41 protein-coding genes and 1 rRNA gene (1 of these 42 only partly in view) are annotated in these 43320 nt (G+C 34.2%); 4 read left to right on the top strand and 38 right to left on the bottom strand.

The genetic code is table 11. The features are described 5' to 3' along the window. The 10 genes from BMY18_RS11605 to rsxC all read right to left on the bottom strand — a co-directional run. Positions 1 to 123: the 5' portion of an ABC transporter ATP-binding protein gene (locus BMY18_RS11605; protein WP_092454264.1), read on the bottom strand. It extends 729 nt beyond the left edge of the window; only the first 123 of its 852 coding nucleotides appear in the window; it begins with the start codon at positions 121 to 123; the stop codon falls past the left edge of the window. Between the two features lie 46 nt (positions 124 to 169). Then, positions 170 to 757 (bottom strand): TetR/AcrR family transcriptional regulator, encoded by a 588-nt coding sequence (locus tag BMY18_RS11610; protein ID WP_092454176.1) that lies wholly within the window; start codon positions 755 to 757, stop codon positions 170 to 172. A 144-nt stretch (positions 758 to 901) separates the two neighbouring features. Next, the gene (locus BMY18_RS11615) at positions 902 to 1408 is read right to left on the bottom strand and encodes a Gx transporter family protein (protein ID WP_092454178.1); all 507 of its coding nucleotides are present in this window, start codon (positions 1406 to 1408) and stop codon (positions 902 to 904) included. Between the two features lie 36 nt (positions 1409 to 1444). Further along, positions 1445 to 1816 carry a NusG domain II-containing protein gene (locus BMY18_RS11620; RefSeq protein WP_092454180.1) on the bottom strand — a complete coding sequence of 124 codons (372 nt, stop codon included), beginning with the start codon at positions 1814 to 1816 and terminating at the stop codon, positions 1445 to 1447. A gap of 156 nt (positions 1817 to 1972) precedes the next feature. Further along, positions 1973 to 2767, bottom strand: a complete 795-nt coding sequence (locus BMY18_RS11625; RefSeq protein WP_092454182.1) for an RnfABCDGE type electron transport complex subunit B — start codon at positions 2765 to 2767, stop codon at positions 1973 to 1975. Between the two features lie 18 nt (positions 2768 to 2785). Beyond that, the gene (locus BMY18_RS11630; protein ID WP_092454184.1) at positions 2786 to 3361 is read right to left on the bottom strand and encodes an electron transport complex protein RnfA; all 576 of its coding nucleotides are present in this window, start codon (positions 3359 to 3361) and stop codon (positions 2786 to 2788) included. Continuing rightward, the gene (gene rsxE, locus BMY18_RS11635) at positions 3362 to 4078 is read right to left on the bottom strand and encodes an electron transport complex subunit RsxE (protein WP_092454186.1); all 717 of its coding nucleotides are present in this window, start codon (positions 4076 to 4078) and stop codon (positions 3362 to 3364) included. Next, a complete protein-coding gene (locus BMY18_RS11640) occupies positions 4068 to 4730 on the bottom strand; it encodes an RnfABCDGE type electron transport complex subunit G (RefSeq protein ID WP_092454188.1) in 663 nt (220 codons plus the stop codon). Before BMY18_RS11640 ends, rsxE begins: the two co-directional genes overlap by 11 nt. Further along, positions 4730 to 5692, bottom strand: coding sequence for an RnfABCDGE type electron transport complex subunit D (locus BMY18_RS11645; RefSeq protein ID WP_092454190.1), 963 nt, complete (start codon positions 5690 to 5692; stop codon positions 4730 to 4732). The genes BMY18_RS11640 and BMY18_RS11645 overlap by 1 nt, the downstream gene beginning before the upstream one ends. 18 nt (positions 5693 to 5710) lie before the next feature. Further along, positions 5711 to 7024: an electron transport complex subunit RsxC gene (gene rsxC, locus BMY18_RS11650; RefSeq protein WP_092454192.1), complete on the bottom strand. Its 1314-nt coding sequence runs from the start codon at positions 7022 to 7024 to the stop codon at positions 5711 to 5713. A 311-nt stretch (positions 7025 to 7335) separates the two neighbouring features. On the opposite strand from rsxC, the gene BMY18_RS11655 reads away from it, so the two are divergent. Next, on the top strand, positions 7336 to 8427 hold the full coding sequence (locus BMY18_RS11655) for a ribonuclease H-like domain-containing protein (protein ID WP_170841384.1): 1092 nt from the start codon (positions 7336 to 7338) through the stop codon (positions 8425 to 8427). A gap of 138 nt (positions 8428 to 8565) precedes the next feature. Here the strand turns inward: BMY18_RS11655 and BMY18_RS11660 are convergent, their stop codons facing one another. From BMY18_RS11660 to BMY18_RS11720, 13 genes are all read right to left on the bottom strand, one after another. Next, on the bottom strand, positions 8566 to 8799 hold the full coding sequence (locus tag BMY18_RS11660; protein WP_092454196.1) for an HPr family phosphocarrier protein: 234 nt from the start codon (positions 8797 to 8799) through the stop codon (positions 8566 to 8568). A 45-nt stretch (positions 8800 to 8844) separates the two neighbouring features. Beyond that, positions 8845 to 9627, bottom strand: a complete 783-nt coding sequence (locus tag BMY18_RS11665; protein ID WP_092454198.1) for a CheR family methyltransferase — start codon at positions 9625 to 9627, stop codon at positions 8845 to 8847. Between the two features lie 109 nt (positions 9628 to 9736). Beyond that, positions 9737 to 10861, bottom strand: coding sequence for a 30S ribosomal protein S1 (rpsA, locus tag BMY18_RS11670; RefSeq protein WP_092454200.1), 1125 nt, complete (start codon positions 10859 to 10861; stop codon positions 9737 to 9739). Next, on the bottom strand, positions 10842 to 11687 hold the full coding sequence (gene ispH / locus BMY18_RS11675; RefSeq protein WP_092454202.1) for a 4-hydroxy-3-methylbut-2-enyl diphosphate reductase: 846 nt from the start codon (positions 11685 to 11687) through the stop codon (positions 10842 to 10844). Before ispH ends, rpsA begins: the two co-directional genes overlap by 20 nt. Before the next feature lie 111 nt (positions 11688 to 11798). Beyond that, complete coding sequence (cmk, locus tag BMY18_RS11680; protein ID WP_092454204.1) at positions 11799 to 12464, bottom strand: (d)CMP kinase; 666 nt, start codon at positions 12462 to 12464, stop codon at positions 11799 to 11801. A 37-nt stretch (positions 12465 to 12501) separates the two neighbouring features. Beyond that, positions 12502 to 13731 carry a BaiN/RdsA family NAD(P)/FAD-dependent oxidoreductase gene (locus BMY18_RS11685; RefSeq protein WP_092454206.1) on the bottom strand — a complete coding sequence of 410 codons (1230 nt, stop codon included), beginning with the start codon at positions 13729 to 13731 and terminating at the stop codon, positions 12502 to 12504. Positions 13732 to 13755: 24 nt separating this feature from the next. Continuing rightward, positions 13756 to 14685 (bottom strand): MurR/RpiR family transcriptional regulator, encoded by a 930-nt coding sequence (locus tag BMY18_RS11690; protein ID WP_092454208.1) that lies wholly within the window; start codon positions 14683 to 14685, stop codon positions 13756 to 13758. 173 nt (positions 14686 to 14858) lie between these two features. Then, positions 14859 to 16271, bottom strand: coding sequence for an oxaloacetate decarboxylase subunit alpha (locus BMY18_RS11695; RefSeq protein WP_092454210.1), 1413 nt, complete (start codon positions 16269 to 16271; stop codon positions 14859 to 14861). 168 nt (positions 16272 to 16439) lie between these two features. Then, on the bottom strand, positions 16440 to 17591 hold the full coding sequence (locus BMY18_RS11700; RefSeq protein WP_092454211.1) for a sodium ion-translocating decarboxylase subunit beta: 1152 nt from the start codon (positions 17589 to 17591) through the stop codon (positions 16440 to 16442). A gap of 49 nt (positions 17592 to 17640) precedes the next feature. Further along, complete coding sequence (locus BMY18_RS11705) at positions 17641 to 18054, bottom strand: biotin/lipoyl-containing protein (RefSeq protein WP_092454213.1); 414 nt, start codon at positions 18052 to 18054, stop codon at positions 17641 to 17643. 22 nt (positions 18055 to 18076) lie between these two features. Then, positions 18077 to 18844, bottom strand: coding sequence for an OadG family protein (locus tag BMY18_RS11710; protein WP_092454215.1), 768 nt, complete (start codon positions 18842 to 18844; stop codon positions 18077 to 18079). Positions 18845 to 18861: 17 nt separating this feature from the next. Further along, a complete protein-coding gene (locus BMY18_RS11715) occupies positions 18862 to 20316 on the bottom strand; it encodes an acyl-CoA carboxylase subunit beta (protein ID WP_092454217.1) in 1455 nt (484 codons plus the stop codon). Between the two features lie 166 nt (positions 20317 to 20482). Continuing rightward, positions 20483 to 21187, bottom strand: coding sequence for a thiamine diphosphokinase (locus BMY18_RS11720; RefSeq protein ID WP_170841385.1), 705 nt, complete (start codon positions 21185 to 21187; stop codon positions 20483 to 20485). A gap of 131 nt (positions 21188 to 21318) precedes the next feature. Between BMY18_RS11720 and BMY18_RS11725 the strand changes: the two genes are divergently transcribed. After that, positions 21319 to 22182 (top strand): hypothetical protein, encoded by an 864-nt coding sequence (locus tag BMY18_RS11725; RefSeq protein ID WP_092454221.1) that lies wholly within the window; start codon positions 21319 to 21321, stop codon positions 22180 to 22182. Between the two features lie 289 nt (positions 22183 to 22471). Here the strand turns inward: BMY18_RS11725 and BMY18_RS11730 are convergent, their stop codons facing one another. The 13 genes from BMY18_RS11730 to BMY18_RS11785 all read right to left on the bottom strand — a co-directional run bounded on the left by BMY18_RS11730 (position 22472) and on the right by BMY18_RS11785 (position 39524). Next, entirely contained in the window at positions 22472 to 22798 is a 327-nt protein-coding gene (locus BMY18_RS11730) for a Dabb family protein (protein ID WP_242941023.1), read from the bottom strand. A gap of 325 nt (positions 22799 to 23123) precedes the next feature. Continuing rightward, a complete protein-coding gene (gene gltA, locus BMY18_RS11735; protein WP_092454268.1) occupies positions 23124 to 24512 on the bottom strand; it encodes an NADPH-dependent glutamate synthase in 1389 nt (462 codons plus the stop codon). Then, positions 24509 to 25399: a sulfide/dihydroorotate dehydrogenase-like FAD/NAD-binding protein gene (locus tag BMY18_RS11740; protein WP_092454223.1), complete on the bottom strand. Its 891-nt coding sequence runs from the start codon at positions 25397 to 25399 to the stop codon at positions 24509 to 24511. Before BMY18_RS11740 ends, gltA begins: the two co-directional genes overlap by 4 nt. A gap of 49 nt (positions 25400 to 25448) precedes the next feature. Continuing rightward, complete coding sequence (locus BMY18_RS11745; RefSeq protein WP_092454225.1) at positions 25449 to 26987, bottom strand: chitobiase/beta-hexosaminidase C-terminal domain-containing protein; 1539 nt, start codon at positions 26985 to 26987, stop codon at positions 25449 to 25451. A gap of 375 nt (positions 26988 to 27362) precedes the next feature. Continuing rightward, a complete protein-coding gene (locus BMY18_RS11750; protein ID WP_092454227.1) occupies positions 27363 to 28574 on the bottom strand; it encodes an ABC transporter permease in 1212 nt (403 codons plus the stop codon). After that, positions 28575 to 29351 (bottom strand): ABC transporter ATP-binding protein, encoded by a 777-nt coding sequence (locus tag BMY18_RS11755; RefSeq protein ID WP_092454229.1) that lies wholly within the window; start codon positions 29349 to 29351, stop codon positions 28575 to 28577. A 163-nt stretch (positions 29352 to 29514) separates the two neighbouring features. Continuing rightward, entirely contained in the window at positions 29515 to 29895 is a 381-nt protein-coding gene (locus BMY18_RS11760) for a hypothetical protein (RefSeq protein WP_092454231.1), read from the bottom strand. A gap of 107 nt (positions 29896 to 30002) precedes the next feature. Continuing rightward, complete coding sequence (locus BMY18_RS21065; RefSeq protein ID WP_170841386.1) at positions 30003 to 30143, bottom strand: hypothetical protein; 141 nt, start codon at positions 30141 to 30143, stop codon at positions 30003 to 30005. Between the two features lie 159 nt (positions 30144 to 30302). Next, positions 30303 to 34091 carry an Ig-like domain-containing protein gene (locus BMY18_RS11765; protein ID WP_170841387.1) on the bottom strand — a complete coding sequence of 1263 codons (3789 nt, stop codon included), beginning with the start codon at positions 34089 to 34091 and terminating at the stop codon, positions 30303 to 30305. A 462-nt stretch (positions 34092 to 34553) separates the two neighbouring features. Continuing rightward, complete coding sequence (locus BMY18_RS11770) at positions 34554 to 35585, bottom strand: sugar kinase (RefSeq protein WP_092454235.1); 1032 nt, start codon at positions 35583 to 35585, stop codon at positions 34554 to 34556. Positions 35586 to 35698: 113 nt separating this feature from the next. Further along, complete coding sequence (locus tag BMY18_RS11775) at positions 35699 to 36343, bottom strand: bifunctional 2-keto-4-hydroxyglutarate aldolase/2-keto-3-deoxy-6-phosphogluconate aldolase (RefSeq protein WP_092454237.1); 645 nt, start codon at positions 36341 to 36343, stop codon at positions 35699 to 35701. Between the two features lie 123 nt (positions 36344 to 36466). Then, the gene (locus tag BMY18_RS11780) at positions 36467 to 37948 is read right to left on the bottom strand and encodes a UxaA family hydrolase (protein ID WP_092454239.1); all 1482 of its coding nucleotides are present in this window, start codon (positions 37946 to 37948) and stop codon (positions 36467 to 36469) included. Positions 37949 to 38051: 103 nt separating this feature from the next. After that, positions 38052 to 39524 (bottom strand): tagaturonate reductase, encoded by a 1473-nt coding sequence (locus tag BMY18_RS11785; RefSeq protein ID WP_092454241.1) that lies wholly within the window; start codon positions 39522 to 39524, stop codon positions 38052 to 38054. Between the two features lie 675 nt (positions 39525 to 40199). Here BMY18_RS11785 and BMY18_RS11790 point away from each other — a divergent pair. Together BMY18_RS11790 and uxaC are read left to right on the top strand one after the other, a co-directional pair. Beyond that, positions 40200 to 41207 (top strand): LacI family DNA-binding transcriptional regulator, encoded by a 1008-nt coding sequence (locus BMY18_RS11790; RefSeq protein WP_092454242.1) that lies wholly within the window; start codon positions 40200 to 40202, stop codon positions 41205 to 41207. Positions 41208 to 41227: 20 nt separating this feature from the next. Beyond that, positions 41228 to 42634, top strand: a complete 1407-nt coding sequence (uxaC, locus tag BMY18_RS11795; protein WP_092454244.1) for a glucuronate isomerase — start codon at positions 41228 to 41230, stop codon at positions 42632 to 42634. A gap of 87 nt (positions 42635 to 42721) precedes the next feature. Here the strand turns inward: uxaC and BMY18_RS11800 are convergent, their stop codons facing one another. Further along, on the bottom strand, positions 42722 to 42889 hold the full coding sequence (locus BMY18_RS11800; protein ID WP_092454246.1) for a DUF1540 domain-containing protein: 168 nt from the start codon (positions 42887 to 42889) through the stop codon (positions 42722 to 42724). A gap of 348 nt (positions 42890 to 43237) precedes the next feature. Then, positions 43238 to 43320: ribosomal RNA gene (locus BMY18_RS11805) — 23S ribosomal RNA — on the bottom strand; the annotation flags it as partial.

A 43320-nucleotide genomic window follows, 5' to 3' on the forward strand; every position in this document is an offset into this window, starting at 1 on the left:
ACTTTTTCCTGCTCCCGATGGTCCTAGTAGTCCAAATATTTCCCCTTTTTTTACTTCAAAATTAATATTCTCTAAAAATGGTTTCTTTGTATAACTAAATGCTACATTATTTACCTTAATCATTATTTCACTCATAATATTGCTCCCTTCTGAATCTCATTATTAGTTCTTAAAGCAGTTGCATAATGATTCCTTTCACCATAATCCTTATGCTCTCATAAAAATTTTCTTCTCCAATTTCACGTTTATATATCATTGCAAAAAACACGGCTCTAAATGCACCGCTGATTGATTCCTTACTCAACGATCCTGCATTGGGAAATAGTTCTAATATCTTTTCTGCGCTATCATCATCATGCAGTAGATGCATTTCCAACACTTCCTTGGGAAGCTTTTGCGAAAGTACTTCTATATCATTGCTCGTCATTATTCTCAACAAGCAGCTTTCACATACCTTCTTCATGGCAATAACAATAATATTTGTTAGATTATCAGGGTTCATACTCGTTATTATTTTTGATATATCTTCAAACATACTATTTTCGATCTCTGTATGAAGCTCCAAAATCACTTCAAACAATAGTAACTCCTTTGATTCATAAAACAAATAAAAAGTTCCCTTCGGTATATTAGCTATTCTTACAAGCTCATCTACTGTTGTTTTTTTAACACCATATTTCATCATACAATCTGCTGCGGCATTCTGAAGTCGCTTTTTTATATTTTTTTTTTCTAAATCACTATATATTTTTGGCAAAATAATCTAGCTCCTTTTTATATTGACTACTTTTATAATTTTAGTCATTATAATTCATATTCAAATTTCTGTCAATAAAAAAAGATGTAAATTAACTAAATATAGTTAACTTACATCTTGAACATATTATTAAAATTAATTGTCCTAGTCTATTATAAAATTAGCTGAAATACTTCTTGTAACCAACTGACCTACATAGCCGATCACGATTCCTGTGACTACACCCGCAATAATAAGAACAGGCAAATAATATGCAATCGCAGCATTGTCCATTAAAAATACTGCCGCAACGATTTGCCCTATATTATGCGCAACTCCACCAATTATGCTGACTCCAACCATTGATAGCTTTTTCGTTTTCTTAACTAATACCATTATAACAACGCTTAACATTCCTCCAGCAAGGCTAAATAAGAAACTATAAAAATTGCCAAATAAGATTCCTGTCAGCATAATTCTAAGGAAATTCACTATAATTGCCTGGGAATCGCCCACAATGTATATTACTGCTATTATGGCAATGTTCGCGATGCCTAGCTTAACGCCTGGAATACCGATTGGAATGGGAATTAATGCCTCAATATAACTAAATATCATTGCCAATGCTGTAAGGACTCCGCAAATTGCAACACGTTTACTATTATTATTCATATATTAATCCTCTTTTAAAATTAGTTACCAAATGTGCTACTGTACCACTGCATCTAATTCCGTATTTTTTCCCTTTATCTCAATGACAACTTTATGAGGAAGACACACTATTGTTTCTCCTACTTTACTAATTCTACCTTGATGTACACAAATCTTATCGGTACAATCAGCATCTTTCATATAAGCATAACCATTTTCAATTACGATGAAATTGTAGCCATCAGCTCCTACCGCTGCATCTATTTCTAGTTTTGTATTTACATTCAAAGACAATTCTTTGTATACTTGTCCATCTATGCTAACCACTGCTACATTGCCAGCTTTTTTAATTACTACTTGAATAAATATTGCACAAATTATCGCAACTACCACAAATGAAGCGGCAAGAATAATATCATTTTTTTTCATAATGTCCTCTTCTCTATTGCTTTAACGACAACTATCAACAACTACTAAAAGAAAAAGGAAAGATTTTTCAACCTTCCCTATTCTCATTATTTAAGTTACTATATTTGTATAAAAGATTGTTTTTCTTTCGTTTTGATTTTATTGGATAAAATGAAATCACTTCTGAAACTTAATTATCTTTTTAGGACATTTTTCAGCACATTTCCCACATCCCGTACATTTTTCATAATCAATATGCGCAATATTATTCTCAATATGAATTGCGTCGAACTCGCACTGCTTTACACAAATTCCGCATGCGATACAACCAACACTACACCCTGCCAAAACATCTTTACCTTTATCTTTAGATGCGCAGCTGACTGCAAGTGGTGCTTCGTACGGTATGATCTCAATAAGGTGTCTTGGACAAATTGCTACGCATTTTCCACAATCCTTACATGCTTCCTTATCAACGACTGCAATCCCATTTATAATGTGAATCGCATCAAATTGACAAGCTTTCACGCAGGCGCCATAACCCATGCAACCATATGTGCAAGTTTTAGGACCACCATTCGGTACAAATGGCATTACGGTACAATCTTCAACTCCTGTGTATTTATACGTCTCTTTCGTGACTTCACAAGTGCCAGCACATTTAACAAATGCAATATTATGAGTAGTCTCTCCTACATCTGCTCCCATTATTGTAGCAATCTTTTCTGCAACGGATGCACCACCAACTGGACATGCGCCAACTGCTGCTCGACCTTCTGAAATTGCTTTTGCAAGCGCATCACAGCCTGGTAATCCGCAGCCACCACAATTGTTTCCTGGGAGTGCTGCTCTAACGTCGAGTTCTATCTGATCGACTTCAACTTTTAATTTTACGCCTGCAATTCCAAGTAAAAGACCGATGAATATTCCTGTTCCGCCAACTACTGCTGCCGCTATAATAATTCCTGACATTAGATCTTCCTCCTCTTCCTATATCAATCCTGAAAAACCAAAGAATGCAATAGCCATTAGACCTGATGTAAGAAGAACAATTGGCATTCCTTTAAAGCTTTCTGGTACATCATTGTATTGTATTTTTTCTCTGATACCAGCCATAATAATAATTGCAATCGTATATCCAACTGCCGTAAAAAAACCATTTACCACAGATGTCACAATGTTATAGTCTTTCTGAACATTAATAATTGCAACACCTAGTACTGCACAGTTTGTTGTAATCAAAGGAAGATACACGCCGAGTGCACTATAAAGTCCTGTCATGAATTTCTTTAAGAACATCTCTACAAACTGAACTAACGCTGCGATTACAAGTATAAATACAATCGTAGTCAAATAGGTAAGTTCAAGTGGCATAAGTATAAATTTATAAATCAAACTGGCAATTAATGAAGAAAGTGTAATAACGAAAATTACAGCTTCTCCCATTCCTTTTGCAGTCTTTACGCTTGTTGATACACCAACGAACGAACATAATCCTAAGAATTGGCTTAATACAACATTATTAATTAACGCTGTACCCACCGCGATTAAAAATAATTCTTTCATTTATTTTTCCTCCTGTTCGCCAATGTTGAATATTTTTCCGCTGCATCCACCACACGAACCACAGCCACTAGTTCCACAACCTACGTCTTTTATTGCCTTCTGTTTAGCTCCTGGCCTCTTAGCCGCTTTATTCATAACCTTATTCTGAATGGCCGTAAGCATTGAAAGGACAAAGAAAGCTCCGGGAGCAAGAATAAATATTGTAATTGGCTCATAATAATTTGCTGGAATTACCTGAATTCCAAAAATCTGACCTGCGCCAATAATTTCCCTAAATGCACCAAGAAGTACAAGTGCAACCGTAAATCCAAGCCCCATACCAATACCATCAAAGATTGAAGGAATTACAGGGTTTTTTGAAGCATATGATTCTGCTCTCCCAAGAATGATACAGTTAACAACAATCAACGGGATATAGATGCCAAGTGCCGCATAGATTTCTGGTACAAAGCCTTCCATCAAGAATTGAACTACCGTTACAAGTGATGCTACAATAACGATATATGCAGGCATTCTAACTTTATCAGGTATCACATTTCTAAGCATTGAAATAAATAAATTTGAAAACACCAATACTGCAGCTGATGATAGCCCCATACCGATAGCATTTGTTGCAGATGTCGTGACAGCAAGTGTTGGACATAAACCTAACATTAACACAAATATTGGATTTTCTTTATATACACCATTATAAATTCTTTCTATACTACTGTTCAATGACAACACCTCCTACCGTTTTAGCTCCATTTGCATAAATATAATCAAAAGCTGCAATCGCACTATTAACGCCATTTGTCATAGCATTCGTCGTAATTGTAGCACCGCTCAGAGCATCAATTTCATTATCAGCTGTTGCGCCAGTCTTCGTATATTTGAATTTATCTACATTTTTAAAAGAAAATTGGTTTTGGAAATCTTGTGTATTGGCTTTCATTCCAAGTCCAGCTGTTTCAGAAATTGAAAGAATAGATATTCCATTAACTGTTCCATCTTTTAAGATACCAACTGTAAATTTGATATCTCCGCCATATCCTTCTTTTGATACAACCGTAAGTACTAGCCCCACTGGCTTATTATTCGTATCCATCGCACATACTACGTTACTGATTGAATTACCTTTCATTCCAGCTGCATCCAAAACTGATGCAAATTGATCCAATGGATAAGTTGACTGCTCCAATTCTTCAAAAGTAGTGGAAAGTTTGCTACCATCTTTTGTTATAAACACTTTTTCATAAGCAGCATTTTTTGATTTTTCAGCCTGTGCCGCAATTGGCGCTTTCGTAATATCATATACATATCCGAGGCAAAGACCACCAATCAGTGTTATGATAAATAATATAAGTGAATCTTTAATAATTGATTTCATTATTTTGCAACCTCCTTCTTGACTTTTCTTTTTCCAAAAGATTTAGGAGGTGTATATTTTTCAATCAGTGGTACCAACATATTAGAAATAATGATTGCATAGGAAACCCCTTCTGCTGATCCACCAAACATTCTAAATAGTCCGGTTAAGAAACCAAGTAAAATACCGTAAACGATTTTACCATTGGAAGTGATAGGGGACGTCACATAATCTGTTGCCATAAAAAATGCGCCTAGAATCAAACCACCACCACACAATTCCTTAGCGAGGAATTCAATGTCAAACTGATGACCAGGTGCAAACAATAATATGAATACTGCAAATGATGCGATATATGTAGCTGGAATTCTAATATGAATTACTTTCTTCACCAATAAGTATGCAGCACCAAATAAAAGTGCAATCACTGATGTTTCACCGATTGTTCCACCGATTGCTCCAATAAACATATTCCATAAATTTGTTGTCATACCTGCAACTTCTGTTCCACCTTTAAGGATAGCAAGAGGTGTTGCTCCTGTAACGCCATCATATGTAAATGTAGTCATTCTACCAGTAAATGATATCAACAAAAAACATCTAGCAGCCAATGCTGGATTCATGAAATTCTGACCTAACCCACCGAATAACTGTTTTACAATAATAATCGCAAAAAAGCATCCAATAATCAGCATTCCAACAGGGAGTGTTGATGGTACATTTAATGCAAGCAATAAACCGGTTACCGCAGCGCTTAAATCAAGTACTGTTATCTTCTTATGCATAAAATATTCATATGCAGCTTCTGTAGCTACACAGGTTACTATTGATACTATTATTAAAATGAAAGCTTTTAATCCAAAATTATAAACACCAAATGCACTTGCAGGTAATAAAGCAAAAAGTACATCTCGCATTATTCCCGTTGTTGAGTCTTTATGACGTACATGAGGCGACGTTGAAACATTATATAAATCACTCACTTTTCTTGTCCACCTTTCTTACTTTTTCTTGCTTGCAAGTATTGTTCTTCTCATTGACTTAATATCTTGTGTTAATGGTCTCTTAGCCGGACATATATATGAACAACAACCACATTCACAGCACTCTAAACCATCTGCCTCAATAAATCCTTGCGTATCTCCATGCATTGCCATGATTGAAAGCTGAGTTGGAATTATTCTGCCTGGGCAGACCTCTACGCATCTTCCACATCTAATACAAGAGGAAGGTTCAATATGAGAAACAATATCATTTTGCATTACAAGAAGAGATGAACTTCCTTTTATAACAGGTACATCAAGACTATACATAGCAAATCCCATCATAGGTCCACCTGAAATATATTTCTCTGGCTCAGCAATTTTACCGCCCGCAGCTTCTAATAACTGTCTATAATTCATACCCAAATATACATAAAAGTTCTGTGGATCAGCGAGACCATCACCAGTAACAGTAACGATTCTCTTTGTAAGCGGTTTTCCTTCAATTACAGCGTAGTATATCGAAGAAATTGTATCAATATTATGTACAATACATCCAACATCAGCTGGTAGCATTGATGAATTAATTGTTCTTCCTGTTGTTGCGTAAATAAGTGTTCTTTCTCCACCCTGTGGATACTTTGTTGTTACAACTTTCACGCTAATCCTAGGCTCGTCCTTAACTTTCTCTTCCAAAATTGCAATAGCTTCTGGTTTATTATCTTCAACAGCAATATATCCCACAGCCTTATCAAATAGTTGAAGAACGATTTTAAGACCCGTTACAACTATTTCGGGTTCTTCTAACATTCTTCTATAATCAGATGTAAGATATGGCTCACACTCTGCTCCATTAACAATAATATACTCAATTGCCTCTGGGTTCTTCGGCGTAAGTTTAACATTAGTAGGGAAACCTGCTCCACCCATACCAACCACACCCGCATCTTTAACCCTTTGCCTGATTTCATCCTTAGAAAGTTCTTCTAGCTTTTTAGTCACATAATTAACTTCTTTATACTTACCATCATTTTCGATGATAATCGAATTACATTTTCCGCCTGTAGCTAATGTTCTTGGTTCAATTGACTTTACAGTACCAGACACTGAAGAATGAATGTTTGCCGAAACAAATCCGCCTGCTTCTGCAATTAACTGTCCTGCTAGAATCAAATCACCTTTGGCGACTATTGGAACCGCAGGCGCACCAATATGCTGCGAAAGTGGAAATACCAATTCACTTTCTGGAAATAGTTCTTTGATTGGCTTTTCTTTTGAAAAACTTTTACAATCATTAGGATGTACTCCTCCTCTAAAAGTTAATTTTACCATTGCGCATTCTCCTTAATCATAAAAATCATATTCTTTCATTCTAACCCAAATATAAGTAAAAATCCACTTTTTTTTATTCAGAAACTACGTTATAATATAACTATAACAAAATTAGCTTGAAAGGAATCCCCAATTTAAGGTCTTAACTTCATGTTATTGTTATGATTGTTAAATAAACTACTTTTAAATTTACTTGAAATTCAAACTTCCAAACTAAATATTGCATCAATCAACAATGAACATATGAAAAACGAAGTATTTGAAGAACAAGCCGCAGGTACAAACTTATATGCGCAGAAATGGAGAAACGTATGATAACTACTAATGACACCGTTGATTTTAAAATTTCAAACTTAGACCTTCTAAATGGACCCAAAGAAGATATTATTTTTTTCGATATTGAAACAACTGGTTTTTCAGCCCGAAGTACATCTCTATACCTTATTGGTGTCTTATATTATAAGAACAATACATGGAATATTAAACAGTGGTTTTCTGAAGATCCTCAAAATGAAGCAATTGTACTTGCATCATTTTGTGAATTTATACAAACATATAAAACTATCATTCATTTCAACGGAGAGGGTTTTGATATGCCTTATCTTATCAATAAATTCTCCAAATATAATTTACCATATTCCTTTAAAGATTTTAGTAGTTTGGATATATTCAAATATACGCGTAAAGTTCATAAGCTTTTAAAGTTGGAAAACTACAAGCAGAAAACAATAGAAAAGTTTTTAGGAATTGAACGCAATGATAAATTCTCAGGAGGGGAACTTATTAATGTCTATAACCAATACTTAATTACAAAGGATGAGGAGTCACTACACATCCTGCTACTACATAACAAAGAAGATATTATCGGTATGTTGCAATTACTGCCCATCTTATCATATGGTTCCATTACAGGAGGAAACTATATGATTAATTCTATCGAGACAAATACAGCCACGGATTTCGATGGTTTCGTATCAAAAGAAACTATATTTTCTGGAACACTAGATACCGCCATCCCCAAACGTGTATCTTTTGGAAATGATCTGTTTTACCTAACAGCATTTAATAACTCACTCAAATTGCGTGTCAAGGTATATACGGGCGAATTAAAATATTTCTACTCAAATTACAAGGATTACTTTTATCTTCCAGAAGAAGACACTTCAATTCACAAAAGCATAGCTTTCTATGTTGACAAAAATTATCGAATGAAAGCAAAAGCAGCCAATTGCTATAGTAAAAAAACAGGAATGTTTCTTCCTCAATTTAATGAAATAGTGAATCCTTACTTTAAAATAGATTATAATGATAAAATAACTTACTTTGAACTTGAAGAAAATTTCATCGGAAATAATAGACTTCAAAAAAGCTACATAATTGACATAATCAATAATCTTTTGTAATTTGATTTTATACTTAAAATGATTTTATCTGCAAAAAAATAAGCGGCCTGAAATGTAATCATTTCTAGCCGCTTATTCCATTTTTATTAGAATAATTTACCTATTATATATTAGACTAATATGTAATACATGATTGGTTTACTCTTGTTCTACAATATATGAAGATATATCTTCTAAAATTTTATCATTTTCATTATAAATATCTAAGCGAACTGGGACTGATAAATCAAAGCACAAGATACCTAAGTAAGACTTTGCATCTACCGTTTTCCTGCCTTTTACAAGATCAAAATCACAATCACTATCACAAATAACATTTACAAATTTACTAATTTCTTCATTATTTTTAAATTTAACATAAACACTTTTCATTTCTATATCTCCTTAAAATAAACACTGTCATTTTTAATAGCTTTACTACTTATTATAGAAAAAAAGTTTATTAAATGAAAATCCCATATCTCTGTGATTAATTATTTGTTCAGTATTGCCAACAAACAAACAACCATCTTTTACTAATGAATTATAAAATTGCTTATAAATTTCAGATTTTGCATCTTCGGTAAAATATATCATCACATTTCGGCAAACAATCAAATGGCATGCTGCTGGATAACTATCTTTTAATAAATTATGTTTTTTAAATTCAACACAATTTTTGATGTTATCAGAAATTTTATATGCTTTATCACCCATTGCTTCAAAATATTTATTTTTATATTCATCTGGAAGCCCTTTGAGACTATTGGGTGAGTAAATACCTATTTTAGCCTTCTCTAATACTTGACTGTCAATATCGGTTGCTATAATATGAATTTTACTCAATGGGATTTTCTTAGCTAATACCATTGCCAATGAATATGGTTCATCGCCAGTGGAACAAGCCGCACTCCAAATCTTAAGATTTTGACCGAATTTATTAATTAATTCTGGTAAAACGACATCTTCAAGTGTCTGCCAAAGTGCCGAATTCCTGTAAAACTCTGATACATTAATTGTAAGATAGTTCACAAACTCATCAAGGACTTCTTTATTACTCCTAAGCACAGCCGTGTAACTATCATAGCCATCGTACTTGTTACGTTCAATTAAAGTATCAATTCTTCTTTTCATCTGTCGTTCCTTATATGCATTAAGGTCGATTCCAGTCAAAGGTAATACAGCTTTTTTAAAATCCTCATAATCTCTTACTATTCCCATTCATCCACCTTGAAAATGCACCATAACTGCTTATAATATTCAGTTAAGATGCATTCATTTTTCTGTAATATTTTAAAATACTATAATTATAAATGGGAAATCATCTAAATCAAACTTCTTCATTCACTTCTTCAGAAACTTCTTGAGCATCTTCTACAGCAACTGCTTCATTCACTTCATCATCTGTAAGAAGTGCCTTAATACTTAAGCTAATCTTCTTATCTTCAACATTCAAGTCTACCACTTTGATTTCTACTTCTTGTCCAACTTTCAAAATGTCTGAAGGTTTGTCAATATGTTCTTTGGCAATCTGTGAAACATGAAGAAGCGCATCAACGCCTGGCTCTAATTCAATGAATGCACCGAAATCTGTCATTCTTGCAACTTTTCCAGTTACAATATTACCAACTGCATACTTTTCACTTACATTTGACCATGGATTAAGGTCTGGGTATTTAAGACTTAATGCGATCTTAGTACCGTTGATTTCCTTAATAAATGCTTTAACAGGATCTCCAACTTTAAATACCTTCTTAGGATTCTCTGTTCTGCCCCATGACATCTCTGAAATATGAAGAAGTCCATCAACTCCTCCTAAATCAATAAATACACCAAAATCAGTAACATTTTTAACTGTTCCCTCAATTGTCATACCTTCTGAAATCTTTGCAAGTAATTCTTTTTGAAGTTCAACTTTGCTTGCAACAATTAATTGCTTGCAATCGCCGATAATCCTTCTTCTCTTAGGATTGTACTCTGTGATGACAAAAGATACTTCTTTATCAGCAAATTTTGTTAAATCTTTCTCATATGAGTCAGATACAAGACTAGCTGGTATAAATACTCTTGATTCATCAACAACAACGCTTAATCCACCACCAAGAACCTGTGAAACCTTAGCTGTAATTACTTCTTTGTTGTTAAATGCTTCTTCCAATTTCTTATTTCCATTGTCCGCAACAAGTCTTCTATATGTTAACAATACTTGGCCTTCACCATCATTAACCTTGAGAACTTTTACTTGCATTGGATCACCTACAGAAACCATTGTAGTTAAATCTGCATTGGGTGTTGATGTATATTCACTACGAGTAATAATACCATCAGCTTTATAGCCGATGTTTAAGATAATCTCGTCTTCTTTGACACCGATAACTGTACCATCTACAACTTCTCCTGTATGTATTGTCTTAAATGATTCCTCTAACATTTGTTCAAAACTTAACTCTGACATTAGTATGAACCTCCTCGATAATATTATTTGGGGTTGACGCCCCTGCTGTAATACCTATGCAGCCTGCGGTGCTAAACTTGTATAAGTCCAGGTCTCGAAGTGTCTGTATATAATACGTGTTCTTACATTCATTCTGGCAGATCTCATATAGCTTACGCGTATTCGAACTGCTTTTGCCACCAATCACTATCATTACGTCCACCTTTTGGGCTATTTCCCTTGCTTCGGTCTGACGTTCCTCAGTAGCATTGCAAATTGTATTACGAATAAAAATATCATACCTCTTTTTTGAAATAATTTCAACTAATTCTTGAAATTTCTTGTAGTTAAATGTCGTTTGTGACACAATACATATCTTTTCATCAATATTTGCGTGAAATTCCATTGCTTTTTCAACAGTATCAATCACTTTAGGGGGGGTTACTGACCAACCTTTTATTCCCTCTACCTCAGGATGAAGATCATTTCCAATTATTACAATCGTTCTTCCTTTTTTGCTTTCTTCTGCAACTATTTTGTGAATCTTTAAGACATAAGGACATGTTGCATCTATCATTTCAATTCCCATTGCGTTAATCTTATCATATATATCTTTCGCAACTCCATGTGATCTTATAATTATTGTTCCTTTTTTTATGTTATTTAATTCATCTATTGAGTCAATTACACAAACTCCCTTTTTTTCCAAATCTTTCACTACTTCTTCATTATGAATAATGGGTCCATAGGTATATACATTTTCTTTACCTACTTGTTCATATACTTTTTCGACTGCTTTCTTAACGCCAAAACAAAAGCCTGATGTCTTTGCTACTATTACTTCCATACATTACCCCATTCTTATGGCCTGCTTTCGCAAGACACATACAAAGTTTGTACTACCACATTCCTATTTATCATTCATAACGCAGTATCTATCTTGTTCTAAAATTATGAATTATATGTTTTCATTAATCACTTTTATGATTGTTTCTATCGTCTCATCTAAATCAATATTTGAAGAGTCAATTAAAACCGCATCGTCCGCCTGTTTTAATGGAGAATTTTCACGATTCATATCTTGATAGTCTCTATTTTCAATATCACTTTTTATCACTTCATAACTTGGGCTTTCACCTTTTTCTATCAGCTCTTTATATCTTCTTGATGCCCTTGCTTCAACACTAGCTGTTAAATATATCTTAACATTAGCATTGGGTAGCACTGTCGTCCCAATATCTCTGCCATCCATTATACAATCTGTAGTTCTAGCAAGTTCTCTTTGAAGTTCGACTAATTTTTTTCTTACCTTTGCATAAATTGATGTTTTTGATGCTATTTTACCAACTTCTTCATTTCTTAATATACTTGTGATATTCTCACCATTCAAAATGACTTGTTGCTCACCATTTAAATAAGCGATTGTAATATCAACATGTTCACAGGCTTTATTAATTGCATTTTCATCTGTTGGGTCAATATTATTTTTTATAAAATAAATTGCGATTGCACGATACATTGCACCTGTATCTACATATATATATTGTAATTTCTTCGCAATTGATTTTGCTATTGTACTTTTTCCAGCTCCCGCTGGTCCATCTATTGCAATTGCGTATGCCATATTATTTATCCTCCAAGATTTTATAATGATTAAGTCGTTAGTTTATATTTTGTGCTGCAGCATATGCTGTTGACCAAGCAACCTGTAAATTAAATCCACCAGTCACTGCATCAACATCAAGAACTTCACCAATAAAATATACATTTTTAACGAGTTTTGATTCCATTGTTGATGGATTAATCTCCTTCACCTCAACTCCGCCTTGTGTAATGATTGCTTCATTAAATCCTCTTAGCCCAAGAAGTGTGAATTCTAAATTCTTAATCAAACGGACCAAATTCTGTCTTTCATCTCTTGAAATCTCATTTACCTTCTTGTTTTCTTGGATTTTACTGAGTTCAATAACCACAGGTATCAGCTTCTTCGGCAATAGACTATCCAGCGCATTCTTATATTGCTTGTTTTTTTCCTCTTCGAAATCTCTTAAAATTCTATCATCCAACTGTTCAAATGATAACGCTGGTTTTAAATCGATAACCATCTTAAGTTGTTTGCTCTTTATATTCTTTGCCACAAAACTACTTGCAGAAAGTACTGTAGGTCCGCTTACGCCAAAATGTGTGAATAACAATTCACCAAAATCCGAATATATCTCCTTATTCTCATCAAACACTGTAACATTTACATTTCTAAGACTAAGACCTTGTAATTCCTTAATCCATTCCTCTTTCGTATTAAATGGAACAAGCGCTGGAAGGATATCTGTCACTTTATGTCCAAGTGTTTTTGCAAACTTATATCCATCACCAGTAGATCCTGTTAATTGGTATGAATTACCGCCTGTAGCGACTATTAAGTAATCACCATCCACTACTTGTCCTTTACTAGTCTTAACGCTCTTAAAACAGCTATTAGGTGCTATCACATCTATAATAGCTGTATTATAAATAATTTTTACATTCAATTTATTAAGTTCCCTACCTAAGCATGACAAAACATCTGATGATTTATTAGATTCAGGGAATACTCTATTACCACGTTCAACTTTAATTTCAAGCCCCAATTCACTAAAGAACCCCATAGTATCGTAATTACTAAACCCATTAAATGAACTGTACATAAACTTCTTGTTCGTGACTACGCTATTGAGAAGTTCTTCATTATCACCAGCATTTGTTAAATTGCATCTTCCTTTTCCTGTAATAAAAAGTTTCTTACCTAGCTTCTCATTTTTCTCATATATACTTACATTATGTCCATTTCTCGCCGCGAAAATACCCGCAAACATTCCTGCTGCGCCTCCGCCTATTATAATTACATTACTCATTGTGCTCCTTTTCAAATATATATATTAAATTTGATTAGATGATCCCATTTTTCTTAATTCCATCTTCAAATCTTCGTCTAACAGATTTATTTCATCATTATTATCAAACTGATAATCATACCATACCTGTTCTAGCGCTTCCAAGTTATTAATAACTTCATCTTTTCTCTCTATGCAAAGTGCAACAATTAACGCATTTATCAAGCTTAATGGTGCAACCAACGAATCCACTATTGATGCCATATCGCTTCTTGCAAACAAATTACATGAGGAGTACATATTAATTGGTGAATGCTTATTATCTGTAATTGCGATTACTTTCGCATTCTTATTATTCGCGTATTCCATCGCCTTCAAAGTTCTCATTGAATACCTAGGAAAACTGATTCCAATCACAACGTCTTTTTCATTCACACGAAGCATCTGTTCAAATAACTCACTCGTATTGCAGCTTTCTACCAATACAACATGTGCAAATATCAATTTAAGATAAAAGCTCATAAATTGGGCAAGCGGTGCACAGCTTCTAACGCCTACAACGTATATTGTATCTGCCTTTAGCATCACATCAACCGCCATATGAAAAGAATTTCTATCGACGCCTTCTAAAGTCATCTTAATCTTTTCAGCATCAGCATTCAGTACATTATCCAAAACCATTTCTTGTGTCATATCACCAGATGCAATCTCTATTCTTTCGATTGAATGAATCCGTTCTTGCACTAGATTCGCTAACTCTTTTTGAAACTGGGGATACCCACTAAATCCAACAATAGTAGCAAATCTTACAACAGTAGATTCACTTACACCAACTTCTTCACCAAGCTTAATCGCAGTCATAAATGCTGCCTTTTCATAGTTATGCGAGATGTAATCAGCCAGTTTCTTTTGTCCCTTACTGAATTTCGTTATATTTTCTCTGATTTGATATAATAATCCTTTATCTTCACTCATTGGATCCGCGATTATCCTTTTCTAAACAATTTATTCAGTATTATTCTCTTTTAATAGAATATCAGTTTAACACAAAAAATCAATACAATCCACAAAAAAAAGAGCCAATACAATGTATCGACTCATTTTCACCATAATAATCATGATATCTTGAAGTAACTATTGAATATTTTTCAAACAGGATATGATATACTTTCGGTATCTGCAACTTTAACATCTACCTTCGTCTGCTGCGCCTCTCTATATTTAAAAAACTCTATTGCTACAGCTGGAAACAATGCATATGTTAATACATCTTCGTCCTGCTGCGAATATTGTGCCACTTCTTTTTTAAACTTTTCTAATTGTGGTTCAATTAAATCTGCTGGTCGACATGTAATAGGAACTAAATCTCCGATTACCTTCTTTTGAACTTCTGCATTAAATGGTTTGATTGTTTGACCAAATTCACCACTCAGTATTTTTTTTGTTTCTTTTGTGACCATCTTATAGCGTTCACCTTGTAACACATTTAGAACCGCCTGTGTTCCAACGATTTGAGATGATGGGGTGACAAGTGGTGGTTCGCCAAAATCTTTACGAACTCTTGCAATTTCTTCAAGTACTTCATAATATTTGTCAGAAGCTTTTGCTTCCTTTAACTGTGAAACTAAGTTAGATAACATACCACCTGGCACTTGATATAATAATGTCTTAATATCAACACCCAAAACTTTAGGATTGAGTAATCCAGTTCTAAGGGCATCTTCTTGCATTGGTCTGAAGTAATCAGCGATTTCTGCTAGAAGTGTTTGATCCAAACCAGTATCATATGGCGTTCCTTTAAACGTTTCAACCATTACTTCAGTAGCCGGTTGACTTGTGCCCATTGAAAATGGTGACATGGCAGTGTCAATCACATCTGCTCCGGCCTCAACTGACTTCAGATAAGTCATAGACGCTACACCTGATGTATAATGTGTGTGCATCTGTATTGGAAGTGAAGTTGTTTCTTTTAGTGCTTCCACTAATTCAGTTGCTTTGTATGGTAATAACAGGCCAGCCATATCTTTAATACAAATTGAATCTGCGCCCATCTCTTCAATTTTCTTGGCCATATCTTTCCAGTAATCAAGTGTATACGAGTCGCCCAATGTATAAGCAAGTGCAATTTGAGCATGCCCTTTTTCTTTGTTAGCCGCCTTAACAGCTGTTTGTAAATTACGAAGATCATTGAAACAATCAAATATTCGAATGATATCAATACCATTTGCAATTGATTTCTGAACAAAATATTCTACAACATCATCTGAATAATGATTGTATCCTAAAATATTCTGTCCTCTAAATAGCATTTGTAATTTCGTATTTTTAAATCCATCTCTCAACTTACGTAGTCTCATCCATGGATCTTCTTTTAAAAATCGAAGTGATGCATCAAATGTAGCACCGCCCCAACATTCTACTGAATGATAACCAACTTGATCCATCTTATCAACGATTGGAAGCATCTGCTGTGTTGTCATTCTTGTAGCAATAAGTGACTGATGTGCGTCACGTAATATTGTTTCCGTAATTTTTAGCGGTTTTTTTATTTGATCTACCATTGAAATACCCTCCTATTATTATGAAATCCCGTAACTGTTCAGTACCTGAACAATTACACGCTTCGCGATGCACACAAATTGCTATAAAGATGCAATTTGGTGCTGTGAAACTCCGATTTTTGCTAAAAGCAAGCAAAAATACCTCGCGGAATACTACCTTGTAAACAGTTACGAAATCCCAAACATTGCCATAAATGTACCAGCTACAACTGCTGTACCAATAACGCCTGCTACATTTGGTCCCATCGCATGCATTAACAAAAAGTTAGTTGGATCTGATTCAGCGCCGACTTTTTGTGATACTCTGGCCGCCATAGGAACAGCAGAAACTCCTGCCGAACCAATTAATGGATTTACTTTACCGTGTGTGACTTTACACATTATCTTACCTAATATTACGCCTCCTGCAGTACCAAATGCAAAGGCAAACAATCCTAAAGCAACAATCTTAAGTGTATCGGCATTTAAAAATGCTTCGGCGCTAGTTGTTGCACCTACTGATATACCAAGAAGAATAACTACAATATACATAAGCGCATTTGATGCGGTTTCTGCAAGTTGTTTTACAACTCCTGATTCTTTAAATAAGTTTCCAAGCATTAACATGCCCACAAGTGGTGCCGTTGTCGGAAGAATAAGACAAACAACGATTGTTACAATAATTGGAAACAATATTTTTTCAAGTTTGGATACTGGTCTTAATTGTTCCATCTTAACAGCACGTTCTTTTTTTGTTGTGAGTAACCTCATGATTGGTGGCTGAATAATTGGAACAAGTGACATATATGAATATGCAGCAACTGCTATCGGTCCCAAATACTTAGTCTGTCCTAACTTACCAGCAAGAAATATTGATGTCGGACCATCCGCACCACCAATAATTGAAATTGCAGCGGCGGCTTTATCACTAAATCCCATTAATATAGCTAAAATGTAAGCAACAAAAATACCAAATTGAGCTGCTGCGCCTAATAAAAAACTCTTTGGGTTCGCAATAAGTGGACCAAAGTCCGTCATTGCACCAACTCCAAGGAAAATAAGTGAAGGTAGAATACTCCATTTATCTAGCAAATAAAAATATTGTAACATACCGCCTACTCCATTGCTGGATTCCTCAATAGTCAACATAATGTCTGGATAGATATTTACCAAAAGCATACCAAATGAGATTGGTAGAAGTAAAAGAGGTTCATAACCTTTTTTAATAGCTAAGTACATGAAAATCAAAGCAACGACAATCATCAAATAATTTCCCCACGTGACATTGAAGAAAGCTGTCTGACGCACTAGATTTCCAAGAGTCTGTATAATATAACTCATGTTTTAACCTCCAGTTTAATGATTTTTATTCTTTATGTGCAAGAAACAATTAATTAAGAGAAGCTAATAAATCTCCAGACTCAACTGAACCACCAACTGAAACATTTATGCTTATAACAGTTCCATCTTCTGGAGCAACAATTTCATTTTCCATCTTCATTGCTTCAAGAACAACTAAAGCTTGGCCCTTTTTCACACTTTGACCAATACTTACATTTATATTTAAAATCTTTCCAGGCATAGGTGAATTAATTTTTACGGTTCCTTGTGTACCTGATGCTACTGTAGGTTTCGCTGTTGAACTAACTGATGCTGTCGTTGAAACTTGCTTAACTTGTGATTCTTGTGATTTTATTTGTGTTGGTATTGATGATACCATTGGTGTTGAAGCTGCTTGAGCTACACCTTCTTCTACTGTCACGTCATACACGTTTCCATTAACAGTAATTTTATAATTTTTCATTTATACATCCTCCTATTAATTATTAGGCTCTTTGCCATCTGGTTTTATTTGTTTTTCTTATTGAACGTACCACAAATCCATTTGAGGAGGTTCCCTCTGAGGCTGCAATTGCGGCAGTTATAACTGCAACTAACTCCAAATCATTTATTTCATTTACTTCTTTTTGAATTATCTGTGTTATTGTATTATCAACTGCTTGGATTGAATCTGTTCTGTCTTCATGACTGCTAGATTTCTTTTTTTCAAACTTATTGATAAACTTAAAAGATGAAATTAATATTGAAATCAAAAACAAGACAGAAAATACGATACTAATTGCAATTAATGTATTAAGTCCTGCCCTTTCCATTTTTTCGCCAAATGTATATTCAGGTGAAAATGAACTACTAGTGATTACACCATCTGCGTCAAATGATATTGTAAATGCAGTTTTGCGCAGAGAATAGGTACACTGAGCATATGCTGTTAATGTTGTTGCAGTCGCCTCAAAATTACATGAGGTGATTTCCACAAACGTTCCAAGATCTTTTCTTACATTAATCCAGTTAGTAATTAGTATTCCAACTTGTTCTTCAACACTATCCTTCATCGTTGTAAGTTGTTCATCTGAATAATCATTTGATAAGCTTTGTAAATCTGAAGTAATAGATGTTTTTACTGTAGTCTCATCATAGGTCATCGCCTTACTTGTTGGTTTTTTTGAACTACTTCCGTTATCACATGCTGTTATACTAAAGACACAGGCTAACATAGATAACAATACTAAGAATTTTTTTATATTACTCTTCATATTACGTATCACCTCATTTAGACCGTTCCATGTTTCTTTGCTGGACGATCCTCTCTCTTTGTAAATAACATTTCAAATGCTGCAATTACATACTTTCTTGTATCTTCCGCTTCAATTATTGTATCAATGTAACCCCTGCTTGCGGCTGCCTCTACACTTGATTGAAGGTCTTTATATTTTGTTGCTTTTTCAGATATTAATGAGTTAGGATCGTCTGATTTACTGATCTCATCTGCATATATAATCTTAACTGCCATTGATGAGTCCATCATACCCACTGATGCTGTCGTCCATGCAAATACGATATCAGCTCCAATGGATTTACTATTCATTGTTACATAAGCACTTCCTAGTGACTCACCTATAATTACATTAACCTTAGGAACCGTAGCATTTGCAAATGCATAGGTTAATTTTCCAACTGCCTTTGAAATCTTCTTTTCTGATTCAATCGTAGCCTCAAACCCCTTTGCGTTGGTAAGTGTAAGTATCGGAATTCCAAATGAATCACAAAATGTAATAAATTCAGAGGCTTTTTCAGCACCCTCTGCTGTGATGACAGCATCAAATTTTTCAGATATCTTGCCTTCTTCATCGTATATTTCACAACGATTAGCAACTGCACCAATTGTTGCGCCATTCAATTTAATAAATCCAGTAACCATAGATTTTCCGTAATTTGCTTTCACTTCAACCAAAATATTATTATCTGCTATATTTGAAAGAACAATTGAAGTATCACCAACTACATTAGCGATTTCACTACATAATCGATTCAAATCATCATTACACTCATCATAGGACATATCATCTTCATTATTTGAAGGAAACATTGTAATCAGCTGTCTAATTCCAACCGCAATTGATTGTTCATCTCCAATAAAGTCAACTAATCCAACTTCCTCGCTTTGAAACTTAGCTGTTGCTGTATCAAGCTTAGAATCATAGTTTCCCTCTAATGCATTTGGACTATTTACGAATAATCTTGCATCTTTTTCTTCCATAAATGTAAAATCAGTAAGTGTCGGAAATAGAGCTAATCCACCACCACATTTTCCATAAATCGCTGTAATCTGTGGGATAACTCCCGATCCAAGCGATTGTTTTAAATAAATCTCGCCGAATCCATTCAGTGCGTCCGTTGCTTCTTGTAACCTTAGTCCCGCACAGTCAATCAATCCGATTATTGGAGCCCCTACCTTTAATGCTAAATCATAAAGATTCGAAATTTTCTTTGCATGCATCTCACCAATTGAGCCATTTAAAATAGCTGACTCTTGGCTATATACATAAACAAGATTACCATCAATTACTCCATATCCAGTGATTACACCATCTGTTGGAGTATCTTTTTCCTGCAGGTTAAAATCAGTACTTCTTGCTTTCACTAATGCACCAATTTCAACAAAACTATTGTCATCAAGAATAGCATTAATTCTACTTCTTGCTGGCCCTTGTGTCTGATTGTTCATTATCCTCTAGACCTCCGTGATTTATTATTTAAATCAAAAAATATATATATTATACATTGTATCTTGATGTGTTCTAAATATCAAGTATAAACTAGCCAAATATTAGAATATTCATTGTATTTGATCAAATAAACAAATTACTTTTTTTGTTTAATCCAATTAGTAATCAATCCTTTGTTTCAAATATAATTAACACTCCATTATCGAATTCAATGATACCTTTTTCTCTCACTATTTCATTACTAATTCCTACACTAAGACCCTGATCCATCCTAAATTTTTTCAACGGATAATGAAACCCACTAAGCGTCAAACCCGTTACACTTTGGGAAAACGGGATCAATGAAATATACTTTCCAAATTGCTCTGATTTATTAATCACTCTATTTTTATTTGCTAGATATATTTTGTTATATTCATTAACAATGTAACAAGGGACCCCTAAGTCCAAAGCGATTTTCATATTTTGAATATTAGACATTGTATGGTCCATTCTTGAACCTGTTGCGCCTAATATCGTAATCTGGCTTGCGCCTCTTTCTATTGCTGTTTCTATCGCTAAATGTGTGTCAGTGTAATCTTTTTCACAAGGAAACGTAGTTAATTCAACATTCATGCTTCTATATTTTTCTAATAAATCCTTATCAACTGAATCATAATCACCGAGAATATAGTCAACTTTGCAATTCAACTCATCTGCATATAACAATCCCTTATCTGCTGCAATCACATAATCAAATTGTTGGTTCGCAAGCCATTCTCTAGCCCATTCAAGATTAATCATCCCGCCAGTAAAAATCAATATTGCCTTATTTTGTGTAGTGTCTTTCATGTTAGTTCCTTCCATCTGCTCTTTGAATGGTAATTTCATTCCAAATAAGCGCATTTACCATTTATTTAGTATAACATATTATATTTTTAACGCGACTATCTTTTTTCACACATTTGTTTTATAATTACCTATGAATAATATACTATTAATTTAATAAAGGAGAATTTCAAATGTCTTGGTGCCCCAAATGTAAAATAGAATTTCCCGAAGGAACTACAGAATGCAAAGAGTGTGGGAATAAACTTGTTAATATGTTAGATGAGTTAGATAAATCAGATAAGTCAGAGAAGTTAGTTAAGTTAAATTTTGAGCCTGTTGCCTATGTTGATGAAGAAATCGCAAAGCGATTAGTTAAGCTCTTACTATTTTCGGAAATTCCCGAAGCAATAATGGTTTTTGATTCACTTAACCAAAGTTATGAAGTTCAAGTTGGTAGACATAACTACAAAAAAGCAGTTGATTTAATTCGAATATTTAAAGAAAATGAATTTGATGCAAATTATACTGAGGATTCAGAATTTGGAGTCGAGGAGGAATATACTGAAATTACGGTTCCTACTACTAATACATATGTCAAAACTTCAGATCGATATAAAGATAATTTATCATCAGCCTATACGTTTCTAATTTGCGGCTGTTTCGGACTTCTTATCCTTATACTAGAAGATATTGGAATAATTAAGCTATGGGGGATGTCAGGCGTTTCAAAAATCCTTTTAAATGTAGTGGTTGGTGGTTTATTTATCGGTTTTATTATCATCGGAATTTCATCACTAAGATATTCTAAAATATTAAAACAGCAAGCTGCTGAAGAAGAGGAATTCACAACGAAGTTAATAGATTGGCTACATGCGAACCTTACAATTGAGACCATTGAAAATTCCTACGACACAAATATTCCAGAAGAAATGAAATACTTTAAACGCGTTGAAGCAATTAGGGCGAAATTAGAGGAATTGTATTCTTCTTTAGAAGAAGAATATCTAGTAAAAATCGCAGACGATTACTACTCCTCCCTATTCCCCACCCAATAATGTAACCCGTCCCCTCTTATAATGTAACCCATCCCCTCTTATAATGTAACCCATCCCCTCAGTCAAAGCGTATTTTTTCTTTTATATTTCCCAACAACCAGAAATAGTCGCATGCATGTCCTCAATTGTCCGCATTTGCCGTTACACCCATGCTATAATGTCTGAAGTCGGTTGACACTTGTGTCAAACCGAATGCAGACATTATAGCATGGGTGTAGAGGCAACTCGCGAACAAGAGGACATCCATGCGACTATTTCGTCCGTCTTTGAATCTTTTTACAAGAAAAAATCAAGCTTCGTAATCAAGACAGCGTCTGTCACAAACTACTGTTTTCACATACTTTCCAGCCTCAACATGTGCAGGATGTATTTGATATCCTTTCAGTGCTTCCACACTTTCAAGTTCACATATCAATGCGACCTCAATATTACTTGATTCCAGCGGATTAATAATTAATTTTGCACTAACTAGTCCAGGTACAACACCTACCAAACCTTCTAAAATAGCTTTCATTTTATCTTTGACAAAAGGATAATCTTCTTTAGCCACTGTATCATTTAAATTCCAATTAACGATATGAATAACCATATTTACTCCATCTCTCACTACTGTCATTTTGAAAATCCGACAGAAAAGTGTACAATATTTTTTATCCATTTATTATACTTCAAGTATTCATTATTTTCCATTGAAATTTCCAAAAGTATAACTAATTAGGATATAAATGTATACGGCTGTGTCTTATTCATGTTTTGCAAGTGAAATAAGGCTATTACCTTCTAAACGATAAAGTGTTTTATGTGATAGTCTGTTTGCTCCCATCGCCATATAAAATTCCGGGTTTGCACAAAAAAGGCTCTAGAACATGCTCGCAAGCATATTCTAAAACCTCCAGATGTCTAGTCAGTTTTAAAACAAATATTTAGAATTGTTATATCTTCTACTTCTTTGATAGGAACAAATCAATTCCATTAGCTGCTGCTTTACCAGCACCCATTGCAAGTATTACTGTTGCCGCGCCTGTAACAGCATCGCCTCCAGCATATACGCCTTCTTTGGTTGTCTTGCCAAATTCTTCTTCAGCAACAATACATTTCCACTTGTTCATCTCAAGACCTTTTGTCGTAGCTGAAATAAGTGGATTTGGTGATGTACCCAATGCCATAATTACGGTATCAAGATCTAATGTGAATTCCGATCCCTTAATTTCAACTGGCTTTCTTCTTCCAGATGCATCTGGTTCTGTAAGTTCCATCTTAACACAGGTCAATCCTTTCACCCAACTATTCTCATCAACGAGGATTTCAGTAGGATTCGTTAGTAAATCGAAAATAATTCCTTCTTGTTTTGCATGATGTACTTCTTCCGCTCTTGCTGGAAGTTCTGCTTCACTTCTTCTATATACGATATGAACTTCAGCGCCAAGTCTAAGTGCTGTTCTAGCAGCATCCATAGCTACATTTCCACCACCAACGACTGCAACTTTTTTACTTTTGAAAATAGGAGTATCATAACTTTCATCAAATGCTTTCATTAAATTGTTTCTTGTAAGATATTCATTTGCGCTAAATACACCATTTGCATTCTCGCCAGGAATTCCCATAAACTTTGGAAGTCCAGCGCCAGATCCTATAAACACTGCGTCAAAACCCTCTTCTGCAAATAACTGATCAATTGTTACTGATTTTCCAATTACCACATTGGTCTCAATCTTAACACCTAAGCTCTTGACATTATCAATTTCGTGCTTAACCACTGTCTCTTTGGGTAAACGGAATTCAGGAATACCATAAACCAAAACACCGCCCGCTTCGTGGAGTGCTTCAAATATGGTTACTTCATATCCCAATTTTGCTAAATCGCCTGCGCAAGTAAGCCCTGCTGGACCTGCTCCAATAACTGCAACCTTTTTGCCGTTAAGCGCTGCTGGTGCAACTGGCTTGATATTATTTTCTCTAGCCCAATCAGCAACAAATCTTTCAAGTTTACCAATTGATACTGGTTCACCTTTAATACCTCTGATACATTTTTCTTCACATTGGCTTTCTTGTGGACATACGCGTCCGCATACGGCAGGAAGTGAAGAAGACTTTCCAATCACCTTATACGCTTCTTCAATATTACCTTCTTTAACTTCATGTATAAATGCTGGAATATCGATTGCTACTGGGCATCCGTTAATACATTTTGCATTCTTACAATTAATACATCTAATTGCTTCTTCCATTGCTTCTTCTTGATTATATCCTAAACAAACTTCTTCGAAATTTGAATTTCTTATATTTGGATCCTGTTCTCTTACAGGTACTTTTTTCAATACGTTCATTATTTTTCGCCTCCGCAATTACCACATCCACCGTGGTGTGTATCTCCTTCTAATTCTTTGAGCATTGCTCTTCCTTCTTCTGACTTATACTGCTGCTGACGTTTCATCGCTTGATTAAAATCAACTAAATGACCATCAAATTCCGGCCCATCAACACAAGCAAACTTAATTTCTCCGCCTATTGTTAAACGGCATGCTCCGCACATACCAGTTCCATCCATCATAATCGGATTCATACTAACAATTGTATGTAATCCCAATTCTTTTGTTAAAATACTAACAAACTTCATCATAATCATAGGACCAATGGCCACACAAACATCATACTTTTTGCCTTGATTTACAACCAAATCTTTAATTACTTCTGTTACCATACCTTTTCTTTCATAGCTTCCATCATCTGTTGTTATATAAAGATTACCAGCAACTTTTCTCATTTCATCTTCAAGGATTAATGATTCCTTGTTTTTTGATCCCATAATTACATCCGCATCAATTCCGTGCTCATGAAGCCACTTAACCTGTGGATATACAGGTGCTGTACCTACACCACCTGCAACAAATAGCATCTTTTTATTCTTAAGAGTATCTAATTCTTCTCCAACGAATTCTGAAGCCATTCCGAGTGGTCCAACAAAATCAGAGAATGAATCTCCAACTTGTAATTTTGCCATTCTGTCTGTTGATGCACCAATTATTTGGAAAACAATTGTGATTGTACCTTTTTCTGAATCATAATCACAAATGGTAAGGGGAATTCTTTCACCCTTTTCATCGATTTTGGCGATAATAAATTGTCCTGGTTTACAATGTTTAGCAATTCTAGGTGCTACAACATCCATTAAGAAAATTTTACTAGCTAATTCCTCAGCTTTTTGGATTGTGTACATAATAGTGCCCCTTTCGGCATTTCAAATTTTGATCTTGATAATTTAACAATTAATACTCTGTAGCGGAAAATTCCCCACCACTCTCAGTAACTTTATAACATAGACCACTTTTAACATCAATACCATAATAATTGGTTTGTCTAACTTTTGATAAATTATAAGAAGTAATATACATATCTATATTTTTAATTGTTTTTCTTGTATTATATATAAATTCTACTGTCTTACCATCCTTAAATGTAATACCGTCAGCTTTCAAATCACCAGTAGCCTTCATCCTAGCTTTCAGTAGTACTAATGATTCATCAAATGTATATATTTTTGTAGCTACAACGTTGTAGTTTCTACTAGAAATCGAACTACTTAGCCCATATTGATTAATAATTATCACTTTTACGACTGTATTACCTGGTGGCATAATAAATGCTTCTTTATATGGAGTTGAATCCTTTGTTGGATCCTTTGTTGAATCCGTTTTGCTCTCAACTGTATAATATGCTGTATCTCCACTTTTCAGATTTGTAATCTCGATTTTTTGTCCTTCTTGATAAGTTCCTGTTACAGGTGATATATCGGGCGAGTCTGGAGCTTTGAAGTCAATGGTATATTTTTGTTCTAAAATGTTGCTTGCGGTTCCTATGTTATTCACAGCGATTGCTTTTACTGTAGTATCACCTTTTTTAATCTGAATTGCTTCAGAATATAATGAACTCTTTGAAGTTGGCTCCGTGCCATCTAAAGTATAGTAAATCTTATTTGATTCTGTTGATACTAATTCTAAACTAATTTCAACATCAAATTTTCCTGCTGCTTTTGATGCAGTAGGCACTGAAACGACATAACTAGCCAAATACTTTTGACCTTCTGTTCCTTCATATTTTCTGATTAATTCAGTAAGTTTATCTCCTTGTTTATTTGTAGCATAATTACTTGCAAGTGCAGTTAATGCCTTTTCATTATTGCTTTCATAAGATAAAATTTCTTTTAATTTTTCAATTGCTTTATCGTTATTTGCGACTCCTATGTAACAGTCATATAATTTGAATTTTAAGTCAATATTCTTTTTACTAGTATCAGCGACTTCTGCTTTTTCAAAATAAGGTAAAGCAGATTTGTAATCTTTGTCATTATAATACTCAACACCTTTTTCATAATTGTATTTATAAGAACTCTTATTTTTGTTATTCATAATGCTGGCCACAATAATAATAACCACAATAACAAGAATTACAGCACCTGACACTCCAGCAATAATAAGTTTTGTCTTTTTATCTAATTTCTTTTTTGGAGGTGAATTATTAACACCATTTGACATATTGGGAATCGTTTTTGTCTCATTGAAAGAAGCTTTGGGACCTCCATCCGAACCATTTCCCATTGTAACATTCCTACTAGGTATCTCTGGAATTGCTTGTGTCTTTGATTTTTCTTCGTCATATATTGATTTTGGGGGAATATTATTGTAGTCACTATTTTTCAATAAATTTCTATCAACAAATGCTTTTGCAACGGTAGTTTCTTCATCTATAAGTTTTTCAATTGATTTGGCTAATTCTTTATCTAATTCAAAATTGTCTTTATCATTCATAACTAGTCTCCTCGCAAATAATTATTTATAATAATACCACATTTGCTTAAAATAATCAATCTTTCCTGATTTTAATGACAAAATATCTGATGGTTTTAATAACAAAATTGGAACATCTACTTATATTAGTATTAGGAGTTTTGTTTATTTTATTTCATTTTATATTTTATTATTTTAATTTAATTTTTATACTTAGTACACAATAAACACACAAACAACAGCTATAATTGGCATTAGATAGTAAAGAAATTCTTTCTATCTCCCCCCCTCATATTTATTTAAAAACAGCACCTTCAAAATTCATTAGAATTAGAAGATGCTGTTTTGTATTGTTCAAAATTTAATCTATATCAATAACTATAACTATAACTATAACTATGCATTAAACATTACTTTCTCACTATTGAAAGCTTTTCCTATGCATACAGTAACTACTCCTGCTGCTGTAAATGTACTTGCTGCAGTAAGAACAAATTGCATCATCGTAATATCACCTGACAGAATCGCTTTTAAAGCAATAGCACTATTGTAAAGTGGAATTGCATATAAACCAACATTCGTTACCGATGTACCATACATTGTCATCATACCAGTTGCAATTATAACAAAATACAATGGCATTATAAATGTTGATGCTTCTTTTACTGATTTTGCATATACGGCTACTATACCAATAAGCGCAACATACAAGAAAACTAGACCAACCATTATAACTACAAGTTCAAAGATTTGCATTGGGGTGAATTTAATGGATAATCCAGATAAATCCATACCTGACCCTTTTGATTTAATCATGATTGGAATAGCTACCACCATTGTTATTACATATACTGCTGCTGAAATAACGGATAATATCATCAACGCAATTAATTTTCCCATTACAATTGATGTACGTTTTACTGGTGTCATTAAAAGACTTGCCATTGTTCCTCTTTCTTTTTCACCTGCAATCGTATCAATTCCTAAACTCATAGCGCCTATAAATAACACAATAGTGATAAGATATGGGAATAAAGAACCTAGCATTTTTCCTGTTGCTTTTGCCTCATCCTGAACTATACTTTGTTGAATATCAAATAACTTTACTTCATTAATGTTACCATATTTTGTAACTAATAAATTCTGTCTATATGCTTCAAGATAACTATTAACATATGTACTTTCGGCTGAAGCCGAATAGTCAACAGATGGATTATAATAAACCAAAACACTAGGTAAATCCCCCCCCCCTAAATCAGTAACTGATTTTGAGAAGTTATCAGGAAATACAATTAACAAATCTATCTTTTCTTTCAAAATATCCGTTTGAATAGATGATGTATCATCATTCACATTTAAAAATATGATGCCGTTTGAATTGCTGTCAACCTTACTCATGAGTGACTTAAATTCACTTGGCGCATTTTGAATATATACAGTAGATACATGCTTTTGAACGTCGCTAGATGCATTTTCTGCCATAGTTCCAACTAAAGTAAGCATACCTACAATCAGTATAATTGGGAGAATAAAAATTGAAAAAATCATTTTTTTATCCTTAAATATTCTATATAATTCTTTGGATAATACAGTCTTTATTGATTTCAATTATTTTTCCTCCTTGTGATTTTCTTTATATAATTGAAAAAATGCATCTTCTAAATCTCCAGCGTTTGTAGCTTCTAATATTTCTTTTATAGTTCCTTCTGCGATTTTTCTTCCATCAACAATAATTGCGATTCTATCACATAGTTTCTCTGCCTCAGACATGATATGTGTTGATATAATTACTAGCTTGCCTCTCTCTTTAAGTGCTTTCAAATAATCGGTAACTGAACGAGCTGTAATAATATCTAAACCCACTGTAGGTTCATCAAAAATGATTATTTCAGGATCATGCACAAGTGCTACTGCAATCGCAGCTTTTTGTTTCATACCAGTTGAAAGCTCTTCTATTTTTTTATCTTCAAACTCTTTTATTCCAAAATAATTAAATAATTCTTCTCTTCTGTGATCTAACTCAGATTGTTCCACATCATGCATTCTACCAAAAAAATTAAATAAATATTTGGCTGAAAATTGTGGATCAAGCTTAATTTCATTTGTTAGGAAGCCAATTTTCTTTCTGACTTCCATTGAATCAGAAACAGTATCAAACCCTGAAACTTTGACACTTCCGCCCGTAGGTTTTAAAAGTGTTGCAATACATCTTAATGTGGTAGTTTTACCTGCTCCATTTGGTCCTAATAGGCCAAAAATTTCGCCATTTTCAGCTTCAAAAGAAACCCCATCTACAGCAATTTTAGTATTCTTTTTTGTTTTTGCTTTTTGCATCTGCTTCTTACTAAGCTTATATATCTTTGTAAGATTTTCAATTTCTATCATTTTTTCGCTCCATTCCTATAATTTACTTGCCCTTTTGGTATGTTACCCATCTACATAACCATATCACTTTTATTTTTTTCTGTCAATATCTTTCATTTTTAATTTACCTAGTATAAACATGCTCAAAAGAGCTTATATATCTAATCATTTAATTTCAATTCAACTATTCATTTTTTGAGATAAAGTACATCTCATTATTCACCTCTATTGCTATTGTATCCTGCCTTAGCACTTTACAACAACCACTGCATAAATTATATAATTCCTGCTCATTAAGACAATTATCAGGTATATATGCATATACTACTTGCTCATGTATATTATATGCTACGTCATTTGCATTTTTAGGTTTATAACTACCAATCGCTTCTACTCTAGTACAACCACCATATCTTAATGTGAAGTAGTCTACTACCTTCCGACAACAAGCTTTATACAATATTTTATCCTTATAAAATTGATATCTATACCTATTCGCATGATAAAGATAAATCTTCGGTAAATAAATCCCGACTTTTATACTATATGGTTTTTGATCAAACATTAGTCTCCCTCCTTACCCCTTTAATATACGTGAAAATTCACTCTAATTATTCCCACTTTACAGTTAAAGTTACTTCTTTTTTAATATAAATCCCACTAATTTATAATTCACATAAGATTCCTTACCCTACTATCCCATTCCCCCCAAGTTTCCGCCTTTGATTTTTCCGCCTTTGGTTTTCCGCCTTTGTTTTTTCCGCCTTTCCGCCTTTCCGCCTTTCCGCCCTCCAACGCACAGAAAAAGCTCATATATTCCTCAAATGTCCGCCATTTGCCGTTACAGCCTCACGATATTGTCTACAGGCGGTTGACACCATTTTCAAGGTGTCAAACCGAATGCAGACAATATCGTAAGGCTGTAGAGGCAATGCGCGAACATGAGGAATATATGAGCTTTTTCGTCCGTCCTTATTTTATATTAGTTACTCTTACCACACAAGTTAAAGTTTTCCCATCAACTGTTGCTGTAATTGTTGTTGTACCTGCCATTCTAGCAACGATATGTCCAGAAGATGTAATGGTTGCAACTCTTGGATTCGCTGTTCTCCAAGATATAGCTGTAACAGCACCATCAACGGCCAAATCAAATGTATCATATTGTTCAAGTGATATACTACTCTGACTTATTGCCATTGAATGTACTATACAAGTAGATTCTACATTATTCAAACCACCTGAAATCACAATATCTGCAGTACCTGGTCCAACAGTAGTAATTCTACCACTATCATCTACAACTACGATAGATGTATCTGTTGAATACCAAGATACCGACTCTGTTGTATTTGTAGGTGTGATTCTAGCCGTTAACTGCCTTGTCTTACCAGATAACATTGTGATCTCTTTTGAATTAATTTTAAGTGATGTTATCTTAATAATTGGTGTTACATATACTGAGCAAGATGCTTTTATACTATTTCCATCATTAGAAACTGCTGTTATTTTAGCTTTACCAACTCCAACTGCAAACACTTCACCGTCGCCATCTACTGTAGCAATCGCTTCATTAGACGAAACCCATGTTACATTTTTAATGGTTGCTCCTTCTGGATATACTGTAGCATATGCCTTCTGCGAATCACCAACCAGTAATTTAATTGTATCTGGTTCTACTGAAATCGAAGTAACAGGTATTACTGCTCTAATTACACACGATGCACTTACACCGCTTCCATCTGAAGCTGTAGCCGTTACAACCGCATTACCAGGGCTATTAGCATATAAATGTCCATTTGCATCAACTGACACTACATTGGAGTCTGAGGAAGTCCAAACTACATTTTTATTGGTTGCAGAATCTCTTGTAACCGTAGCTGTTAAATTCAATGCAGTTCCTATATTCATGAATTTATTTGTTTCATTTAATGAAATCGTCGAAACATATTCTTTGACATCTATCGATACAGTAGCCGTAAGTTTAACTTCATCTGTTGTAACTATGACAATACAGCTTCCACCTTTGATGGCCGTAACGATTCCATTTTCGTCTACACTTGCTATTGTTGCATCGCTTGACTGATATGTAACTTTTTTATTTTGTGCATCAATAGGTAATACATTAGGTATAATTGCATATTTAGAACCTACCCACATCTCCTGATATGTTGAATTCAAAGTAAGTCCTGTAACGGGTTGCGTAATTGTTACAACACAAAATCCTGTAAGTCCTGTATCTGTATTAGTAGCTATGATAGTAACAATTCCAGGATTAACTGCTGTTACTTTACCATCTTTGTCTACCGTAGCTAATTTTGTATCAGTACTTGACCAAGTTACTATCTTGTTATCTGCGCTCTCTGGAAGAGCAGTTGCATTTAACCAGAACACTTGACCCTTGCGAACTGTAGTTTCCGAAGCATTTAACACAACACTTGTAACTGGCTGCTTAACATAAACATTACACATTGCAGTAACTCCGCCATCTAATGTCTTACAAAGAATTGTTGCATTCCCAGTTCCTACCGCTTGAACAAGTCCATTGGAATCCACTACTAAAATATTCGTATTAGATGATGTCCAGGCTACTGCTCTATTAGAAGCTGTAATAGGAAGTACCTCAGCCGTAATTCTTAACTTTCCACCAAGTGACATGATTGCATCCGTATAATCTAATGAAACAGTTTTTACTGGAATACTTACGAAGAAATTACAAGTCGCAATAAATGACCCATCTTCTGTTTTACAAATAATAGTTGCATATCCAGGTTTTACATACTTTACAAGACCATTTGCATCTACTGTAACAATAGTCGGATCGGAAGAGGTCCATGTGACTTTTCTATTAACACCATCGCCTGAAGGCAACACAGTCGCGCTTAATTGATAGCTACCAATAGACATTTCAGAATATACAGTTGTTTGATTTAAGCTGACACCAGTAACGGGTTCTCTTACATATACATCACAACTGGCAACTTTCAATCCATCCATTGTAACCACAGAAATCGTTGATGTACCACCTTTTACGGCTGTTACGGTTGCTGTCTTACTATCACCCTTTACGGTTGCAACATCTGTATTAGATGAAGTCCATAGTACTTTATCATTAAACGGTGTTGAAGGATTAAATATTACCTGAACTATATCAGTTTTTCCCCTATTAATATTAAGAGAAGTAGGGTTTAAAGTGACTACCCCAACCGGTGTCCTTACATATATAAGGCACTCTGCAGTTTTTATTAATCCCTTAATATTTTGGGTTGCAACAACTCTTACAATACCAGATGCGACACCTGTTATTGTTAATGTCTTGCCGTCTGTGCTTGTCGTTGTAGACACAACCTGATATGTTGGTGGTGTCTGTCCAATTTCTGCTTCATTTGTAACTTTAAATGATATAACCGCATTACTCGTTGTTGTAAGCGCCTTTAAACCATATGACTCACCTATATTAATTTCTTTACTTGTTGTGCTAAGTCCAAATGAATCAATTACTTGAATAGTCATCGATACTGAATAAGTTTCACCATATTTATTAGTCTGGTTATTAATATCTGTTGGCCTTGCAACTGAAATTGTTGCCGTTCCGCTTCCTACTGCTGTAACTAATCCATTAGCATCAACTGTTAAAACTTTATTATCACTAGTTGTCCAAGTAAGTTCGCCTTTCTTACCACTACAGCTTAATTGAAATGTATCTGTTACATTCATATTCTCAACTGAATTCAACCATTTAAATGGTGTTATGACTGTTATCGTATCAAAACTTCCTGGTAAAAATGTTTTGTTTCCGCCAACATCGGTAACTTGAATACCAGCCTTAAGTGCAGTTACACCGGCATACAATCCAAGAACCTCTCCATTACCATATGCAGTTAAAATTGATGCATCACCTGATTCCCATATTGCACCTGACTGGCTAGGAGTAATAACATTACTTTTAATTAACGTTCTTTCAAATGCAACAAATGGAGTTTTATCGAGGGTTATAATTCTCTCTCCACTACTACTAACTGCTCCATCCGTAAAATCCACTTTTGCGTTTACCGTGAATGAATATGTAAGATTGTTATTTCCGTCTCCATCTGCTGTTCTGATTGTAACTTTAGCTGATCCACCTCCGACAATACTTAATGTTGCATTGTTGTAAGCTGAATTAACGACCTTCACTACTCCAGTATTTGAAGTTTCAATTACCGACGCATTGTCTGTATATGTATTAGTTGTAATATTAACGGTATCACCAAGTGAGTATATCTTTCCGCTAATATTTGAGTTTCCAGCATTGTCGATTAGTGTTACAATCAATGGCACTACTGAATCCAAACTTGCAGTAGAAATATTTTCTTTTTGCGTTACAATACCATTAGCATCATATACTTTTGAATAATATGTTGCTGAAATCTTTGCTATACCAGCAAAATTAGCATGTATAACTGAAGAATTACCGTTCACAAGTTCTGAATAACCTGATTGTGCAGTTGCATCAACAAAATTCATTATACTCTTGTCATCTGTTGTCCATTCCACATTAGCTGGAATAGGTGATTTATCATTAGGATTTGGGTTATTATCATCTGTACCTGTCATGTTAACAGATAGTGTAGCAGTATTGCCTTGAACGACTACAACATTCGTATTAACCATCGTCAGTTTGACATTTGTACTCGCACTTACATATGCAATATAAACACCAATTAATATACAGGCCATCACTCCTCCTGCTATTATCTTCCATATTTTTCGCAATCTTCTCATGTAATCCTCTTTTCTAGAGATTTTATACCACATTTTAAATTTATCATGTGGCTAATGTATTTTTCCTACATAATATACCTGTCTTATATCATTAATATAATAATCATAATTTACTTTTCATTACAATATAACTCTATTTTATTATCGGCAATATTTATTTATAAGTTTATAGTAAATTCACAATTATTTCAATCTAAATACACAATATTTTCTAAAAAAGTCGATAAGTTATACTAGGGGTTGTGGTATGGGTGAAAAAAGAGGTAAAACAAAAGATAAAAAGATATAAAATGAGATAGTTTATTGAGCGTAAGCAATGAGAAATACGCTTCGCGTATTTTCATCGCGGCATTCGTAATATAAAAAAAACCAGGACCGGCCAAAAGAAAGCGAGCTTTCTTTTGGCCGGTCCTGGTTTTTTCCATATTACTCATTGCTTACGCGGTCATTGCTGACGCGGATTTATCTTTGTACTCGGCCTGATGCGTCGCCGCCCATGAGAGCTTCAACTTCAGATTTTGATACAAGGTTGAAATCACCAAGAATTGTGTGCTTAAGAGCTGAAGCTGCAACACCAAATTCAAGTGCTTTTCTGAAATCATCTGGATAATCTAATAAACCACAAATTGTTCCACCTGCGAATGAATCTCCACCACCAACACGGTCAACAATTCTAACATCGTATTTTGTTGAATGATAGAATTCTTTTGTTTTAGCTTGGTAGATACAAGCTGACCAGCCATTATCTGATGCTGAGTAGCTTTCACGAAGTGAACTAATAACATATTTGAAGTTGAATTTATCAACCATTTGCTCGAAGATTGATTGGTAACCAGCAAGTTCAAGTTCGCCAGTTGTTACGTCTGTGTTACCTGGTTTGAAGCCTAATACTTTTTCAGCATCTTCTTCATTACCAATACATACGTCAACATACTGCATAAGGTTAGACATAACCTTTTGTGCTTTTTCTGATGACCATAATTTTTTACGGAAGTTAAGATCTACTGATACAGTAATTCCTTTTGCTTTCGCTACTTTAAGTGCTGCTTCTGTAACTTCTGCTGCTAAATCTGAAATAGCTGGAGTAATTCCTGTGAAATGGAACCAATCAGCGCCTTCAAATATTTTTTCAAAATCGAAATCATCAACTGTAGCTGTTGACATTGAAGAATAAGCTCTATCATAAACTACTTTAGAAGCTCTCATTGAAGCGCCAGTCTCTAAGAAATAGATACCAAGTCTTTCGCCACCAATAGGCATATTGTCTGTCTTTACGTTCATTTTACGAAGAGCTGCAATTGCACATTCACCGATTTCGTTAGCAGGAACTTTACATACGAATTCAGCTTCATGTCCATAATTAGCAAGTGATACAGCAACGTTAGCTTCACCACCGCCATAAACTACATCAAATTCATCTGCTTGAATAAATTTTTCGAATCCTGGAGTAGATAATCTTAACATGATCTCTCCCATTGTCACTACTTTAGCCATTTTGAAATTCTCCTTTAAAATCATAATATTTTACATACAACAAAGCAGAACAGTGTTCTGCTTTGTAATTAACAGTTACAAATTTAAAAATCTGCATCTTTACTTTTTATAAACTAAGCTCTAGCTGCTGCAACTGCTTTAACAAATTCTTGAGCTTTTGCTGTAACTGCAGCAAAATCGCCCTTACTAGCGCCCTTTGTCAAGCTACTTCCTGTACCAACTGCACAAGCTCCTGCTTTGATCCAATCAGCAACATTCGGAACATCAACTCCGCCTGAAGGCATGAACTCAGCTTGTGGAAGAGGTCCTTTGAATGAGCTAATAGCTGAAGGTCCAACCAAGTTACCTGGGAATATTTTAATCACATCACATCCAAGCTCTAATGCTTGAATAGCTTCTGTTGGTGATAATACACCTGGAAGCATAGGTATTCTATATCTATTGCATAAAGTGATTGTTGCTGGGTTTAAGCCTGGGCTTACTACATACTGTGCTCCTGCTAAAATTACAGCTCTTGCTGTTTCAGGATCAAGAACTGTACCAGCTCCGATAACTACATCTTTGTTACTAGCATATTTTTCGCACATAGCTTTGATAATATCAACAGCACCTGGAACTGTCATTGTAATTTCGATGAAATTGATTCCACCAGCAATGATAGCATCGATGATTTTTTCACCTTGTTCCTTATTTTCAGCACGAACAACAGCTACTAAACACTCTTTTTTCATGTTTAAGATTACTTCTTCTTTTTTCATTTAAATGATCTCCTTTTATACTAGTGCAGTTTGTACTACACAATATCCTTTTATTTTAATATTTAAGACAATATTTGTCAACATTCTCAGAGAAAAACATTGTATATTTCGAAGTGCAATGTGTTAAAGTGTTACACCTAGCTTAAATATTGCTAAATCATGGAATCCTAATTCTTCCGCTTTAACCAGTTTACCTGAAGCAACTGCTAATACATAATCAAGTAATTCTTGTGAAAGTTCATCCATACTCTTATCTTCAACCAATCGACCCGCATTGAAATCAATCCAATTGCGTTTCTTAGTAGCGATCAAAGTATTACTTGAAATCTTAACCGTTGGAACTGGTGATGCAAAAGGAGTACCACGTCCAGTTGTAAATAACACAATATGCGCGCCTGAAGCAGCTAATGCTGTTGCAGCCACTAAATCATTGCCTGGTGCACTTAAAAGATTAAGACCTTTTGTTGCAACGATTTCACCATATGCTAAAACACCTTTGACAAGTGAGGTTCCTGATTTTTGTATACATCCCAATGACTTATCTTCGAGCGTCGAAATTCCACCCTTTTTATTACCAGGTGAAGGATTTTCATATATCGTTTGATTATTTGCCACATAATAATTTTTAAAATCATTAATTAAATCTACTGTTTTATGAAATAATACTTCGTTTTTACAACGATCCATAAGAATTGTCTCAGCTCCAAACATCTCAGGTACTTCTGTAAGAATTGTTGTTCCGCCTTTAGAGACAAGCATATCAGAAAACGCTCCTACAACAGGGTTCGCAGTAATACCTGATAAACCATCAGATCCACCACATTTCATACCAACGATAAGTTCTTTTGCATTAATTTTTTCTCTTTTAAATGTCGAAGCATATTGAAATAATTGATCCATATATTCAAGTGAAACTTCCATTTCATCTTCTACATCTTGAACTTGAAGGAATTTTACTCTGTCTTCATTATACTCACCAATATATTTTTTAAGAATTTCTATATTACTGTTTTCACAACCAAGACCAAGTACAAGTACGGCTCCAGCATTTGGATGATTAACCAAATCAGCTAAAATTTTTCTCGTATACTCCTGATCCTCGCCCATCTGTGAACAGCCATAAGGATGAGGAAATGCAATAACATCTTCAACATTTGCAGGTTTTAAAGCTTTTGCAGTAGCTTCGATTGCTTTTGCAATTGAATTAACACATCCAACAGTTGGAATAATCCAAACTTCATTACGAACGCCAACTTTTCCATTTTCTCTTATGAAGCCATCGAAATAAGCATCTTGTGTAGAAGTTACATCTGTACCTGTTGGATGATATGAATATTCAACAACTTCTCCAAGCGCTGTTTTTAAATTATGCGTATGAATCCATCCACCTACCGAAATATCTACCTGCGCATATCCTATTCTAAAGCCATATTTTATAACAGAATCACCTTTTGCAATCGCTTTAATTGCAAATTTGTGTCCCTGAGGAATATCTTCAACAGTAGTAACAGCTATTCCTGCCACATCAATTGTTGTTCCCATTGCAATTGGTTTTAGTGCAACCGCAACATTGTCATTCACATTAATCCTGATAAAATCTTGCATATTTACCTCCACTAATTATTATTGTCCTTAGTTACTAATATTATTAAATTTATTAGCAAAGTGGGTACATGCGCTCCACTTTGCTAATAAATTGAACAGTTCTTTATTTTACTAATTCTTCAACAACAGCTCTCATTCCTTTTGCTCTAATATCAGTGATATAAGAAGTAACTGCATCAACTAATCCAGAAACCTTTGTAAGGTCCTGACCGAAGAATTTTTCTGTGCTTAAAAATGCCTGAGTAAATTCTTTAGGTGACTTTGAAGAGTTAGCCTTAAAGAAATCAAGAACATCTTTATCATCACGGATTGTATATTCTTCACCATTTCTATTGCCAACTAAGCTCATTTCTCCAGCTTTTTGGGATGTGTAAAAGCTCATTAATGCAGCAATTGAGAAAGTTAAATACTTAGGAAGTTTCCCGAATTTTTCTACATATCCTAAAAATGAAGGTAAACAACGTGCTTCCCATTTTGATACTGAGTTAAGAGATATATCTAATAATTTGTGCTTGATAAATGGATTTTGGAATCTTTCACTTACAGCAGCTGCAAATTCCTTACAATCTTCTGGTGATAATGATAATGTAGGAATTACTTCATCAAATAATGTTTCTTCCATATACTTTCTAATTGTTGGATCATCCATTGACTGTTTAACAAGATCGTTGCCAGCGAGGAATGAAGCAAGTACGAAAGATGTATGTGAACCATTCAGGATTCTAACTTTTCTTTCTTTGTATGGGTGATGATCTTTTGTAAATACAACTGGAAGTCCAGCTTCATTAAATGGAAGTTCTTTCCTAAGTGCATCAAGATCTTTATCACTTTCGATAACCCATAAGCCAAAGATTTCTGCTGTAACAATCAATTGATCTTCATAGCCAAACTCTTCACATAAAGCATCTGCTTCATCTCTTGGATATCCTGGAACAATTCTATCAACAAGTGTACTGCAAAACGAACAAGCTGATTCAAGCCAAGCTTTGAATTCATCTCCTAATTCCCAAAGATCAACAAACTGCATAATACACTTTTTAAGGTTAATACCATTATCAGCAATCAGTTCACAAGGAATTAAGATAAGACCTTTATCCTGTGCGCCATTAAATGCTTTAAATCTATCAAATAAGATTTTTGTTAATTTACCAGGATATGTCTTAGGAGGTAACGCATTAAAATCATCTGTTTCATCAAATACGATACCAGCTTCAGTTGTGTTAGAAACGACAAATCTGAGTGTTTCACACTTCGCATAATCTTCATACTTTTGATAATCTTCAATCGCGGCAACTGCATCTACTACTGATGTAATGATACGAGTAACTTTTTTAGGTTGTCCATTCTCAAAGCCTCTTAATTGAAGTGTATACTGACATTCTTGCTCATGAAATCTATCAAGGTTACCAAATTGAATTGGTTTAACGATAACTACACCGCCATTAAAATCGGTTTTTTCATTGGTTACATCAAACATATAATCAACGAATGCTCTAAGAAAGTTACCTTCACCAAACTGAAGAACCTTAACTGGTCTATCAACTGCTTTTGAAATCTGTTTGTTTAATCTTTGCATTATATTTCTCCTTTATTATTTGGGGGGATTATCCCTATTTTTCATAATTCATAAGCCTACAAAACATTTTAAATATACACTTAATCACATTATTTGAATCATTTGTAAAGTCAATTGCAAATATATTGTAAGCGCTTACATTTATTATTTTAACGTTAAAATAAAAATATGTCAATGCTAATTTTAATAATTTTTTATTTTAAGTTTGGTATATTTCAAAAAGTTATATTGTTATATTCATTTGAGCTTTAAAACTTATTTCATAACGTAACCGTGAATAATAATTTATCATTATGTGTTTCGCCGCCGACCGGCTGAAAGCAGTGCTTATATTTTCCGCGAAAGCACAAGTCAAGCTGACATGCTTGCATGTCAATTTGACGACGCTCGCGAACCGAAGCAGTATGCTTCGGTTGCAAAGACTCAGATGAAAATCGAACGAAGTGAGACTTTTCATCATCTCTGAGGCTTGCAAAAAAACATACTGCTTGAAGGAAAGGCAAGGCAAAACACATAATGATAAATTATTATTCACTCGATACCTCCCCATAAATTTTATACTCCAATCAATTTTTAAATATTTTTTGGATTTACCCTTGTTTTTATGTTTTTGCCATTGTATAATCAAATTATCGACATGTAAGTACTTACATTATTAAGGATTGGGGAATTTCAATGAACATATATGACGTTTCGGAAAAAGCCGGCGTTTCAATTGCTACTGTATCAAGAGTTATTAACGGCAACTCCAATGTAAGTGAAAAAACAAAGCTGCGTGTTCTTTCTGTTATGGAAGAACTAGGATACACGCCAAATGTATTTGCGAGAGGATTAGGTCTTAATACAATGAAAACCATTGGAATTATGTGCACTGATTCATCTGATATTTATCTTGCAAATGCAGTATATTTTCTCGAGCGTGAGCTTAGATTCAACGCCTACGATTCCATTTTATGTTGTACTGGTACCAGTTTAGAAAATAAGATGCAATATCTTAACCTATTACTTTCTAAGCGTGTTGACGGAATTATTTTGGTTGGTTCTAAATTTTTAAGTAGCGACCCAGATACTTCTGATAATGATTATATATTAAAGGCAGCAAAGCAATTACCAATTATGCTAGTAAATGGTCAACTTTCTGGAGATAATATATTTTGTACTCTGTGTGATGATAAATCTGCCGTTTATTCTGTTACAGATGATCTTATCAAAAGTGGACGAAAAAATATCGTTTATTTATATACGAGTACCTCCTATAGCGGAAAAGATAAATTATCTGGGTACAAAAAAGCATTGGAAGACAATCATTTAGAGGTTAATCCTGATTGTTTTCATATGTGCACAAAAAGCATTGTAAGAGCGAAGGAATATTTAAATGAACTATACTTAAATAATATTTCATTTGATGCTGTTGTTACTTCAGATGACTCTCTTGCTGTAGGTGCCGTCAAATTTGCATTTGAGCATAGCCTAAATATACCGAGCGATTTAAGTATTGTCGGTTATAATAATTCTGTGCTTGCAAACTGTACTGAACCAGAGCTTACGTCTATTGATAGCAAAGTGGAAACACTCTGCGTAACTGCTGTCGAATCTTTAATGAAAGTTTTTAGCGGTGGTAAAGTTCCAGAGCGAACTGTTATATCTGCCGATTTAATAAAACGAAACACAACTAATTTTTAACTCATAGGAGGAATTTAAACATGAAACAATTTATGGACAAAGATTTTTTACTTGAAACACCAACTGCTCAAACGCTCTATCACGACTTTGCTTCTAAAATGCCAGTCTTAGACTATCATTGTCACATCAATCCAAAAGAAATTGCTGATGACAGAAAGTTTCAAAATATCACTCAAATATGGCTTGGCGGTGATCATTACAAATGGCGTCAAATGCGTTCAAATGGCGTAGATGAATATTATATTACAGGTGATGCACCTGATAGAGAAAAGTTTCAAAAATGGGCTGAAACTCTTACAAAAGCAATTGGTAATCCACTTTACCATTGGAGTCATCTTGAACTTCAAAAATACTTTGGTTATACTGGTGCTCTTAATGCGGATACCGCTGAAGAAGTTTGGAATATCTGTAATGCGAAGCTTCAAGAAGATTCAATGACCGTACGTAATTTAATTAAACAATCTGGTGTTACTCTTATATGTACAACCGATGATCCTATTGATTCACTTGAATACCACAAACAAATTGCTGATGATACTTCATTTGATGTACAGGTACTTCCAGCTTGGAGACCTGACAAAGCAATGAATATTGAAAAGCCAGACTTTTTAGATTATATGAAGAAATTAAGCGATGTAAGTGGTGTTACTATCAATTCATTTGCTGACCTTAAAGAAGCATTGAAAGTTCGTTTAGCATTCTTCGCTTCTTATGGATGTAAAGCATCTGATCATGCGCTTGAATATGTAATGTACAAACCAGCAACGGATGTGCAAGTAGAAGCAATCTTTGCAAAACGTGCAACTGGTGAGCCTTTAACAGATATTGAAACAGCTCAGTTTAAGACTGCATTTATGGTATTTGTAGGTAAAGAATATAACAAATTAGGTTGGGCTATGCAGTTACATTATGGTACAATACGTGATAATAACCTATTCAAATTCAATAAATTAGGTCCAGATACTGGATTTGACTGCATCAACTCTTTTGATAGCTCTGCAGAAATGGCTCAGTTCCTTAACGCATTGAACTCAACTGATGAATTACCTAAAACAATTATTTACTCACTTAATCCTAATGCGAATGAAGCAATTGGAACTGTGATCGGTTGTTTCCAAGATTCATCAGCTGTTGGAAAGATTCAACAAGGCTCCGCTTGGTGGTTCAATGATCACAAGATTGGTATGATTAATCAAATGACTTCTCTTGCTAATTTAAGCTTACTTGGTAACTTCATTGGAATGCTTACAGATTCAAGAAGTTTCTTATCTTATACAAGACATGAATATTTCAGAAGAATCATGTGTAACCTCATCGGTGGATGGGTTGAAAATGGTGAATACCCAGCTGATATGAAAGTTCTTGGTGAAATGGTTCAAGACATTTCATACAACAATGCAGTTAAATATTTTGGTTTTAACTTATAATATTATACTATCATTTGTTTTTGAAATCAAAATAGAGCTACTGCAAAACTAAGATAATATTAGTTTTGCAGTAGCTCTATTTTTGATTTATTTAACTTTAAATGATTCACAATCTGTACATTTCACTTCAGTTGGTTCACTTTCATGAGTTCCTACCGAGATCTGGCTCAAAGCACAATAACTATCACCTTCTGCGTGATTCGTACACTGGTTTACTGAACATTTTATACTATGATTATAATTAGTTTTATCCATTATAAACACCTCCTATTATTTTGTTCAGAATTAGTATGTCTTTTAATTTGATAAATACTCAAACAATATTTAACAATTTAAAATAAAATTCATTTTTCCCTAATTTTGGACAACAAAAAACACAGTATTTACATACTGTGCAAAATAATTATAATATAAAAAAATAATTATTGTTCCTTCAAAACTGCATATTAAATATATCTATCATCCGTTTTTTTATCTTTATCTCTAAAGATAACTCTCTTGTATGTTCTATCCTATGACCATTGTCTTTGCTTCGCAAAGCCATTTTAAGTTGCTACGCAACTTATCTTAACTTTACTTTTAGTAGCAAAAACAATGTTTCGCTTGGTTAAGCCCTCGACCTATTAGTATTAGTCAGCTGAACACGTTACCATGCTTACACCTCTAACCTATCTACCTCGTAGTCT

The organism is [Clostridium] fimetarium (genome assembly GCF_900111235.1).
In the GTDB taxonomy this organism is placed as follows: domain Bacteria; phylum Bacillota; class Clostridia; order Lachnospirales; family Lachnospiraceae; genus Clostridium_N; species Clostridium_N fimetarium.

What these genes read in the sequence shown, in the direction of transcription:
- BMY18_RS11615 (WP_092454178.1), bottom strand. Translation starts at nt 1,408, where the DNA reads ATGAATAATAATAGTAAACGTGTTGCAATTTGCGGAGTCCTTACAGCA.
- BMY18_RS11620 (WP_092454180.1), bottom strand. Translation starts at nt 1,816, where the DNA reads ATGAAAAAAAATGATATTATTCTTGCCGCTTCATTTGTGGTAGTTGCG.
- BMY18_RS11625 (WP_092454182.1), bottom strand. Translation starts at nt 2,767, where the DNA reads ATGTCAGGAATTATTATAGCGGCAGCAGTAGTTGGCGGAACAGGAATA.
- BMY18_RS11630 (WP_092454184.1), bottom strand. Translation starts at nt 3,361, where the DNA reads ATGAAAGAATTATTTTTAATCGCGGTGGGTACAGCGTTAATTAATAAT.
- BMY18_RS11640 (WP_092454188.1), bottom strand. Translation starts at nt 4,730, where the DNA reads ATGAAATCAATTATTAAAGATTCACTTATATTATTTATCATAACACTG.
- rsxC (WP_092454192.1), bottom strand. Translation starts at nt 7,024, where the DNA reads ATGGTAAAATTAACTTTTAGAGGAGGAGTACATCCTAATGATTGTAAA.
- BMY18_RS11655 (WP_170841384.1), top strand. Translation starts at nt 7,336, where the DNA reads ATGATAACTACTAATGACACCGTTGATTTTAAAATTTCAAACTTAGAC.
- BMY18_RS11660 (WP_092454196.1), bottom strand. Translation starts at nt 8,799, where the DNA reads ATGAAAAGTGTTTATGTTAAATTTAAAAATAATGAAGAAATTAGTAAA.
- BMY18_RS11665 (WP_092454198.1), bottom strand. Translation starts at nt 9,627, where the DNA reads ATGGGAATAGTAAGAGATTATGAGGATTTTAAAAAAGCTGTATTACCT.
- rpsA (WP_092454200.1), bottom strand. Translation starts at nt 10,861, where the DNA reads ATGTCAGAGTTAAGTTTTGAACAAATGTTAGAGGAATCATTTAAGACA.
- ispH (WP_092454202.1), bottom strand. Translation starts at nt 11,687, where the DNA reads ATGGAAGTAATAGTAGCAAAGACATCAGGCTTTTGTTTTGGCGTTAAG.
- cmk (WP_092454204.1), bottom strand. Translation starts at nt 12,464, where the DNA reads ATGGCATACGCAATTGCAATAGATGGACCAGCGGGAGCTGGAAAAAGT.
- BMY18_RS11685 (WP_092454206.1), bottom strand. Translation starts at nt 13,731, where the DNA reads ATGAGTAATGTAATTATAATAGGCGGAGGCGCAGCAGGAATGTTTGCG.
- BMY18_RS11690 (WP_092454208.1), bottom strand. Translation starts at nt 14,685, where the DNA reads ATGAGTGAAGATAAAGGATTATTATATCAAATCAGAGAAAATATAACG.
- BMY18_RS11695 (WP_092454210.1), bottom strand. Translation starts at nt 16,271, where the DNA reads ATGGTAGATCAAATAAAAAAACCGCTAAAAATTACGGAAACAATATTA.
- BMY18_RS11700 (WP_092454211.1), bottom strand. Translation starts at nt 17,591, where the DNA reads ATGAGTTATATTATACAGACTCTTGGAAATCTAGTGCGTCAGACAGCT.
- BMY18_RS11705 (WP_092454213.1), bottom strand. Translation starts at nt 18,054, where the DNA reads ATGAAAAATTATAAAATTACTGTTAATGGAAACGTGTATGACGTGACA.
- BMY18_RS11710 (WP_092454215.1), bottom strand. Translation starts at nt 18,844, where the DNA reads ATGAAGAGTAATATAAAAAAATTCTTAGTATTGTTATCTATGTTAGCC.
- BMY18_RS11715 (WP_092454217.1), bottom strand. Translation starts at nt 20,316, where the DNA reads ATGAACAATCAGACACAAGGGCCAGCAAGAAGTAGAATTAATGCTATT.
- BMY18_RS11720 (WP_170841385.1), bottom strand. Translation starts at nt 21,187, where the DNA reads ATGAAATTACCATTCAAAGAGCAGATGGAAGGAACTAACATGAAAGAC.
- BMY18_RS11725 (WP_092454221.1), top strand. Translation starts at nt 21,319, where the DNA reads ATGTCTTGGTGCCCCAAATGTAAAATAGAATTTCCCGAAGGAACTACA.
- BMY18_RS11730 (WP_242941023.1), bottom strand. Translation starts at nt 22,798, where the DNA reads ATGACAGTAGTGAGAGATGGAGTAAATATGGTTATTCATATCGTTAAT.
- BMY18_RS11740 (WP_092454223.1), bottom strand. Translation starts at nt 25,399, where the DNA reads ATGTACACAATCCAAAAAGCTGAGGAATTAGCTAGTAAAATTTTCTTA.
- BMY18_RS11745 (WP_092454225.1), bottom strand. Translation starts at nt 26,987, where the DNA reads ATGAATGATAAAGACAATTTTGAATTAGATAAAGAATTAGCCAAATCA.
- BMY18_RS11755 (WP_092454229.1), bottom strand. Translation starts at nt 29,351, where the DNA reads ATGATAGAAATTGAAAATCTTACAAAGATATATAAGCTTAGTAAGAAG.
- BMY18_RS11760 (WP_092454231.1), bottom strand. Translation starts at nt 29,895, where the DNA reads ATGTTTGATCAAAAACCATATAGTATAAAAGTCGGGATTTATTTACCG.
- BMY18_RS21065 (WP_170841386.1), bottom strand. Translation starts at nt 30,143, where the DNA reads ATGAGCTTTTTCTGTGCGTTGGAGGGCGGAAAGGCGGAAAGGCGGAAA.
- BMY18_RS11765 (WP_170841387.1), bottom strand. Translation starts at nt 34,091, where the DNA reads ATGAGAAGATTGCGAAAAATATGGAAGATAATAGCAGGAGGAGTGATG.
- BMY18_RS11770 (WP_092454235.1), bottom strand. Translation starts at nt 35,585, where the DNA reads ATGGCTAAAGTAGTGACAATGGGAGAGATCATGTTAAGATTATCTACT.
- BMY18_RS11775 (WP_092454237.1), bottom strand. Translation starts at nt 36,343, where the DNA reads ATGAAAAAAGAAGAAGTAATCTTAAACATGAAAAAAGAGTGTTTAGTA.
- BMY18_RS11780 (WP_092454239.1), bottom strand. Translation starts at nt 37,948, where the DNA reads ATGCAAGATTTTATCAGGATTAATGTGAATGACAATGTTGCGGTTGCA.
- BMY18_RS11785 (WP_092454241.1), bottom strand. Translation starts at nt 39,524, where the DNA reads ATGCAAAGATTAAACAAACAGATTTCAAAAGCAGTTGATAGACCAGTT.
- BMY18_RS11790 (WP_092454242.1), top strand. Translation starts at nt 40,200, where the DNA reads ATGAACATATATGACGTTTCGGAAAAAGCCGGCGTTTCAATTGCTACT.
- uxaC (WP_092454244.1), top strand. Translation starts at nt 41,228, where the DNA reads ATGAAACAATTTATGGACAAAGATTTTTTACTTGAAACACCAACTGCT.
- BMY18_RS11800 (WP_092454246.1), bottom strand. Translation starts at nt 42,889, where the DNA reads ATGGATAAAACTAATTATAATCATAGTATAAAATGTTCAGTAAACCAG.